Source organism: Stenotrophomonas testudinis (assembly GCF_024499815.1).
Taxonomy (GTDB): Bacteria; Pseudomonadota; Gammaproteobacteria; order Xanthomonadales; family Xanthomonadaceae; genus Stenotrophomonas.
Genome location: NZ_JAMOKY010000004.1, coordinates 170,243 through 220,600, shown reverse-complemented (window position 1 = coordinate 220,600; position 50,358 = coordinate 170,243). Strand labels below are relative to the sequence as shown.

49 protein-coding genes and 1 riboswitch (1 of these 50 running past the window's edge) are annotated in these 50,358 nt (G+C 67.2%); of the genes, 22 read left to right on the top strand and 27 right to left on the bottom strand.

The window, feature by feature from the left end:
• Positions 1 to 131 precede the first annotated feature (131 nt).
• Entirely contained in the window at positions 132 to 2,177 is a 2,046-nt protein-coding gene (locus tag NQ204_RS04755; RefSeq protein ID WP_256643221.1) for a TonB-dependent receptor, read from the top strand.
• A 90-nt stretch (positions 2,178 to 2,267) separates the two neighbouring features.
• Here the strand turns inward: NQ204_RS04755 and NQ204_RS04750 are convergent, their stop codons facing one another.
• A complete protein-coding gene (locus NQ204_RS04750) occupies positions 2,268 to 2,564 on the bottom strand; it encodes a HigA family addiction module antitoxin (RefSeq protein ID WP_108767277.1) in 297 nt (98 codons plus the stop codon).
• 13 nt (positions 2,565 to 2,577) lie between these two features.
• Complete coding sequence (locus tag NQ204_RS04745) at positions 2,578 to 2,859, bottom strand: type II toxin-antitoxin system RelE/ParE family toxin (protein ID WP_256643220.1); 282 nt, start codon at positions 2,857 to 2,859, stop codon at positions 2,578 to 2,580.
• A 139-nt stretch (positions 2,860 to 2,998) separates the two neighbouring features.
• Between NQ204_RS04745 and NQ204_RS04740 the strand changes: the two genes are divergently transcribed.
• The 4 genes from NQ204_RS04740 (at position 2,999) to NQ204_RS04725 (ending at position 6,826) form a co-directional block, all read left to right on the top strand.
• Entirely contained in the window at positions 2,999 to 4,060 is a 1,062-nt protein-coding gene (locus NQ204_RS04740; RefSeq protein WP_116862824.1) for a two-component system sensor histidine kinase NtrB, read from the top strand.
• Positions 4,053 to 5,501 (top strand): nitrogen regulation protein NR(I), encoded by a 1,449-nt coding sequence (gene ntrC / locus NQ204_RS04735; RefSeq protein ID WP_116862825.1) that lies wholly within the window; start codon positions 4,053 to 4,055, stop codon positions 5,499 to 5,501. The genes NQ204_RS04740 and ntrC overlap by 8 nt, the downstream gene beginning before the upstream one ends.
• A 94-nt stretch (positions 5,502 to 5,595) precedes the next feature.
• Positions 5,596 to 6,165, top strand: coding sequence for a superoxide dismutase family protein (locus NQ204_RS04730; RefSeq protein WP_256643218.1), 570 nt, complete (start codon positions 5,596 to 5,598; stop codon positions 6,163 to 6,165).
• Between the two features lie 31 nt (positions 6,166 to 6,196).
• On the top strand, positions 6,197 to 6,826 hold the full coding sequence (locus NQ204_RS04725) for a superoxide dismutase family protein (RefSeq protein WP_116862827.1): 630 nt from the start codon (positions 6,197 to 6,199) through the stop codon (positions 6,824 to 6,826).
• A 105-nt stretch (positions 6,827 to 6,931) separates the two neighbouring features.
• Here the strand turns inward: NQ204_RS04725 and NQ204_RS04720 are convergent, their stop codons facing one another.
• Complete coding sequence (locus NQ204_RS04720) at positions 6,932 to 7,819, bottom strand: hypothetical protein (RefSeq protein WP_256643217.1); 888 nt, start codon at positions 7,817 to 7,819, stop codon at positions 6,932 to 6,934.
• A gap of 93 nt (positions 7,820 to 7,912) precedes the next feature.
• On the opposite strand from NQ204_RS04720, the gene NQ204_RS04715 reads away from it, so the two are divergent.
• Entirely contained in the window at positions 7,913 to 9,208 is a 1,296-nt protein-coding gene (locus NQ204_RS04715) for an acetyl-CoA C-acetyltransferase (RefSeq protein ID WP_256643216.1), read from the top strand.
• 87 nt (positions 9,209 to 9,295) lie between these two features.
• On the opposite strand, the gene NQ204_RS04710 is transcribed toward NQ204_RS04715, so the two are convergent.
• From NQ204_RS04710 to NQ204_RS04700, 3 genes are all read right to left on the bottom strand, one after another.
• The gene (locus NQ204_RS04710; RefSeq protein WP_256643215.1) at positions 9,296 to 10,591 is read right to left on the bottom strand and encodes a heme biosynthesis protein HemY; all 1,296 of its coding nucleotides are present in this window, start codon (positions 10,589 to 10,591) and stop codon (positions 9,296 to 9,298) included.
• A gap of 6 nt (positions 10,592 to 10,597) precedes the next feature.
• Complete coding sequence (locus NQ204_RS04705) at positions 10,598 to 11,575, bottom strand: uroporphyrinogen-III C-methyltransferase (protein ID WP_256643214.1); 978 nt, start codon at positions 11,573 to 11,575, stop codon at positions 10,598 to 10,600.
• A gap of 103 nt (positions 11,576 to 11,678) precedes the next feature.
• Entirely contained in the window at positions 11,679 to 12,467 is a 789-nt protein-coding gene (locus tag NQ204_RS04700; RefSeq protein WP_256643213.1) for a uroporphyrinogen-III synthase, read from the bottom strand.
• Between the two features lie 34 nt (positions 12,468 to 12,501).
• Between NQ204_RS04700 and NQ204_RS04695 the strand changes: the two genes are divergently transcribed.
• The 6 genes from NQ204_RS04695 (at position 12,502) to NQ204_RS04670 (ending at position 16,398) form a co-directional block, all read left to right on the top strand.
• Complete coding sequence (locus NQ204_RS04695) at positions 12,502 to 12,969, top strand: YiiD C-terminal domain-containing protein (protein WP_108767288.1); 468 nt, start codon at positions 12,502 to 12,504, stop codon at positions 12,967 to 12,969.
• A 32-nt stretch (positions 12,970 to 13,001) separates the two neighbouring features.
• Entirely contained in the window at positions 13,002 to 13,433 is a 432-nt protein-coding gene (locus tag NQ204_RS04690) for a hypothetical protein (RefSeq protein WP_108763641.1), read from the top strand.
• A gap of 57 nt (positions 13,434 to 13,490) precedes the next feature.
• Positions 13,491 to 13,928 (top strand): rhodanese-like domain-containing protein, encoded by a 438-nt coding sequence (locus NQ204_RS04685; protein ID WP_256643212.1) that lies wholly within the window; start codon positions 13,491 to 13,493, stop codon positions 13,926 to 13,928.
• A 99-nt stretch (positions 13,929 to 14,027) separates the two neighbouring features.
• Entirely contained in the window at positions 14,028 to 14,546 is a 519-nt protein-coding gene (secB, locus tag NQ204_RS04680; RefSeq protein ID WP_116862835.1) for a protein-export chaperone SecB, read from the top strand.
• A gap of 20 nt (positions 14,547 to 14,566) precedes the next feature.
• Positions 14,567 to 15,592 carry an NAD(P)H-dependent glycerol-3-phosphate dehydrogenase gene (locus NQ204_RS04675; protein WP_116862836.1) on the top strand — a complete coding sequence of 342 codons (1,026 nt, stop codon included), beginning with the start codon at positions 14,567 to 14,569 and terminating at the stop codon, positions 15,590 to 15,592.
• 134 nt (positions 15,593 to 15,726) lie between these two features.
• A complete protein-coding gene (locus tag NQ204_RS04670) occupies positions 15,727 to 16,398 on the top strand; it encodes an Ivy family c-type lysozyme inhibitor (protein WP_256643211.1) in 672 nt (223 codons plus the stop codon).
• A 48-nt stretch (positions 16,399 to 16,446) separates the two neighbouring features.
• Here NQ204_RS04670 and NQ204_RS04665 read toward each other — a convergent pair whose 3' ends face one another.
• Positions 16,447 to 16,806 carry a hypothetical protein gene (locus NQ204_RS04665; protein ID WP_256643210.1) on the bottom strand — a complete coding sequence of 120 codons (360 nt, stop codon included), beginning with the start codon at positions 16,804 to 16,806 and terminating at the stop codon, positions 16,447 to 16,449.
• Positions 16,807 to 17,321: 515 nt separating this feature from the next.
• Here NQ204_RS04665 and NQ204_RS04660 point away from each other — a divergent pair.
• Positions 17,322 to 17,759 (top strand): hypothetical protein, encoded by a 438-nt coding sequence (locus NQ204_RS04660; protein WP_256643209.1) that lies wholly within the window; start codon positions 17,322 to 17,324, stop codon positions 17,757 to 17,759.
• Between the two features lie 30 nt (positions 17,760 to 17,789).
• Here the strand turns inward: NQ204_RS04660 and NQ204_RS04655 are convergent, their stop codons facing one another.
• Positions 17,790 to 18,032: a hypothetical protein gene (locus tag NQ204_RS04655; protein WP_256643208.1), complete on the bottom strand. Its 243-nt coding sequence runs from the start codon at positions 18,030 to 18,032 to the stop codon at positions 17,790 to 17,792.
• Positions 18,033 to 18,156: 124 nt separating this feature from the next.
• Between NQ204_RS04655 and NQ204_RS04650 the strand changes: the two genes are divergently transcribed.
• Positions 18,157 to 20,808, top strand: coding sequence for an excinuclease ABC subunit UvrA (locus tag NQ204_RS04650; RefSeq protein WP_256643207.1), 2,652 nt, complete (start codon positions 18,157 to 18,159; stop codon positions 20,806 to 20,808).
• A 180-nt stretch (positions 20,809 to 20,988) separates the two neighbouring features.
• Positions 20,989 to 23,982, top strand: a complete 2,994-nt coding sequence (locus tag NQ204_RS04645) for a TonB-dependent receptor (RefSeq protein WP_256643206.1) — start codon at positions 20,989 to 20,991, stop codon at positions 23,980 to 23,982.
• 110 nt (positions 23,983 to 24,092) lie between these two features.
• On the opposite strand, the gene NQ204_RS04640 is transcribed toward NQ204_RS04645, so the two are convergent.
• From NQ204_RS04640 to msuE, 3 genes are read right to left on the bottom strand one after another with little or no spacing between them, the layout of a single operon-like run.
• On the bottom strand, positions 24,093 to 25,124 hold the full coding sequence (locus NQ204_RS04640) for a methionine synthase (protein WP_256643205.1): 1,032 nt from the start codon (positions 25,122 to 25,124) through the stop codon (positions 24,093 to 24,095).
• Positions 25,125 to 25,166: 42 nt separating this feature from the next.
• Positions 25,167 to 26,144 (bottom strand): DUF1852 domain-containing protein, encoded by a 978-nt coding sequence (locus tag NQ204_RS04635; protein ID WP_108767300.1) that lies wholly within the window; start codon positions 26,142 to 26,144, stop codon positions 25,167 to 25,169.
• A gap of 17 nt (positions 26,145 to 26,161) precedes the next feature.
• The gene (gene msuE / locus NQ204_RS04630; protein WP_256643204.1) at positions 26,162 to 26,752 is read right to left on the bottom strand and encodes an FMN reductase; all 591 of its coding nucleotides are present in this window, start codon (positions 26,750 to 26,752) and stop codon (positions 26,162 to 26,164) included.
• A gap of 75 nt (positions 26,753 to 26,827) precedes the next feature.
• Here msuE and NQ204_RS04625 point away from each other — a divergent pair, with 75 nt between their 5' ends.
• The 3 genes from NQ204_RS04625 to NQ204_RS04615 all read left to right on the top strand — a co-directional run bounded on the left by NQ204_RS04625 (position 26,828) and on the right by NQ204_RS04615 (position 29,491).
• Positions 26,828 to 27,739 (top strand): LysR family transcriptional regulator, encoded by a 912-nt coding sequence (locus NQ204_RS04625; RefSeq protein WP_256643203.1) that lies wholly within the window; start codon positions 26,828 to 26,830, stop codon positions 27,737 to 27,739.
• Positions 27,739 to 28,608, top strand: a complete 870-nt coding sequence (locus NQ204_RS04620) for a methylenetetrahydrofolate reductase (RefSeq protein WP_256643202.1) — start codon at positions 27,739 to 27,741, stop codon at positions 28,606 to 28,608. The genes NQ204_RS04625 and NQ204_RS04620 overlap by 1 nt, the downstream gene beginning before the upstream one ends.
• A gap of 103 nt (positions 28,609 to 28,711) precedes the next feature.
• Positions 28,712 to 29,491 (top strand): SDR family NAD(P)-dependent oxidoreductase, encoded by a 780-nt coding sequence (locus NQ204_RS04615; protein ID WP_256643201.1) that lies wholly within the window; start codon positions 28,712 to 28,714, stop codon positions 29,489 to 29,491.
• Positions 29,492 to 29,569: 78 nt separating this feature from the next.
• Here NQ204_RS04615 and NQ204_RS04610 read toward each other — a convergent pair whose 3' ends face one another.
• The 4 genes from NQ204_RS04610 to NQ204_RS04595 form a co-directional block, all read right to left on the bottom strand.
• Positions 29,570 to 30,259, bottom strand: coding sequence for a L,D-transpeptidase (locus tag NQ204_RS04610; RefSeq protein WP_116862857.1), 690 nt, complete (start codon positions 30,257 to 30,259; stop codon positions 29,570 to 29,572).
• Positions 30,260 to 30,379: 120 nt separating this feature from the next.
• Positions 30,380 to 30,646 carry a hypothetical protein gene (locus NQ204_RS04605; protein ID WP_079224744.1) on the bottom strand — a complete coding sequence of 89 codons (267 nt, stop codon included), beginning with the start codon at positions 30,644 to 30,646 and terminating at the stop codon, positions 30,380 to 30,382.
• A gap of 159 nt (positions 30,647 to 30,805) precedes the next feature.
• Positions 30,806 to 31,603: a hypothetical protein gene (locus NQ204_RS04600; RefSeq protein WP_256643200.1), complete on the bottom strand. Its 798-nt coding sequence runs from the start codon at positions 31,601 to 31,603 to the stop codon at positions 30,806 to 30,808.
• A gap of 16 nt (positions 31,604 to 31,619) precedes the next feature.
• Positions 31,620 to 31,793, bottom strand: a complete 174-nt coding sequence (locus NQ204_RS04595; RefSeq protein ID WP_256643199.1) for a hypothetical protein — start codon at positions 31,791 to 31,793, stop codon at positions 31,620 to 31,622.
• Between the two features lie 267 nt (positions 31,794 to 32,060).
• On the opposite strand from NQ204_RS04595, the gene NQ204_RS04590 reads away from it, so the two are divergent.
• Complete coding sequence (locus NQ204_RS04590) at positions 32,061 to 33,218, top strand: MFS transporter (RefSeq protein ID WP_165835668.1); 1,158 nt, start codon at positions 32,061 to 32,063, stop codon at positions 33,216 to 33,218.
• A 75-nt stretch (positions 33,219 to 33,293) separates the two neighbouring features.
• Here the strand turns inward: NQ204_RS04590 and NQ204_RS04585 are convergent, their stop codons facing one another.
• Complete coding sequence (locus NQ204_RS04585; protein WP_256643198.1) at positions 33,294 to 33,539, bottom strand: hypothetical protein; 246 nt, start codon at positions 33,537 to 33,539, stop codon at positions 33,294 to 33,296.
• Positions 33,540 to 34,350: 811 nt separating this feature from the next.
• Here NQ204_RS04585 and NQ204_RS04580 point away from each other — a divergent pair.
• The gene (locus NQ204_RS04580; RefSeq protein WP_116862850.1) at positions 34,351 to 34,926 is read left to right on the top strand and encodes an OmpO family porin; all 576 of its coding nucleotides are present in this window, start codon (positions 34,351 to 34,353) and stop codon (positions 34,924 to 34,926) included.
• Between the two features lie 146 nt (positions 34,927 to 35,072).
• Here the strand turns inward: NQ204_RS04580 and NQ204_RS04575 are convergent, their stop codons facing one another.
• The 4 genes from NQ204_RS04575 to NQ204_RS04560 form a co-directional block, all read right to left on the bottom strand.
• Positions 35,073 to 35,990, bottom strand: a complete 918-nt coding sequence (locus NQ204_RS04575; protein ID WP_243402643.1) for a DUF6624 domain-containing protein — start codon at positions 35,988 to 35,990, stop codon at positions 35,073 to 35,075.
• A gap of 106 nt (positions 35,991 to 36,096) precedes the next feature.
• Positions 36,097 to 36,699, bottom strand: coding sequence for a hypothetical protein (locus NQ204_RS04570; protein WP_116862852.1), 603 nt, complete (start codon positions 36,697 to 36,699; stop codon positions 36,097 to 36,099).
• Positions 36,696 to 37,190, bottom strand: coding sequence for an RNA polymerase sigma factor (locus NQ204_RS04565; protein WP_116862853.1), 495 nt, complete (start codon positions 37,188 to 37,190; stop codon positions 36,696 to 36,698). The genes NQ204_RS04570 and NQ204_RS04565 overlap by 4 nt, the downstream gene beginning before the upstream one ends.
• An 18-nt stretch (positions 37,191 to 37,208) precedes the next feature.
• Positions 37,209 to 37,940 (bottom strand): hypothetical protein, encoded by a 732-nt coding sequence (locus NQ204_RS04560; protein ID WP_116862854.1) that lies wholly within the window; start codon positions 37,938 to 37,940, stop codon positions 37,209 to 37,211.
• Between the two features lie 237 nt (positions 37,941 to 38,177).
• On the opposite strand from NQ204_RS04560, the gene NQ204_RS04555 reads away from it, so the two are divergent.
• Positions 38,178 to 39,152 carry a Dyp-type peroxidase gene (locus NQ204_RS04555; protein WP_256643197.1) on the top strand — a complete coding sequence of 325 codons (975 nt, stop codon included), beginning with the start codon at positions 38,178 to 38,180 and terminating at the stop codon, positions 39,150 to 39,152.
• A gap of 60 nt (positions 39,153 to 39,212) precedes the next feature.
• Here NQ204_RS04555 and pnuC read toward each other — a convergent pair whose 3' ends face one another.
• The 7 genes from pnuC to NQ204_RS04520 form a co-directional block, all read right to left on the bottom strand.
• Positions 39,213 to 39,770: a nicotinamide riboside transporter PnuC gene (gene pnuC, locus NQ204_RS04550; protein ID WP_116862858.1), complete on the bottom strand. Its 558-nt coding sequence runs from the start codon at positions 39,768 to 39,770 to the stop codon at positions 39,213 to 39,215.
• An 8-nt stretch (positions 39,771 to 39,778) separates the two neighbouring features.
• Complete coding sequence (locus NQ204_RS04545; protein ID WP_256643196.1) at positions 39,779 to 41,968, bottom strand: TonB-dependent receptor; 2,190 nt, start codon at positions 41,966 to 41,968, stop codon at positions 39,779 to 39,781.
• Between the two features lie 70 nt (positions 41,969 to 42,038).
• Positions 42,039 to 42,133: riboswitch (TPP riboswitch) on the bottom strand.
• Between the two features lie 85 nt (positions 42,134 to 42,218).
• Complete coding sequence (locus NQ204_RS04540; RefSeq protein ID WP_256643195.1) at positions 42,219 to 43,346, bottom strand: phosphotransferase enzyme family protein; 1,128 nt, start codon at positions 43,344 to 43,346, stop codon at positions 42,219 to 42,221.
• A 141-nt stretch (positions 43,347 to 43,487) separates the two neighbouring features.
• Positions 43,488 to 43,859, bottom strand: coding sequence for a glycine zipper 2TM domain-containing protein (locus NQ204_RS04535; protein WP_079224772.1), 372 nt, complete (start codon positions 43,857 to 43,859; stop codon positions 43,488 to 43,490).
• A 274-nt stretch (positions 43,860 to 44,133) separates the two neighbouring features.
• The gene (locus NQ204_RS04530) at positions 44,134 to 46,140 is read right to left on the bottom strand and encodes a peptidoglycan-binding domain-containing protein (protein ID WP_256643194.1); all 2,007 of its coding nucleotides are present in this window, start codon (positions 46,138 to 46,140) and stop codon (positions 44,134 to 44,136) included.
• A gap of 104 nt (positions 46,141 to 46,244) precedes the next feature.
• Positions 46,245 to 47,027: a hypothetical protein gene (locus NQ204_RS04525; protein WP_256643193.1), complete on the bottom strand. Its 783-nt coding sequence runs from the start codon at positions 47,025 to 47,027 to the stop codon at positions 46,245 to 46,247.
• A 374-nt stretch (positions 47,028 to 47,401) separates the two neighbouring features.
• A complete protein-coding gene (locus NQ204_RS04520) occupies positions 47,402 to 48,040 on the bottom strand; it encodes a response regulator (RefSeq protein ID WP_116864762.1) in 639 nt (212 codons plus the stop codon).
• A gap of 76 nt (positions 48,041 to 48,116) precedes the next feature.
• Between NQ204_RS04520 and NQ204_RS04515 the strand changes: the two genes are divergently transcribed.
• Positions 48,117 to 50,358: the 5' portion of an ATP-binding protein gene (locus NQ204_RS04515; RefSeq protein ID WP_305888279.1), read on the top strand. 1,367 nt of this gene lie beyond the right edge of the window; the window shows 2,242 of its 3,609 coding nt (coding positions 1-2,242); its start codon is at positions 48,117 to 48,119; its stop codon lies beyond the right edge, outside the window.

Here is a 50,358-nt window from a genome sequence, read left to right as displayed (position 1 = left end):
CCCCCCCCCCCCCCCCCCCCCCCCCCCCCCCCCCCCCCCCCCCCCCCCCCCCCCCCCCCCCCCCCCCGACTCTACATGGCGGGTGCATGAAATGTTATATGATTACACTTCATCCGCACCCTTCCACCCCCATGAAGACCTCCACGCTGGTGGCCGCCCTCGCGGCCGCTCCGTTCGCCCCTGAAGCTTTCGCACAGTCTGCCGATGCCGCGCTCACCCTCGGCAAGGTGCAGGTGCACCAGCATGGCGAAGGCCAGCTCAGCGCACACCAGGTGCTGACCTCGGTGGACGTGCTCGGCGCGGACCAGATCGAAGACCGCAACGTCTCGCACAGCTGGGAACTGCTGGGGCAGATGCCCGGCATCCAGCTCACCGAAACGCGGCAGGGTGCGGAGTCGGGCAAGGTCAGCTTCCGCGCCTTCAACGGCGAGGGCTACCTCAATGCCATCAAGACCCTCATCGACGGCATCCCCAGCAACGTCAACAGCGGCAACCAGCGCTTCATCGACATGCTGTTCCCGCTGGAAATCAGCTACATCGAAGTGGTGCGCGGGACCAACGACCCGCGCTACGGCCTGCACAACATCGGCGGCAACGTGAACTTCGGTACGCGCCAAGGCGGCAACTACACCGATGCGCGGCTGGCCTACGGCAGCTACAACACCCGCGATGCGCAGCTGGCGGTGGGACGTGAAGCAAACGGCTTCGCACAGAACTACTTCGTCGGCACCCAGGCCAGTGACGGCTACCGCGACCACGACACCTCGAAGAAGTATTCGCTGGGCGGCAAATGGTTCCATGGCTCGCTGGACGACGGCCTGCGAGTGGGCCTGACCGCGCGTGCCTACCACCACGAAGCGGACGAACCCGGCTTCATGACGGCCGACGAACTGCGCACGCACCGCCGTGGCAGCGACCTGCGCAACGGCAACGATGGCGATGACCGCGACATGCGGCAGATCGCCGCGCACGCGGACCTGAAGCTGTCCGATGCGCTGACTTTCGGTACGCGCCTGTACTACAACCGCTATGAAGACGATCGCCGGGTGACCTTCAGCGACCTGCCCACCGGCAACCTGCCGCGCCAGCGCCGCGTGTGGGACGAGCGCCAGACCGGCCTGCTCAGCACGCTCACCTGGCAGGCCAGCCCCGCGCTTACCGTCGAAGGCGGCCTCAACTACGAGCAGCAGGACAACGGCTATGTCCGCGAGCGCTACGCCTACGCCGAACCCACCGACTACAGCCAGGCGCCGGCGCGCGTGCAGAACAGCGACCGTCACCGCTTCGACAACTGGGGCGCCTACGTGCAGGCCATCTACCAGCCCGCCGAGGCGTGGAAGATCGTGCCGGCCTACCGTATCGACCGCTTCAGTGGCAGCACGCACCTGATGAACGGCATCAGCGGCCGCCTGCAGGACTACGGCACCATCGGCCAGCCCAAGCTGAGCGTCATCCACAGCCTGGGCCAGACCACCCACGTCTACGCCAACTGGGGCCGCACCTTCCAGGTGCTCACCGGCTCCACCGCGCCGGCTTATCTCACGCCGGGGCAGGCGCCGATGCAGCCGTCCACCAACACCGGCATGGAGCTGGGCCTGAAGTTCGAGCCGTTCGCCGGCAGCCAGGCACGCCTGGCGGTGTGGCAGCAGGATGCGGAAAACGAGGTGTCCAACATGCCGGCCACCGGCACCACGGTCACCCTGGGCAAGACCCGCCGCCGCGGCGTGGATGCGCAGCTGAGCCTGCAGCTGGGCAATGACTGGACGGTGTGGGCCTCGCACGCCTACCAGGAAGCGAAGATCACCCGCGATGACCGCGATGCCAGCATTTCGCTGCAGGGCAGGGAAGTGGCGGCCACCCCGCGCCACATCAGCAACCTGGGCGTGGACTACCGCGCCAGCGACGCGCTGCGCCTCGGCCTGCAGGCCCGCGCGCAGGGCGACTACTACCTGGAAGAGCGCAACCAAGCCGGCAAGTTCGGCGGCTTCGCCGTGCTCGACCTCAGCGCCGCGTACCAGATCAACCCACGCTGGAGCGTGGACCTGCAGCTGAAGAACGTCACCGGCCGCGAGTACGCCTACGCCTGGTACGACAGCTTCTTCTGGGACAGCGCCCGCCCGATGTTCTCGCCGGCCCCGGGCCGCAGCGTGTTCGTCGGTCTGAACATGAAGCTGTAACCGGCCACGCATCCGGTAGTGGTCGAGCTTGCTCGACCTGCAGGGGGCAGAGCCCTTTCCTCACGGAAAGGGATCCGACCCCGGACAGGCTCATGCCACCGCGTTGTAAGGCTCGATCCGCGCCAGAACCTCCGCCAGCTTCTCCTTCGTCATCGCCGCATCGAAATCCGCCTGCAGACCGATCCAGAACTTGTCGGACACGCCGAAGTAGCGGGACAGCCGCAGTCCGGTATCTGCCGTCACGGCACGCTGGCCGGTAACGATCTCGCCGATCCGGCGCTGCGACACGCCGATTGCCTTGGCCAGGCGGTACTGGGTGATTCCCAGCGGCTCCAGGAACTCATGCAGCAGGATCTCGCCGGGAGCGGGGTAGGGGACGGTTCGCATGCGCGCGGCTCCTTCAGTGGTAATCGACAATTTCGACTTCGGCGGGGCCTTCTCGGGTCCAGACGAAGCACAATCGGAACTGATCATTGATGCGGATGCTGTACTGGCCGCACCGGTTCCCGTGCAACGGCTCCAAGCGATTGGCCGGAGATATGCGCAGATCCCGCAGATCGGCCGCAACGTTGAGCATCGCCAGCTTGCGCAGGGCAGCGGCTTCGATGTGGCGCCACCTCGGCACGCGTTGGCCATCGAACAGCGCCTGCGTGCGTTTGCAGGCGAACGACTGGATCGGCAGGGTAGTAACGGTTGTCGATAGTATCGTAAGGCGTTACTATCAGCTCAGCAAGCCCGACAGGTCATTCCCCGGCGCGACGTCCGGTGACGCATACGACGTGATCTGATGCCCGCCCCCCGTTTTGCACTACATTGGTGCAATGTCCGACCCCGCACCCCCGCCGTCCCTCGATGCCCTCGGCACGCCGCTGGCCTGGGCCGGGGCCGATGGCCGCATCATCGGCTGCAATCCCGCCTTCGCCCGTTGGCTGGGCGTCAGCATCCGCCGCCTGATCGGCCAGCCGCTGGCCGCGCTGGAAGTGCAGGGCGAGGCGCTGGCCCATTTCCTCGCCCGCGACGAGCGCGACAGCCTGCGGCTGAACCGCCTGGCGCTGGCCCTGCCGGGCGAGGGCGCGCGCTTTGCCGAGGGCTGGATGAGCCGCCGCGACGATGGCGGCTGGCTGCTGGAAGCGCATCCGGTCGACGAATTCCCGGGCCTCGACCCGACCCAGGCCCTGCCCAGCGCGCTCAGTGCCGCGCTGAAGGGCTTGGCCCACGAGCTGCGCAATCCGCTGGCCGGCCTGAAGGGCGCGGCGCAGCTGCTGGCCCGCCGCGCCGCCCAGCGCGATGCCAGCGAGCGCGAGCTGATCGAGCTGATCGGTTCGGAAATCGAACGCCTCAATGGCCTGCTCGACCAGCTGCTGTCGCCGGCGCCGGCCGCACCGCATGCGCCGATGAACATCCACGCCTCGCTGGAACGCGTGCTGCGCCTGGCTGAGAGCGAGGCGGGCTGGGCCGTGCGCCTGCAGCGCGACTACGATCCCAGCATTCCCGAATTCGATGGCGATGCCGACCGCCTCACCCAGGCGGTGTGGAACCTGGTGCGCAACGCCATCCAGGCCGGCGCCGGCGGGATCATCCTGCGCACCCGCGTCGAACACGGCGTGCGCATCGCTGAAAAGCTGCACACCCTGGCCCTGCGCCTGGAAATCGCCGACGACGGCCGCGGCGTGCCCGAGGAACTGGCCGAGCACCTGTTCCTGCCGCTGGTCAGTGGCCGCGCCGAAGGCACCGGCCTGGGCCTGGCGCTGGCCCAGCAGGTGGCGCGCGAACACCGCGGCACGCTCACCTACCGCTCGCGCCCGGGCCATACCGTGTTTACCCTGCTGCTGCCGATCGGCAACGGCGCCGTCCCGGCCGAGGAGGCCCCTCGCGATGTCTGATTCCCCTACCGTCGCGCAGCGCATCTGGGTGGTCGACGATGACCGCGCCGTGCGTTTCGTGCTGTGCACCGCGCTGCGCGAGGCCGGCTACCAGGTCGTCGATTTCGACAGCGCCGCACCCGCGTTGAAGGCCTTGAACCAAGGCCCGGCGCCGGCACTGCTGTTCACCGATGTGCGCATGCCCGGCGACGATGGCCTGGTGCTGCTGGACAAGCTGAAGGCTGCGCTGCCGCAGCTGCCGGTGGTGGTGATGTCGGCCTACACCGATGTGGCCAGCACGGCGGGCGCGTTCCGCGGTGGCGCGCACGAATTTCTGTCCAAGCCCTTCGACCTGGACGATGCCGTCGCGCTGGCCCAGCGCGTGCTGCCCGCCGTGGCACCGGCATTGGCCGCGCCGACACCGGTGGCCGAAACGCCCAGTGACCAGCCGCCACAGCTGGTGGGTGACACGCCACCGATGCGCGCGCTGTTCCGCGCCATCGGCCGCCTGGCGCAGGCACCGCTGGCGGTGCTCATCACCGGGGAGACCGGCACCGGCAAGGAGCTGGTGGCCAACGCCCTGCACCGCGAATCGCCGCGTGCGCAGGGCCCGTTCGTCGCGCTCAATACCGCCGCCATCCCCGCCGAACTGCTTGAGAGCGAACTGTTCGGCCACGAGGCCGGTGCGTTCACCGGTGCGCAGCGCCGTCACATCGGCCGGTTCGAGCAGGCCAACGGCGGCACGCTGTTCCTCGATGAAATCGGCGACATGCCGCTGCCGCTGCAGACCCGCCTGCTGCGCGTGCTGGCCCAGGGCGAATTCTTCCGCGTCGGTGGCCGCGAGCTGATCCATGTGGATGTGCGCGTGGTCGCTGCCACCCACCAGGACCTGGAAGGGCTGGTCGCGCAGGGGAAATTCCGTGCCGACCTGTTGCATCGCCTCGATGTGGTGCGCCTGCAGCTGCCGCCGCTGCGCGACCGCCGCGAGGACATTGCGCAGCTCGCCACCACCTTCCTGGCCGCTGCCGCGCACAAGCTGGACACGCCGCCGAAGCGGCTCACCGCCGCCGCCCTGCAGGCGCTGCGCGAACACGACTGGCCGGGCAACGTGCGCGAACTGGAAAACGTGTGCTGGCGCATGGCCGCACTCGCTGCCGCCGACACCATCGGCGTGGCCGACGTCGATACCGCGCTGAACCGCAGCCGCAGCCGTCGTGGCAGCAGCACGGGTGCCGATCCGGGCCAGTGGGAAACGCTGCTGTCCGAATGGGCGCGGCGGCAGCTGGCCGAGGGCACCGAAGGCCTGCACGCGCAGGTGCGCGAGCGCGTGGACCACGCCCTGCTGGAAGCCGCGCTGCAGATCACCCATGGCCGCCGCGCCGAAGCCGCTGCACGGCTCGGCCTGGGCCGTAACACGCTGACCCGCAAACTGGGTGCTGGCCGCCGCCGCGGGGGCCATTGAACGCCCCCTGCACGCAGTCCTCGCGCCCGCTTGCCGAACTGTTGATCCGCCATGGACGATGCCGTCCGTAGTGTTCCCTGCAAGGAGTTTCCTGATGCGCCTGTCCTTTGCCATCCTGCCGCTGTCCGCCGCCGTGCTGCTGTCTGCCTGTGGCAGCGCGCCGCAGAAGCCGCAGCCCACGCCGCCGCCGGTGGTCACCACCCCCGTGGCCCAGCTGGCTGAAGCCAACCTGGCGCCGGCCTCGGCCAGCATCGTCAGTGGCCGCCTGGTGCTGAAGACCCAAAGCGGCGGCGTGCACCTGACCGGCCTGGTCGGCGGCCTGCAGCCGATGCAGCAGGCTGGATTCCATATCCACGAACGCGGTGACTGCAGCGCGGTGGATGCCAGCAGCGCCGGCAGCCACTTCAACCCCGCTGGCAGCGTGCATGGTCGTGCCGGCAGCGGCAAGCACCACCTGGGTGACATCGACAACCTGCAGGCTGACGCCCAGGGCCGCGCGAATGTCGATGTGCATCTGAAGGGCGTTACCCTTGGGGGAGGCGCCGCCACCGATATCGTCGGGCGTGCACTGGTCGTGCATGCCAACGCCGATGACTATCGCAGCCAGCCCGCCGGCAATGCCGGCGTCCGCATCGCCTGCGGTGTGATCCGGGTCACCCGCTGATCACCACGGGCATCATTCCAAGGAGAGTTCCATGCGTCTGATCCATACCTCGCTGTTCGCGGCCATCGCCGCCCTGGGCCTGGCGGCCTGCAACCAGCAGCCGGCAGCAGCCCCGGAAGCACCGGCCACCACCCCGGCCGAAGGCTCGGCCGCACCGGCTGATCCGGCCACGGTACCGGCCACCGACGCGGCGGCGGCTACCGATGCCACGGCCAGTGCTGAACTGGCACCGACCCAGGGCAACGAGACCAAGGGCAGCGTCACCTTCAAGGTCGTCGACGGCAAGGTGCACGTGACCGGCCAGATCACCGGCCTGAAGCCGGGCAGCGAGCACGGCTTCCACATCCACGAGAAGGGCGACTGCAGCGCGCCGGACGGCATGAGCGCCGGCGGCCACTTCAACCCGGGCAAGCAGGACCACGGCAACGTCTCGGCCGATCCGCACCACGGCGGCGACATGCCCAACATCAAGGCCGACGACAAGGGCGTGGCCACCATCGACAGCCCGGTCTCGAGCAACGTCAACATCGGCAAGGGTGATGACTTCGACATCATCGGCCGCGGCCTGATCGTCCACGCCGACGCGGACGACTACAAGACCCAGCCGACCGGCAACGCCGGTGCGCGCCTGGCCTGCGCGGTCATCCAGAAGGCTCCGTAAGGCACGATTGCTTCCTGTGGAGCCGAGCCCATGCTCGGCTGCTCTGCAGGCGGCCTGAGCCGAGCATGGGCTCGGCTCTACAACTACCCGCACGGGCGTTGTGGATCAGCGCGCCAGCAGCTCGCGCGCGTCCTGCCCGGCCTCGCAATGCACGAACAGCACCGGCACGCCGTGCGCTTCAAGCACCGCGGCCATCTGCCGCTGGCGCATCAGGAACTGCTCGTAGATGCCCTGCAGGCGGTCGCAGTCGCCCTTGCTGTGGTTGTAGTACGCACACCAGCCGGCCGGATCGAACAGCGCCATGCGCGCCTCGCCCTGCGTATAGCGCAGCAGCGGCTCGGGCGCGTTTTCCAGCCACTCGTCCTGGCCCGGGGCCATGATCGCGGTCTCGATCAGCGGCCACAGCGCGGCCAGGCCCTGGTTGTCATACTGCATCGACATCATCGCGGCCAGATCGTTCACGGTGAAGTAGCGCGCGTGCTCGATGCGGGCACCGAAGCTGTTCTGCGCCATCAGCGCCGTATCGGCATGGGCCATGCCATTGGCTAGCAGCACGTCTTCCAGCGCATCGGCCACGGCCGCAGTGGTGGCCACGTCGCTGCCGGTCAGCAGGAACGGCACCGCGCGCAGGCCACCGCCCACCAGCGTCGCATCGGCCTGGAATGGCAGCGGTACCTCACCATCGGCGCCGGCACCGAAGGCCAGCAGGCGCGGGCCCTGGCTGCGGCCCGGGGCACGCATCTGCAGTTCCTCCAGGCGGCGGTGGATCGGCCAGCCCGGGCGCAGGATTTCAGCGGGGTCGAAATGGGCGGCGGCGAACACCAGGTCCAGCTCGGCCACCTGCGGCACCAGCTTGGCCAGGTCACGGCCGATACGGTCGGCCAATTCACCGGCCTGCTCGGCGCTGAGCACCGCCTGGCGGGGGATTTCGCCGTTGGCCAGTTCCAGGGCCAGCACGCCGAGGGCATTCATCGCGGGGTCGGGTTTGCTCATGGTTCCACGGTTGGCCCATCACAGGGCGGCAGCTACACTTGGGTCCATTATGCCTGCTCCGTCGTGCAGGCCATGTTGCAGACACCCTCATCCATGCCAGGTATCTCCATGCCCAACGCTCGTCCCGTCGCCATCCTCGGTGGCGTCCGCATTCCGTTCTGCCGCCAGAACACCGCGTATTCGGATGTCGGCAACCTCGGCATGTCGGTGCGGACACTGGGTGCACTGGTCGAGCGCTTCGGCCTGCACGGCCAGCAGCTCGGCGAAGTGGCGATGGGCGCGGTCATCAAGCATTCCAGCGATTGGAACCTGGGCCGTGAAGCCACGCTGTCCTCCGGCCTGTCGCCGTTGACCCCGGGCATCACCCTGCAGCGCGCCTGCGGCACCTCGCTGGACAGCATCATCACCGTGGCCAACAAGATCGCCCTGGGGCAGATCGAATCGGGCATCGGCGGCGGTTCGGACACCACTTCCGATGTGCCGATCGTGTACGGCAAGAAGCTGCGCGCGCGCCTGCTGGCCGCCAACCGAGCCAAGAGCACTGGCGACAAGATCCGCGCGCTGACCGCCGGTTTCAAGCTCTCCGAACTCAAGCCCGAGTTTCCCGGCGTGGCCGAACCGCGCACCGGCAAGAGCATGGGCGACCACTGCGAGGACATGGCCAAGGAATGGAGCATCTCGCGTGATTCGCAGGACGCATGGGCGGTGTCATCGCACAAGAAGCTGGCCGCTGCCTACGAGCGCGGCTTCTTCAACGACCTGATCGCACCGTTCCGTGGCGTCGAGCGGGACAACATCCTGCGCGCCGATACCTCGCTGGAAAAGCTGGCCACGCTGAAGCCGGCCTTCGACAAGGTCTCGGGCCGCGGCACGCTGACCGCCGCCAATTCCACCCCGCTCACCGATGGTGCCGCCGCGGTGCTGCTGGCCAGCGAGGAATGGGCCCGCGCGCACGGGCACGAACCGCAGGCCTACCTGCGCGATGCCCATGTGTCGGCGGTGGATTTCGTGCACGGTGAAGGCCTGCTGATGGCACCGACCGTGGCCGTGCCGGAGATGCTCAAGCGCAACGGCCTGACCCTGCAGGATTTCGACATCTACGAGATCCACGAAGCCTTCGCCGCACAGGTGCTGTGCACCCTGCGTGCGTGGGAGAGCGAGGATTACTGCCGCAACCGCCTGGGCCTGGATGCACCGATGGGCCGCATCGACCCGGACAAGATCAACCTGCTGGGGTCGTCGCTGGCCACCGGCCATCCGTTCGCCGCCACCGGCGCACGCGTGATCGCGACGGCGGCCAAGCAGCTGGCCGAACGCGGCGGTGGCCGCGCGCTGGTGTCGATCTGCACCGCCGGCGGCATGGGCGTGGTGGCGATCGTCGAACGCTGATCGCATCCATCAAACAAAAAACGCCGCCCATCGGGCGGCGTTTTTTTTGGTGGGTGCCAACCGTTGGTCGGCACACCTCAGCCATGCTCACGGCACCCGCGGGTTGCCGAACTCGTCGCACACCTCATTGGCGTCATACACCGGCGGCTGCGCGGCGGTGGGCAGGTCTTCCACCGTGCTGCGCGGCACGGCATCGCCCGCATGCACCAGCGCCACGCTGTCCTCGCCACGCTGCAGGCGCAGCGCATTGGCCAGGCACTGCGCGGCCAGTGCGTGTTCGCCGCGCTGGGCAAACGCTTCACCCAGTGCCTCCCAGGCCGGTGCACCGGCACCGGCGGCGATGGCCTCGTGCAGGAACGCATCGGCGGCATCCCACTGCTGCTGGGCGAGGGCGATGCGGCCCTGCGCCAGGCGCAGCGCGGCCGAATCCTCATGCACGTTGCGCCAGCGCGCCAGGTTGGCCTGGCGGGTGGCCAGGCGCTCGGCAGGCACGCGGCCATACAGCGCCACCAGCTCATCGTCCCAGCGATGGTCTAGCGCCTGTTCCAGGGCCAGCAGCGCCGGCTCATCCCAGTCCAGGGCCACCGCACGGGTGGCGTAGGCGGCCACCACGTCCGGGGTCGGTCGCAGCGCCTTCGGCGTGGCTTCCCACTGCGCGGCCAGCGCGTTCACATCGCTCGCTTCCAGCAGGGCCTGCGCAGCGAGGCGGGCTTCCAGTTCGCTGCTGGCGTCGGTCGGCAGCACCTTGCTCTGCCGCAGCGCGCCCAGCTGGCCGTACGCCTCGTGTGCGCGCCCGGCCTGGGCCAGCGCCTCGGTACGCAGCCACAGACCACGCGGCGGCAGCGGCTGGATCGCCGCCACGTCCAGCACATTGATCGCATCCACCGGCAGGTCGCGCGCCAGCAGCTGTTCGGCGCGCAGCAGCGCATGCAGCGTGGCATCGCGTTCACCCAGGCGCTGCAGCAGTGCCTCGCCCGATGCAGCATCGGCACGCGACTGCGCGCTGCGCACCGCATTGGCCAGCGCCACCGCGCTCACTTCCGGGTCGGCCGCCGCGCCATCCAGCAGCTTTTCCGCACGCTGCCAGTGGCCGTGTTCGTAGGCCTGCAGGCCATCGATCAGGCGCACGCGGCCCTGCTTGCGGCGGTAGCGGCCCCAAGCGCGGAACGGCGCCGCCACCAGGCTCCACAGCAGCCACAGCACCAGCACGCCGATCACCGACAGCAGGGCCACCTTGGGCAGGTTGCTGTGGTAGTCGTAGCCGCCGTAGCGCAGGGTCACTTCGCCGTAGCGGTTCAGATCATCGGTGCCGAGCCATTGCGCAGCCACCACGCCGATGGCCACGGCCAGCAGCAGTACGACCAGGGATTGCAGGGGTTTCATCGGGCGTTACCTCCGGTCGGTCTGGGAGCGCAGTTGTTGCAGGGTGCTGCCTAGCACGCTGCTCTCGGCCTGCAGGGGGGCCTTGCGCAAGGCCTGAAGTTCAGCACGTTGCGCGCGCAGGCCCGGTGAATCCGGCCAGCGCCGCTGCGCCCAGTGGGCCACGCGGTTCAGCGCGGCATCGCGGCCGCTGCGGTCGCCACGCTCGATGGCCGCGCGGGCCAGGGTCAGCTCCAGCTGCAGCGCGTCATCGGCGGCGGCACGCTCGGCCTGGGTCAGCGGGCCGTTCAAGCGGGTCGGGGTGATATCCACGAAGGGCGCCAGCGCCGATTGCCACCATGGCTTGGCAGCCGCTTCGGCGGGCGAGGGCGGCAGCTCGGAGGGCAGCCCCTGCAGCGCCTGGGCCACGGCATTCAGTCGATGCAGCGCCTGCACGCGCGGGCCCGTGCCCAGCGCATCCAGCGCGTCGCGTTCCTGCACCAGCGCCTGGCGCAGGTTCAGTCCGTCGTTGTCCGGCAGGTCGGCCAATGCGGTGGCGGCCTGCGCATACAGGCGGCGCGCACCTTCCACATCGTCAGCAAAGGCCAGCCGTTGCGCGGCCTGGGTCAGCAGCAGCTCGGCCTCGTCGCGCTGCACGGCCTGGCGGCCCTGGTTGGCGCTTTCGGTCAGACGGGTCAGGTTCTCTTCCAGCAGCGCACTGCGCTGGGACAGGCCCAGCATTTCATCGCGCAGCACGCGGTTGGTGGCGGCCGCATCCTGCAATCGCTGGCTGGTCGCGCGCTGGTCGCGGCGCAGGGCCTCGACGGTGGCCTCCAGCCCCTTCAGCTGCACGTCCGTGCTCTGTGCCTGTGCCGCCCGGTCGCGCTGCTGTTGCTGCCAGTAGTGCCAGCCGGCGTAGCCCGCGGCGCCCAGCACCACCACCACCGCAAGCGGCAGCAGCCAGCGTGCAGGACGGCGGGAGGGGGCAGGTGGCGGGGTGTCGTTCATCGGGCTTCCTTGTCGGCGGCGTCGCCGGCGGGGGCCAGCAGGCAGCGTTTGACACAGCATTACCGTTGGCGCTGAACCCGGCAAGCGTGTGCCGGGTGCCTGTTCAGGTCGCTGCCGGGGCAGTGAGCGCGGCGTGTGCGGCCGCCGTCATCTGGGTGACGGTGGGCCCTTCGCTGCGCACCACGCGGGCCAGCCCCAGCGCCTGCGCCTGCTCGGCCAGGCGTTCGCTGGCGGCCAGCACGATGGCCTGTTCACACAGGCGCTGCTGCCAGCCGGGGGACAGCTGCTGCCAGAAGCGCTGCAGGGCCTCACCGCTGCTGACGGCCAGTAGCCACGGCGTCCCCGAGCGGGCCAATCGCGCCAGCTTTCGCCGCGGTACCACCAGCGGCACCCGCTGGTAGACGTCGGCACGGATGATCCGCGCTCCCGCCGCCTCAAGCTGTGCGGCAATCAGGCCGCGGCCGCCGGGCGCGGTCACCAGGCCGATGTCGGTGCCGCGCACGTCGGTCAGCACCGGCAGGCCCAGCAGGCCTTCGCTGTCCATCCGCTGCGGCGCATACACGCCGGTGATGCCCTGCGCGTGCAGGGCGCGTGCGGTGCCTTCGCCCACGGTCAGCCACGGGCCACGCTGGGCCGCAGGCAGGTGCTGCAGTGCCGCAGCGGCCGCGACCGCCGCCGGGCTGGTGAACACCACCCGCGTGCAGGACAGCGCCCGGTTCAGCCGCTGTTCGACCGCCGCGCCCTGCAGCCGCTGCAGCCGCCACGGCGACAACGCCACGGTGGCGCCGCCCAGCCTGGCCGCAGCCAGCCTCAGCCCGGCATGCTGTCCCTGCGGCCGCAGCGAGATCAGGGTCCAGCCAGTGGGTATCGTATGGTTGGCCATTGACGTCATTATGCGGGCCCTTCGTTGTCGTGGTTGCTGCTCGATGTCCGCTGATGCCCTGACCTCCTCGCTGGCCTCCCTGCAGGACGTGCTTGACTGCATGCCGGCGGTCCGTGCGATGCAGATCCGCCTGGATGGCTACGCCGACGGCGTGCTGCGCATCACCGCGCCGCTGGCCGCCAATGTCAACGACAAGGGCAACGCCTTCGGTGGCAGCCTGGCCTCGGTGCTCACCCTGTCGGGCTGGGCGCTGGTCAGCCTGCGCCTGCGCCTGGCCGGGCACGACGCCGAGGTCTACGTGGCCGACAGCAACCTGCGCTACCTGGCGCCGGTCTACGAAGACCTGCACGCCCACGCCGAAACCGCCGAAGCCAGCAGCTGGGACACCTTCCTGGCCACCTTCCGCCAGCGCGGCAAGGCCCGCATCAGCATCGTCGCCCGCCAGCCGGGGGCCGATGGCCGTTCGGCCGCCGAGCTGAGCGGTCGCTTCGTTGCCTTCGCCAAAGGGTAGGATGGCAGGCTGACGTCCTGGGGAAACCACCGATGCGCCGCCTGATCCAGATCCTGATGTGCTCCCTGCTGCTGGTCAGCGCCGTGGCCGGCGCCGCTGCCGATGACCTCACCCGCAAGCAGCGCAAGCTGCTGGAAGAGACCCAGATTGCCTACGGCGCGACCATCCGCTGGGGCAGCATGGACGATGCCATTGCTTACCTGGACCCGGAGCTGCGCAAGGAAAAGCCGCCCACCGAGTTCGAGCTCAACCGTTACGCGCAGCTGCGCGTGTCGTCCTACCGCGAGCGAAGCAGCGCCTCGCTGGACGGTGGCCAGGTCGAGCGCCGGGTGGAAATCGGGGTGATCAACCAGAACACCCAGGCCGAGCGCACCGTGGTGGTGGTCGAGCGCTGGCGCTGGGACCCGGAGGCCAAGCGCTGGTGGCAGGCGGCCGGCCTGCCGGACCTGTGGAAGGGGCAGTGACGGGTCCCCTGCGGCTTGTGCGACAATCGGCGCCCGCTTAATCGACCCGTGACCTGAGTGAATTACGAAGAGTTGCTGGCCTTTGCAGGCCGAAACCCGATGCTGTCCGCGGCCCTGGTCGGCCTGACCGTGGCCCTCATCGTCACCGAAACCCGCCGCCTGTTCCGGGGCTACAAGGGCATCAAGCCGGCCGAGTTGACCCACCTGATGAATGCCGGTGGCGCGGTCGTGGTCGATCTGTCGCCCAGCGCTGACTTCGAAAAGGGCCACATCGCCGGCAGCCGCAGTGCCCAGGCCAGCGCTTTCAACGCCGAGCACAAGCTGGTGGCCAACGCCAGGCAGAGCCCGGTGGTGCTGGTGTGCCGCAGCGGCAACGCATCGGAAACCGCAGCCAAGACGCTGAAGAAGGCCGGCTTCGAGAAGGTCTTCGTGCTGGAAGGCGGCATTCCCGCCTGGCAGCAGGCCGAGTTGCCGCTGGTCAAGGGCCGCAACTGATTGCAGGGGATGGCGGAACTGGCCTTGTATGGTCCTGCCGCCGCCCCCAACCCTGTAGTTCGACACTCGTTTTCATTGCATTCATTGGAGTTACTGGAAATGTCCGAAGAGACCACCAACGGCGCCGTCGCGCCGGTCGATGCCGCCAACGGCCCCGCGTTCACCGTCGAGAAGATCTACGTCAAGGACGTTTCCTTCGAGTCGCCGAATGCCCCGACCATCTTCAATGACCAGGTGCAGCCGGAACTGCAGCTCAACCTGAACCAGCAGGTGCAGCGCCTGGGCGAGAACGCCTTCGAAGTCGTGCTGGCCGTCACCCTGACCTGCCAGGCCGGTGAGCGCACCGCCTACGTGGCCGAAGTGAAGCAGGCCGGCGTGTTCGGTCTGGTCGGCCTGGACCCGCAGTCGATCGACGTGCTGCTCGGCACCCAGTGCCCGAACATCCTGTTCCCGTACGTGCGCCAGCTGGTCAGCGACCTGATCCAGGCCGGCGGCTTCCCGCCGTTCTTCCTGCAGCCGATCAACTTCGAAGGCCTGTACGCAGAAACCCTGCGCCAGCGCCAGGAGCAGGGCGACGCACCGTCGCTGGCTGACTCCGAGCCGGTCGGCAACGCCTGATCCCCGCTGCGACGTCACGGATGAGCACTACCGCTGACAAGATCGCCGTGCTGGGCGCCGGTTCCTGGGGAACCGCGCTGGCCACCCTGCTTGCCCGGCACGGCCACCCGACCGTGCTGTGGGGGCGCGATGCCGCCGTGGTCGAAGCCATCGACCAGCGCCACGAGAACCCGCGTTACCTGCCGGGCATCCCCCTGCCGGAAAGCCTGCGTGCGACCACCGACATGGCGGCCGCCCTGCAGGATGCCGCCTGGGTGCTGGTGGTGACCCCGTCGCACGCGTTCAACGAAACCGTGCGTGCGCTGGCACCGCTGCGTCCGGCCGGTGCCGGCGTGGCGTGGGCCACCAAGGGTTTTGAACCCGGTTCGGGCCGCTTCCTGCATGAAGTGGCGCGCGAGATCCTGGGGGACGACGTGCCGCTGGCCGTGGTCACCGGGCCGTCGTTCGCCAAGGAAGTGACCCTGGGCCTGCCCACCGCCATCACCGTTCACGGCGACGTGCCGGAGTTCGCGCAGACCGTGGCCGAAGCCATGCATGGCCCGGCGTTCCGCGCCTATACGGGCGATGACATGGTGGGTGCCGAGCTGGGCGGCGCGATGAAGAACGTGCTGGCCGTGGCCACCGGCGTGGCCGATGGCATGCAGCTGGGCCTGAACGCCCGTGCCGGCCTGATCACGCGTGGCCTGAACGAGATGCTGCGGCTTGCCGCCGCCATCGGTGCCAAGCCGGAAACCCTGATGGGGCTGGCCGGCCTGGGCGACCTGGTGCTGACCTGCACCGGCGACCTGTCGCGTAACCGCCGCCTGGGCCTGGCCCTGGGCCGCGGGCAGACGCTGCAGGATGCCGTGCGCGAAATCGGCCAGGTGGTGGAATCGGTGCAGACCGCCGACGAAGTGATGCGACAGGCGCGCCGCCATGGCATCGACCTGCCCATCTCTGACCGCGTGCGTGCCGTGCTGCACGGCGAGCAGACGCCTGCAGAAGGCCTGCGCGCCCTGCTGGCGCGGGAACAGAAACCGGAATATCCGGACACGCTGTTCAAGTGAATCGAAAGACCCCGGCTACGTGCCGGGGTTTTTTTTTGCGAGTGAAACCCGACGGTAGCGCCGGGCCATGCCCGGCGGAACGCCCGCACCGCGTAGATTCTCTCCGTCGCACTCCACACACCCGAGGACAGGGAATGACGTCTCGCCATATCGGCCTCTCATGGATGATCGCGCTGCTGGCCGCGTGTTCGCAGGCCCCGGCACCGCAGGCAGGCGCCGATTCCGCGCCGGCTGCTGCAACGCCCGCTGACGCGCCCGCCGCCCCCGCCGTGGTCGAACCCGAACCGAACATCGAAGACGGAGTGAACCCTTCGGTGTGGGACAACGAAGGCGAGCCGGAAGAACAAACCCCCGGCGCGGAACTCACCTGCAAGGACAATCCGCTGGCCACCCACTTCTTCACCCTGGTGGGCGGCAACACCGTGGACGACTGCGGCCGCAAGGACCAGAAGGTGCTGGCCGCCTTCAACACCCTGATGCAGAACACCGCAGCGGCCGAAGCCAGCGACAAGGACATTCCTTCGCTGCGCAAGCGTCTGCTGAGTGGGCCCAGCGCACCGGGTGAGCTGGTGGTGCTGCAGGGCGAGCCGTGGTGGTTCTACACCGCCTGCCAGGCCCACGATTGCCCGGGCACCGCGCTGGCGATGCTGTACTCGCCCGAGCAGTCGAAGATGGTCGGCCGTCTGACCGCGCGCTGCCGGGTGTGGTGGCTGGGCGGGCCGACGGCTGCACAACGTGAGCAGATCGCGCAGCTGCGCCCGCTGGATGATGCTGCGTTGACGGAAGACAGCGTGCTCTGCGAATGAGGCAGCGGTAGCGCCGGGCCGAGCCCGACGCATTGCCTGCGCCGCGCGTCATTCCTCCGGACGCATGCGCGCGGAGGCCTGCCGATTGATGGCCATGCACGCCATGATCAGACCTTCCATCACCCGGTCGCCGGGGTAATCCTCATCCGGACCGTTCTGGCGGATGCGTTCGCCTGCCAGCAGCATTTCCAGGGCGATGGTCAGGCCGGCGCGTGCGCAATCTACATCGGCCAGGGCGATGCGGCGGCCGATGCGCAGCTCCGGTTCGGGCCACGGCTGGCCATCGGCGGCGGCACCGCAGCCGATGCCTTTCAGCGCGTTGATGAAGGCGCTGCCCGGGCGGGGCGACGGGGTGTCGTCGTCTTCGCTGTTGGCAGGCGTGTGGGCGGGAAACTTCGGTGTGGTCATGGCGAGAGCTCCGTGCAGACAGTTGGTAGCCGCCACACGAAGGTGGCGGGCGGAGACGTGGCTCGAAAACCGGGCGCTTGTTCAAACCGGCAGGCACAAGGCCTCCACGCTCCGCCCGCCATAGCCGGCAGACGGATTGCCCGCCGGCGCCACAGGGGGTGACGCCGGCGGGCAAGCGTAATCAAACAAGCGCACGGGTTTTCGAAGCCCGGCCACCCGTTGTCGGTGGCACGTCATCTGTACTCGCTTGCTTGCGCTGCGCCCATCAGACAAGTTGCAAACCCGTTCGATGCAAGACGCTTTCGGCATTCTTGCACGCTGTTAAGGCGCGCCAGAGCCAGGCGCCGCAAGGCCCGGCGGCGTGCGGGGAATATGCGACATGCGTCGAAGTTGCCGGACAGGCCACGGACGCCACTGCCGGTCGATGGCGACATGTCTGGCGGTCGCGCGGGGTACGCGCTGGCAGCTGATACGCTTGGGCGCAATGGTCCGTGCGACCAAGGAGTGGATCGGCAATGGAGTTTGATTCGATCAGCCCTGCCATCAGCGGGGTGGTGGGCGGAATGCTCGCGACTTCGCTGGTCGCGCGCTGGTCGCGCAATCTGCCTGGCGGCTACAGAGGTAAATCCCGCCAGCGCCTCGCCCGCGAGCATCGTGCATCCATCTGGACGGCGAATGCACTGTTCTTTGTCGGCCTCTTTTCTGGCGTGGCGCTCTACCCGCTGGGTGGTTTCGCGAATACGGATTGGCGGCCGCTGCTCTGGGGCTTCGGCCTGGCATCCGTGCTTCCCCTGCTTGCGATTGCCGTTGTCTCGCTTCTCTCGGGTCGCAGGCTGAAAGAGGCATTCGTTGCGTTCGCGCTGGGCCAGGACAGCCCTGTGTGGGTGACCTATCTTCCCTTGGGTGCGGGTGTCGTGGCGTTTGGATTTGCGGTTGCAGATCTGGCGAGCTGATTCATGTTGGCGATGCGCGTCTGCCGTCCACTACTTCCCCCAGCGCCATCCCGGCGGCGCGCCTTTCAGCCAGCAGACCAGCACAAGCACCAGAATCACCGCCCACGTGTACAGCTGGAACGCCACGGGCCGTTGGATCGGGGAGAACAGGAACGGACCTGCCGACAGCAGAACGAGTGCAATGGCATAAACCACCCAGCCCTGCCAGGCGCAGGGCAGGCCCCAGCCCCAGCCGTATCGCTTCCGTGTGAACCAGTATTTCTTGTCGTCCATGCGTGTCTTGTACCACCTTGTGGGTACCGCTCCAACCGTCACCCCCGTTCACCCCCGCAGCAGCGAGAATAGGGCACCGGGCACGCGCCGATGCGTGCCACTTACTGCCTGCAGGATCGCAACGATGTCCAACACTCCCTTTGGCGAATCGTCATGCGCTGCCGCCGCCAGCGGTTGCGTCGAGGTCCGCGGTGCGCGCGAGCACAACCTGAAGAATGTCGACGTCTCCATTCCGCGCAATGCACTGGTGGTGTTCTCCGGCGTCTCGGGCTCCGGCAAGTCATCGCTGGCCTTTGGCACCGTTTACGCCGAAGCGCAGCGGCGCTACTTCGAGTCCGTCGCACCCTACGCGCGGCGGCTGATCGACCAGGCCGGCGTGCCCGATGTGGATGCGATCGATGGTCTGCCGCCTGCGGTGGCGCTGCAGCAGCAGCGCGGTGTCAGCAACGCGCGGTCATCGGTGGGCAGTGTCACCACGCTGTCCAGCCTGGTGCGCATGATGTATTCGCGGGCCGGCAGGTATCCCGCCAAGCAGCCCATGCTGTACGCCGAGGATTTCTCGCCCAACACGCCGCAGGGCGCCTGCACCACCTGCCACGGCCTTGGCCACGTGTACGAGGTGACCGAGGCGCTGATGGTGCCCGATCCTTCCCTCAGCATCCGTGAGCGCGCCATCGCCTCCTGGCCACCGGCCTGGCACGGCCAGAATCTGCGCGACATCCTGGTCACGCTGGGCTACGACATCGACGTGCCGTGGAAGAAACTGCCGAAGAAGGACCGGGACTGGATCCTGTTCACCGAGGAGACGCCGAGCGTGCCGGTCTATGCCGGCTTCACCCCTGCCGAGACCCGTGCCGCACTCAAGCGCAAGCTCGAGCCCAGTTACATGGGCACCTACACCGGCGCGCGACGCTACGTGCTGCACACGTTTGCCAATACGCAGAGTGCGCTGATGCGCAAGCGCGTGTCCCGCTACATGGAAGGCAGGCTGTGCCCGGCCTGCGAGGGCAAGCGCCTCAAGCCCGAAGCACTCTCGGTCACCTTCGCAGGCGTGGATATCGGCGAGTTCATGCGGTTGCCGCTGGATCAGCTGGCAGAGCTGCTGGATCCGATTGCGGCGGGGGATTTCAGCGCGCACAACCCGGGCGCAGGCACCAGCCGCACCGCTACGGGTCGCGATCGCCGCCAACGGGCGGCCGCTGGCCGTGCAAGCCACGCGGCAGCACCGGATGTGCGGCGCACGTCGGCAATGTCCGAAGAAAAGCAGCTTGCGGCACAGCGACTGGCTGCAGGAGTCATGGCACGCGTGCATCAGCTGCGTGGCCTGGGCCTGGGCTATCTGTCTCTGGATCGCGCAACACCGACGCTGTCTGCCGGCGAACTGCAGCGCCTGCGGTTGGCCACGCAGTTGAGTTCGCTGCTGTTCGGCGTGCTGTACGTGCTCGATGAGCCCTCGGCGGGCCTGCACCCTGCCGACAGCAAGGCGCTGTACGACGCACTGGACCGGCTGCGCGACGGCGGCAACTCGGTGTTCGTGGTCGAACACGATCTGGAGCTGATGCGCCGCGCGCAGTGGCTGGTGGATGTGGGCCCGGAGGCGGGCGAGCACGGTGGGCGCGTCCTTTACAGTGGCGAGCCCGACGGCCTGCGCCAGATCGCGGACTCGCGCACGGCCCGCTATCTGTTCGACCAGGTACCTGCACCCGCCAGCCGGCAGCGTAGCGCGGACAGCTGGTTGGAGCTGCGGGAGATCCACCGGCACAACCTGAAGGGGGTGGATGCGCAGGTACCGCTGGGCCTGCTGACTGCGGTGACCGGCATTTCCGGCTCGGGCAAATCCAGCCTGATGGCGCAGGCCTTGCCGGAGCTGATGCTGCTGCACCTGGGCCATGAGCTGGTGGAGGACACCGCTGAAAGCACGCCGACCGATGGCCCCACGGTGATTGAAGCAACGCGCGGCCGGCTGGCTGGCGATGTGGACGCCATCCAGCGGGTCGTGCAGGTGGACCAGAAGCCCATCGGCCGCACGCCGCGTTCCAACCTGGCCACCTACACCGGGCTGTTCGACCACGTGCGCAAGCTGTTCGCGGCAACGCCGGCCGCGCGTCGTCGAAAGTTCGACGCAGGGCGCTTCTCCTTCAACGTGGCCAAGGGCCGCTGCGAGACCTGCGAAGGCGAGGGCTTCGTCAGCGTCGAGCTGCTGTTCATGCCCAGCGTCTATGCGCCGTGCCCCACCTGCCACGGTGCGCGTTACAACGAGGCCACGCTGAAGGTGCTGTGGAACGAGCGCACCATCGCCGAGGTCCTGCAGATGACGGTGGACGAAGCGCATGCGTTCTTCAGCGAAGAAGATGCCATCGCACGCCCGCTGCACCTGCTGCAGGAGATCGGCCTGGGCTATCTGCGGCTGGGGCAGCCGGCTACCGAGCTTTCAGGCGGTGAGGCACAACGCATCAAGCTGGCCACCGAGCTGCAGCGCAGCCAGCGTGGGCGCAGCCTGTACGTGCTGGATGAACCCACCACCGGCCTGCACGCATCCGATGCGGACCGGCTGATGGTGCAGCTGCAGCGCCTGGTGGAGGCGGGAAACACGGTGGTGATGATCGAGCATGACATGCGCGCGGTCGCGCAGGCGGACTGGGTGATCGACGTCGGGCCGGGGGCAGGCGGGGCGGGCGGCACCATCGTGGCAAAGGGAACGCCGCACCAGGTCGCGCGTGCGAAGGGCAGCAGGACGGCGCCGTTCCTGGCGCAGGAGCTGACGAGGCGCGCTTGAGTTGAGTTCTGCATGACCGAGCGTGGCCTGCCGGGCAACCGGGTATGGCCATCGGCCAGCAGCACATAACCAGTCGGCATTTCTGCATTGGGGCGTGAGCGGGGTTAATGAATGTGCAATGTCTGACGCGCCCATTGCGGCGCGCAGGCAGCGCTTCCCCCACTACCCGTACGCCCCACGATGACGACTGCTCGTTCCTCACTGCGCCCGCGATTGCTGGCGTTGGCGGTGTTGCTTGCCACCGCGTCCCCCGCACTGCATGCCCAGTCCACCACCGGCGCCATCGCCGGCCTCGCGCCTCCTTCGGCGCAGCGCATCTTCGTCCGCAGCGACACCGGCCTCACCCGTGAAGTGACGGTGGACGCGCGTGGCCGCTACACCATCGGCCAGCTGCCGCTGGGCCGTTATTCCGTGGAAGCACGCGATGCCGACGGCAAGGTGCTGCAGACCCGTGAGGGCGTTGCGCTGACCGTGGGTACCAGCACCGAGGTCTCGTTTGGTGAGGTCACGCGCCTGGATGGCGTGCAGGTCAGTGCTGATCGCGCGGCGGCTGCGATCGATGTCAGCAGCGTGGATTCGCGCACGGTGATCACCGCCGAGCAGTTGCAGCGCCTGCCGCTGGGCCGCTCGGCCGAGGCCATCGCCCAGCTTGCACCGGGCGTGGTCGGCAACGGTGGCAATGGCAGCTATGCGGGCCCGACCGGCGCGCAGCTGGCCAGCTTCGGCGGCTCGTCGGCGGCCGAAAACGCCTACTACATCAACGGTTTCAACAGCACCGATCCGCTACGTGGCCTGGGCGGCCTGACGCTGCCCTATGGCAGCATCGACCAGCAGGAAATCTACACCGGCGGCTACAGCGCCAAGTACGGCCGTTCCGACGGCGGCGTCATCAATGCCGTCGGCAAGCGTGGCACCAACGACTGGCACTACGGCGGGCAGTTCACCTGGGAACCGGCCTCCACCCGCTCGGACAAGGACGACGTGCGCTACCCGGGCGACGGTGCGCTGTACTCGCCGGAGAGCAAGGACCGCGAGTGGGTGACCACGCAGAGCATCTACGCCGGCGGCCCGCTGATCGAAGACACGCTGTTCTTCTTCGGCTCCTACGAACTGGAGCGCCGCGAAGGCACCGACGTCAAGAACGTCGAGGCGACCAACGCCTACTCGAAGTATGAGTACAACCGTCCGCGCTGGTACGCCAAGCTGGACTGGAACATCACCGACAACCACCTGCTGGAACTGACCGGTGCCTCCAGCCGCAACGTGTTCCGCGGCGACATCTTCGCCTACGACTACGACACGCTGACCCGTGGCGTGCAGCGTGGCAAGGAAGACACCACCAAGACCGGCGGCGACCTGTGGACGGCCAAGTACACCGGCTACCTGACCGACCGCCTCACCGTGAGCGCGCAGTACGGCGAAATGAAGACCGATGACTACATCGGCAATCCCGCCTACGACGGCAGCCTGACCTACATCAACAGCGCCAACCTGCAGAACCCGGCGCTCAACGGCGGCACGCCGATCACCAATGCGCAGACCACCTCGCTGCTCGTCGATCCCGCGCGCGGCAACCGCAGCAGCAACCTGCGCGTGGATGCGAACTATGTCCTGGGCGACCACAGCATCACCGTGGGCATCGACAACCAGAACGCACGCGCGCTCAACCGTGGCTCGGTGGCATCGGCCGATGGCTACTACTGGATCTACGGCCAGTCGAACCCGAACGTGCCGATCAACACCGGCCTGGGCGTGCCGGCCACCGGCGGCATCCGCAATGGCCAGGACGGTTACTACGTGCGCCAGTACATCTACAGTGCATTGGCCTCGGTGCGCGCCTCGCAGCGTGCGCAGTACATCGAAGACAACTGGCAGATGACCGACCGCCTGCTGTTGAACCTGGGCCTGCGCCTGGACCAGTTCACCAACTACAACCGCGATGGCGACGCCTACATCAAGCAGACCAGCGGGCAGTGGGCGCCGCGCTTGGGCTTCAGCTGGGATGTCGGCGGTGACGGCCGCTTCAAGGTGTTCGGCAACGTGGGCCGCTACTACCTGGCGCTGCCGCTGAACCCGGCGTTCAATGCGGCCGGTGCAACGCTGGCGACGTCTACCTACTACACGTACGGCGGCATCGACAGCAACGGCTACCCGACCGACCTCACCCAGTTCTCCGATGCGGTGTCGTCCAACAACAACTACGGCCTGCTGCCGGACGCGAAGACGGTGGCCACCTCCGGCATCAAGCCGTCCTTCCAGGATGAGTTCATCCTCGGCTTCACCAAGGCGCTGGGCCAGGACTGGGTGTACGGCGCGAAGGCGACCTACCGCGTGCTGCGCAGCGGTGTGGATGACTACTGCGATATCGATGCGGTGCTCGGCAAGGCCAGCAGCCTGGGCTACAACGTGACCAAGGACAGCAATCCGGTCAGCTGCTGGCTGATCAACCCCGGCCGCGCGAACACCTTCAATCTGGTCGACACCGGCGGCAACTATGTGAGCGTGCCGCTGACCAATGCCGAGATGGGCTTCCCGAAGTTCAAGCGCAACTACTACGCGGTGAACCTGTCGCTGGAACATCCGTTCGACGGGCGCTGGTACGGCCGTGCGGACTACACCTGGTCGCGCAGCTACGGCACCACCGAAGGCCAGCTGCTGTCGGGCATCGGCCAGACCGCGGTTTCGACCACGCAGGCCTGGGATTACGCCCAGCTGATGGAGCACACCAACGGACCGCAGAGCAACGACCACACGCACCAGTTCAAGCTGCACGGCTACTACCAGCTGACGCCGGAATGGCTGGTCTCGGCCAACGTGCGGGTGATCTCGGGCACGCCGTTCAGCGCACTGGGTTCGTATGGCCCGGACTTCGAAGATCCCTCCGGCTATGGCATCGCCTACCACTTCTACAACGGCCAGCCGGCGCCTCCGGGCAGCCAGGGGCGGCTGCCGTGGCTGAGGCAGCTGGACCTGGGTGTGTCCTACCGCCCGGCCGCGGCCGAGGGTCGACTGGGCTTCAACCTGGATGTGTTCAACGTGTTCAACAGCCAGGTGGCGCTGTGGAAATCGCCGTACTCCGAGCTGGACCCGGGCCAGCCTGACCCGCTGTACGGCGCGGCGACCGTGCGCCAGGCACCGCGCTCGCTGCGGGTGAGCGTAAGTTACGACTACTGAGGGAGGGGCTCGGCGCTACCGTGGTCGGAAGCCCCGTGTAGAGCCGAGCCCATGCTCGGCTGCGATCAGCCGGATGCAAAGCCGCCGGGCGTGGCCCGGCGCTACCGCCATCACCGCCCGGCCAGTTCCTCGCGCACGATCTGCGCGCCTGCACTCAGCGCACGCAGCTTGCCGCGCGCCACTTCACGCGACAGCGGCGCCATCCCGCAGTTCGTGCATGGGTAGAGCTTGTCGGCGTCGACGAACTGCAGCGCCCTGCGCAGGGTGTTGGCCACGTCTTCCGGCGTTTCCACCGTGCTGGAGGCCACGTCGATGGCGCCGACCATCACCTTCTTGCCGCGCACCAGCTCGATCAGGTCGATCGGCACGTGCGAGTTGTGGCACTCCAGCGAGATCAGGTCGATGCTGGATTTCTGCAGCTTCGGGAACGACTCCTCGTACTGGCGCCATTCCGAGCCCAGCGTCTGCTTCCAGTCGGTGTTGGCCTTGATGCCGTAGCCGTAGCAGATGTGCACGGCCGTCTCGCACTTCAGCCCTTCAATCGCGCGCTCCAGGGTGGCCACGCCCCAGTCGTTCACTTCGTCGAAGAACACGTTGAAGGCCGGTTCGTCGAACTGGATGATGTCGACGCCGGCCGCTTCCAGTTCCTTCGCTTCCTCGTTGAGGATCTTCGCGAATTCCCAGGCCAGCTTCTCGCGGCTCTTGTAGTGCGCGTCATACAGCGTGTCGATCATGGTCATCGGGCCGGGCAGGGCCCACTTGATCGGCTGCGCGGTCTGCCGGCGCAGGAATTTCGCATCCTCGACGAACACCGACTTCGGGCGACTGACTGCGCCGACCACGGTCGGCACGCTGGCGTCGTAGCGGTTGCGGATGCGCACGGTTTCGCGCATGTCGAAGTCGACGCCGTCGAGGTGTTCGATGAAGGTGGTGACGAAGTGCTGCCGCGTCTGTTCGCCGTCGCTGACGATGTCGATGCCGGCGTGCTGCTGTTCCTGCAGGGACAGGCGCAGCGCGTCCTGCTTGCCTTCGGTCAGTGCCTCATCCTGCAGTTTCCAGGGCGACCAGAGCTTTTCGGGCTCGGCCAGCCAGGTGGGCTTGGGCAGGCTGCCGGCGGTGGAGGTGGGCAGTAGTTTCTTCATCGTGTTCGGGGGCGTTGTCCTGGGGGAGGGAGAAGCGGTGAATCAGCGGGCAGCCCACTGCTCGAGCACGGCGCCATAGGGCTTGATGAAGTGCTCTTCGGTGAACCTGCCCTGCTTGACCGCCAGCTGGCTGCGTTCTTCGCGGTCGTAGACGATGCGGGTGGACGAGTAGTCCTGGTGCTTCAGGCTGGGCTGGTAGACCTTGCCGGCCACCGAATTGGCGTTGTAGATCTCCGGGCGGTAGATCTTCTGGAACGCTTCCATGGTGCTGATGGTGGCGATAAGTTCCAGGTTCGAGTAATCGCCCAGCAGGTCGCCCTGGAAGTAGAACGCCAGCGGCGCGACGCTGCCCGGCGGCATGAAGTAGCGCACCTGCAGGCCCATCTTGTCGAAGTACTGGTCGGTGGGCGAGAACTCGCCCTGGCGGTACTCCACGCCGAGGATGGGATGATGGTTCTCGGTGCGGTGGTAGGTCTTGCTGCTGGACACGCTGATGCAGATGACCGGTGCCTTGCTGAAGTTGGCGCGGTAGGCATCCGACTCCAGGAAGTGCTTGAACAGCTTGCCGTGCAGATCGCCGAAGCCCTCGGGGATGCCGAACGTCGCCTTGCCTTCGTTGCTGGCCGGCAGCACGACGCTGAAATCGTAGTCGCGCACGTAGGAGGAGAAATTGTTGCCGACGATGCCTTCGGTACGCGCCCCGGTGTGCGTGTCGACGATGGTCGGGCGAAGTACTTCTATCAGCGGGAAGGGATCGCTGCCGTCATCGCCATCGATGTGCATCTCCACCGAGATGATGTCCAGCTCGACCGCGTAGCGATCGGCGCTGGGGTTGTCCCAGTGCGCCAGATCGTTGAAGCGGTTGTTGATCATGCCGATCGTGTTGCGCAGGTTTTCCTGGCGCGAGGCGCCGCGCGCCAGGTTGGCGAAGTTGGTGGTGATGCGCGTGCCGTCGGCCGGCTGGTAATCCTCGTTGAACGGGATGCGCGTGATCTGGAAGGTGAAGTTGTCGGCAGTCATGGCGGTGTTCCGGTTACTTAGAGGGCGTCGGCCGTTTCGGCGGGCATGGGCGCGGGGCGATGGGACAGCGCCAGCAGGGGCAGGGCCCGCTGCACGGCCAGGCGTGCGCGCTGCAGCAGGGCCTCGTCGTGCACGCGGCCGTCGGCGAAATCCTTGTCGGTGGCGTACACGCCCAGCGGCAGGGTGCGTGCCTGGAAGAAGCTGAAGAGCGGCCGCAGCTGGTGGTCGATCATCAGCGCGTGGCGCTCGCTGCCGCCGGTGGCGGCCAGCAGGGTGGGGGTGTCGACCAGCGCGTCCTGGTGGATGAAATCGAAGAAGTGCTTGAACAGGCCGGTGTACGAACCGCGGTAGACCGGGGTGGCGACCACCAGCACGTCGGCCTGCTCGACCGTGGTCAGCGCCTGTTCGGCGGCCGCAGGCAGCTGCGAGCGCCATAGGGCACCGGCCAGCTGCGGGGCCAGCTCGCCGAGTTCGACCAGGTGCGGTTCGCTCGGCAGGTGCTCGCCGATCAGGTCCAGCAGGTGCTCGCACAGGGTGGCCGCCCGCGAGGGGCGCTGCAGGCCGCCGGAGACGGCGACGATACGGAGGGGGCGGTGGGGAGAAAGCATGACCCGATCCTAGTCAGGCCTTCCCATGACGTAAAATGGTTTTACTTCACACATCCATGAGTGGGATTCATCGACATGCTGGAACGAATCCACCTGAGCATCGTGCAGCAGGTCGAACTGCAGGGTTCGCTGACCGCTGCCGCCGGCGTGCTCAACCTGACCCAGTCGGCGCTGAGCCACAGCATGAAGAAGCTGGAACAGCAGCTGGGCACTGACGTCTGGCTGCGCGAGGGCCGCAGCCTGCGCCTGACCCAGGCCGGCCAGTACCTGCTGGCGGTGGCCAACCGGGTGCTGCCGCAGCTGGACCTGGCCGAAGAGCGGCTGGGCCAGTTCGCCCAGGGCGAGCGCGGCTCGCTGCGCATCGGCATGGAGTGCCACCCCTGCTACCAGTGGCTGCTGAAGATCGTCTCGCCCTACCTGGCCTCGTGGCCGGACGTGGACGTGGACGTGAAGCAGAAATTCCAGTTCGGCGGCATCGGTGCCCTGTTCGGTTACGAGATCGATCTGCTGGTGACGCCGGACCCGCTGCTGAAGCCGGGCCTGACGTTCGTGCCCGTATTCGACTACGAGCAGGTGCTGGTGGTGGCCAGGAACCACCCGCTGGCCAAGGTGGAGTACGTGAAGCCGCGCCAGCTGACCCAGGAAGTGCTGATCAGCTACCCGGTGCCGTTCGAGCGCCTGGACATCTACAACCAGTTCCTGCTGCCGGCCGGGGTGACCCCGCGCCGCCACAAGGCCATCGAAACCACCGACATCATGATGCAGATGGTGGCCAGCGGCCGTGGCGTGGCCGCGATGCCGCGCTGGCTGGTGGAGGAGTACGCGGCCCGCATGGACGTGGTGCCGGTGCGGCTGGGCGCCAAGGGGATTCCCAAGCAGATCTACCTGGGCGCGCGCGAGGCCGACACCGCCATCGATTACCTGCAGGCCTTCGTTGAACTGGCGCGGGGCAGCTCGATCGCCGGCACCCTGCGCGGGGCCAAGTGATGCCTGCAGCAACCGTGCAGGGCGCACGCGGCTTCATCGATGCCTGTTCGCTGGAAGTCAGTGCGAAGGCCATGCCCGCGCTGCGCGCCGAGGCAGGCCGCATCGCTCCGGGGACCACGATCTCGATTCCCTATCTCGCCAGCGAAGACGACGAGGCTCGGCTGGCCGCGGCGCGAACCGTGCGCGAACTGGGGCTGCAGCCGATGCCGCACCTGTCCGCGCGGCGGATCGGTTCGCAGGCGGCGCTGGAGCACTTCATCGCCCGTGCGGTGGGCGAGGCCGGTGTCGAGCAGTGCCTGCTGATCGCCGGTGACCTGGCCACGCCCGCCGGTCCGTTTGCAGACAGTACGGCGATCATCGAGACGGGCCTGCTGGAAGATGCGGGCATCAAGGTGGTTGCCGTGGGCGGGCACCCCGAAGGCCATCCGGTGATGGACGCTGCCGGGCGCTGGCAGGCACTGGAACGCAAATGCCAGACCATCGAAGCGCGCGGCATGGCGCCGAAGATCATCACTCAGTTCGCCTTCGATGCCGACATCGTGCTGGCCTGGCTGGATGCGCTGCGTGCGCGCGGCATCGACCACCCGGTGCTGGTGGGCGTGCCCGGGCCGGCCAGCGTCACCCGGCTGCTGCGCTATGCGGCGATGTGCGGCGTGGGTGCCAGCGTCTCGATGCTGGCGCGCTACGGGATCTCGATCGGCCGGCTGCTGGGCACCGCCGGGCCCGATGTGTTCGTGGATCGCCTGGTGGGTGGACTGACCGAGGCACACGGTCAGGTAAGCCCGCACCTGTTCCCGTTCGGTGGCATTGCGCCGTCGCTGGACTGGGTGGCGCAGTATCGGCGGCGCGCGGGTTCGCAGCAGCGCTGAGACCGCGCAGGATTCATCGAGGTTACGCAGTTGAAGCGCTATAAGTGAAGGCGAATCCGCCTGCTCGTGGGCGGACGTTTTCATTGCAAGGAACACAGCGCAGATGAGCATCACCCTTCCCGAAACCATCGCCGTGGTCACTGGTGCGGCAGGCGGCATCGGCCGCGAAATCGTCAAGGCCCTGCACGCGGCCGGCGCAACGGTCATCGCCACCGACCTGCGAGACAGCGCGGAGATCGAAGGCGCGGCGGCCTACCTCAAGCACGACGTCACCAGCGAAGCGGATTGGCGCGCGGTCGAAGCGCTGCTGCACGAGCGCTACGGGCGCCTGGACGTGCTGGTCAACAATGCCGGCTATTCCATCGTCGAACGCTTCGAGGACACCACCCTCAGCCTGTTCCACAAGGTCAACGCCATCAACGTCGATTCGGCCATCATCGGCACCCAGGTGCTGCTGGAGCTGCTGAAGCTGGGCGGCAAAGCACACGCCACCGGCGCATCGGTCATCAACATTTCCAGCGTGGGTGGCCTGCGCGGTGCGGCCTTCAACGCGGCGTACTGCACCAGCAAGGCGGCCATCCGCATGCTGAGCAAGTGCATGGGCGCCGAATTCGCTGCGCTGGGTTACAACATCCGGGTGAACTCGGTGCACCCCGGTGGCATCGATACGCCGATGCTGGGCGCGATCATGGACCGCTATGTGGAACTGGGGGGCGTGGAATCGCGCGAAGCGGCCATCCAGGCACAGAACAAGGCGCACCCGATCGGCCGCCTCGGCAAGCCGGAAGAAATCGCGGGGGGCGTGGTGTTCCTTGCGTCGTCGGCGGCCAGCTTCATGACCTGCGATGAGCTGGTGATCGACGGCGGCTTCAGTCAGGTCTGAATCAGCCAAGCCTGGACGTGCGTGCCATGGCGGACTGCGGTTCGCCATGGCAACGCTGCAACGCGGATCGGGCGGGCCTTACTTGCTTGCTGAGCGCGAACCCTTCTCGTCGCTGTGTTCGGCACGGCTCTGCGCGAACGCGGGGAAGGTCTTCTCCAGCGAATCCTTGTCCGGCAGCACGTAGAACACGCCGCCCTTCTGGAACGTGGACTGGACGACCTGCTCGTAGAAATTGGCGCTGACGTTGATGCAGCCGTGGGTGACGCGGTTGTCATCCGGGGTCGGCGTTGCCAGTCGTTCGGCGCGCTTTTCCTTCGGCGTACCTGGCGGCAGCGGGTGCATCGAGACTGCCGAATCGTAGTCCACCCACAACACGCGGCCGGCGTCGTCGGACGGGCCGTAGCCACCAATGAAGCGGCCGGCGGGGGTCGTGCGGTCGTGGCCGGGAATCGCGCTCAGCGCGACCTTGGCAACGTTCGGTGCGGAATGATCGCCCTTGGCCGAACCAAACAGCGCCGGTGCCGCGCCACGCAGCTTGCCGTCACTGCCGAAGATCAGCACCTGTGCGGCGGCCTTGTCCATGATCGCGAACGGATAGCCTTCGCTGTCCTTGCTTGCGACCACCCAGCCTGCGAGTTCGATCACCGTCTCGGACACTTCCTGTCCTTCCGGCAGTTCATCGACGGCAGCGGTGGGTTGCGTAGCGGCATCCTTGGCGCCCTTGGCGCTGGCCACGCCGGTACCGGCCAGTGCCAGCGCAACGGTCAGCGCGACGCAGGCGGTGCGGATTGCGGGGGATGAGTGCGTACGAATGGCACGGTTCCTCGAATGAATACGGTGACTCAAGGGAACCAGTGGCCGGGGGAGACCACTGGTTCCCGGTTCAGCTTAGCCGCGCGGAGTACGACGGGGGGCCGATTCGAGCTGCTGGACGCGACCTTCGATCTGGTCGAGACGCTGGTTGGCCTGCTGTGCGGACTGGTTGGCGGACTCGGCGCTCTGCGCCGCGCCCTGGACCTTCACGTCAAGAGCGTCGAGACGCGTGTTGACCTTCGCGAAGTCTTCTTTGTAGCTGGCGCACGCGCCGAGGCTGAGGGCAAGAATTGCCACGCCGAGGGGACGAGCGATCTTCAGGTGCTGCGTGGAAAGGGTCATTGCATTCCCTCCTTCGTCTGGGGAGTCTGGAATATAGCGGGCTTTTTGTTAGTTCCATGAATGCCTTTTCAGCTGCAGTTCGCGGACGTGCAGACACTGTGAAGAGTGCGCAGTCATGTTCGATTTCCCGCGAATTCAGCTGTCTGAGCCGGGCATGTGCTAGCTGCTGCCACCCCTGAATGAGCGCAGTGTTCGTTGTGCGGTGTCAGTTAAACGCGCGGGCGCATCGCGCCGTGCGCGCAGAAAAGCGATCGCGCATTTGTGGCGAGCGGAGGCCGCTGGTAGCCTGATCCACTGCGCAGGGTGTTGCGGCATCAACTCACGATGCGTCGTGCAAAGACGATGCCGGGCGCGTCGGGGCAGCGCTTCGAACGTATCGCAAGCACGCAATCCAGGCCCATAGCTGCATGAACAGTGCCGGTCCGTGCAGGATGCACCGGCGCTGCCAGCATGGCGAATAACAAGGCAGGGAGCACGACAGCAGCGGCCGTGCGGATGCCTCTGCGCCGCAGAGCGCGAAGGACGAAGTAGAGCGCAAGCGCAAAGCCGGTAACCGCCGGGAAAATCCGCGGGCAGTGGCTGTCCTGCCAGGTGCTCCTGCACGGGCTCGATGGCGCCCGTTTTTTTTCCAGCACCGTCTTTCGTATTGAAGTCATCGCTGACGATGATGGCCGACGGGTCACCGGGGACCATTTCCAGGATCGCTGCATCGTTCGATAGAGCGGCCAGGTAATAGTCGCCTACGCTCAGTTTTGGATTGCAGCACCCGATCGAATAGGTGACGCCGGATGCCTTCGGCGTGCCACCCTTGAGCGTGCGGATCACAGTGATGCGGCCGCTCAAGGTGCTGTACCAAGGCTCCCCGTCGGCGACCTCGAGTGACATGAGCCGGAATACGTAGACGTGGCTGGCACGATCCAGGTTCTGCACCAACGTCCGAAAGGGAGAAGTGCCCATGTGGTTGTGGTGGTCGTCATTCGACCAGGCTCAGCTTCACCTCGGCGCCTTCGGGCAGCCCATCGATCTGTTGCGCCATGCTGCCCGACGCGCCGATCAGTTCGGCCAGCGGCACCGTGGCGAGATTGCCGCCGCCGTACTCACCGCCCAGCGCGCCGGCGAAGCACGCCGGGCGGTGGCCGATGAACATACGCGCCTGCCCACGCCCTTGGCGGAAAGGCCTGCACGCCACGTTTGCTATCATGCGCGCCGATGGCCACCCGCCAGATGCCGATCGTGCGCCCGCGCGCGTTCCTTCCTCGAAAGAGGACGCATCTGCGGCCAATCGCAGCGAAACCTTGCCCGGCCAGGCGCCGCCAGCCGGGCCCCCGTAAAGATCGAACAAGGAAAGCCGGCCGCATGCCTGCGGCCGTAATACATGAATTCACCTGCAACTTCGCGTCCCGGGTTGATCCCGGTGCTGGCCCTTCTGCTGGTCGGCCTCAACCTGCGCCCGGTGCTGGCCGTGGTCAGCCTGCTCACCGATTCCATCCGTGCCAGCAATGGCATGAGCTTCGAACAGATCGGCTGGCTCACCAGCCTGCCGATGATGGCCATGGGCCTGATCGCCATGGCCGGCGGCCTGGTCTATCGCATGGGCTATCGGCGCGGCGTGGCCATCGGCCTCGCGCTCACCGCGGCGTCGGCGCTGGCCAAGCTGGCCTCGCACGAGCCGCTGTGGCTGATGGGCTCCAGCGTGGCCGCCGGCCTGGGCATCGGCATCGTGCAGTCGCTCATTCCCGGCTACATCAAGACCCGCTTCCCGCACCGCGTCGACCTGCTGATGGGCCTGTACGTGAGCATGATCATGGGCGGCGCGGCACTGGCCGCCGCCAGCGCGTCGGCCCTGCTGCACTGGCTGGACTGGCAGGGCACGATGGCGTTCTGGGCGGTGCTGGCCATCGCCGGCATCGCGCTGTGGCTGCCCAACAGCGGCCATGCCGATGCGCCTTCCACCGGCACCTCCGCCAAGGCAGCCACGCCCTCCGCATTCCGGCCCTGGCAGCATGGCCGCACCTGGTTGCTGGTCGCACTGTTCTGCGTGTCCAGCAGCTGCTACACGCTGTGCCTGGCTTGGATCGCGCCGTACATGATGGAAGCCGGCGTGCGCGCCAACGAGGCCGGCTTCATGCTGGCGGCACTGAGCCTGTCCGAAGTGGCCGGTGGCTTCCTCGTCTCCTGGCTGGCCCCGCGCTTCCGTGACCGCCGCGTGCTGCTGGCGCTGTTCCTGGCAGCCACCGCACTGACCTACGTGCTGATCGGCGTGGCACCGATGTATGCCCCGTGGCTGATGATGTGTCTGCTCGGCCTGTCGATCGGCGGTCTGTTCCCGATGACCCTGATCCTGGTGATGGACCACTGCAGCCAGCCGGCCAAGGCGGGCATCCTGGTGTCCTTCGTGCAGGGCGTGGGTTATCTGGTCGGCGGCATCCTGCCGTTCGTGGCCGGTTCGATCCGCGACACCGTGGGCGACCTCAGCGTCGCGTGGGTGGCGATGGCCTGCGTGACCGCTGCCGCACTGGTGCTGGCAGCGCGGGCAACGCCGGCCAGCGCTGAACGCTTTGACGCGCGTTGATGGATGCGGCTGCAGGCGTCGGTAGTCACCGGTGCCTGCAGTGCCTGCCTCGGCCTGCCTGGCCCAGGCGCGTCCTCAGTCCTCGAACGTCACGGTCCCCATGATCAATCGAATGCCCGCCTCCGCAGCCTTGCGATTGGCGTCCACGGTCCAGATGGACGCATAGCAGTCCCACCCTGAACTGCATTGCTTGACGGCCAGCAGCTGCAGGCGCCGGGCATACGGTTCGTCGTCTTCGAAAACGTGGTGCTGGAACTGCGCGACATGGGCAAGCGTTTGCTCAGTCGGTCGGTGAAGCGAACCCTGCGCCTGAAGATTCAAGGGTGCACCTTTCTTCTGCGTTTTCGTCGCAGCCTACGGAGGCGCTCTGCCTCGTATCTGCAGTTCTGACGGTGGGCAACCCAAACAGCAAGAGCTGTCAAGGTGACGCAATAGATGATAACGATGTCCGCAAAGAGACTCATTTGCTGAAAAGTAGTCCAAGACTCGAAGAGGCCCATCGCGGCATCCTGATCAAGTGGTGGCGCTCAAGTGGAAAAGGCCTCGATTTCAGCCGTCTCCGCAACATCATCAGCTCAAGCCTAGCTCTTGAGCGGGCGGGAATGTGCGCCTCGAATGATTTGTTTGCGGTGCAACCGGTGGGCTTCTGCGGGCTCTATGGATGCAATGTGCGGGGAGCGTAGCTGCATTGCTGGCATCCTCAATTAGACGTCATGGATCGAGCTTGACCCGTATGAGGGCGTCACTTCTCGGGTAGCTCTGGTGACTCGGCCAGTCGATCAGCGATGGCGTGTGCACGGCGCGTTACCGTCATGCCTCGTCAGTCAGCCCGCCAAGTCAGGCAAGCTGGGGACTGGTGAGCAGCGACTCTGATCCAGGCTCGCATTTGTCCCCATAGTTTGTGCAGGTGATTGCTCCCATAGTTTGTGCAATCAGCAGGAACTATGGGGACGTGGCTGCCAGGCAGTCACCAGAGTTCCCTGAACAGCAACTTCATTCATGTACTGGTCAGTTCAATATTCAGGGTCGATTTCATCAGCAAACGGATAATTCACACCTGTCGACCGCCTCTTCTCTCCCTCTCTCCCGGGGGGCGGCCGGCGAAATCAAAAATAATTAAAGGTGTGTCCCGATGAACAAGAATTCGCTGCTCGCCCTGGGTCTGCTGGCTGCACTGCCGTTCGCTGCATCGGCTGCCGATGGCCTGTCGTACAACTACGTTGAAGGCGGTTACGTGAACACCGATGCCAAGGGCGGCGACGCCGATGGCTGGGGCGTCAAGGGCTCGGTTGCCGTGCACCCGAACTTCTCGGTCTTCGCTGATTACAGCAAGCAGGAAACCGACACCTTCAAGAACGACGTTGACCAGTGGCGCATCGGCGCCGGCTACAACTACGGCATCGCACCGAACACCGACCTGGTGGCTCGTGTTGCGTACCAGAAGTTCGACCTGGAGCATGGCCTGGACTTCAACGGCTACTCCACCGAAGTGGGCCTGCGCACCGCGTTCAACCCGTACCTGGAAGGCTACGCGCTGGCCGGCTACGAGGACTACAGCAAGAAGCACGGCATCAACCCGGACGGCGAGTTCTACGGCCGCGTCGGCGCCACCGCCAAGTTCACCCCGAACTGGGGCCTGAGCGGCGAAGTGAAGCTGGCCAAGGCCGGCGACCGCGAGTGGTTCGTAGGCCCGCGCTTCACCTGGTAATAAGCAGTACTGCAGTAGAAAAGCGTTACCGGCGTGTGCTCTCTCTCTCTCTCCCGCACGCCACCCGAAGCCCGGCCTCGCGCCGGGCTTCTTTTTTCTGAGTAGAGCCACGCCGCGCGTCGCGCTACGGTGAACCCTGCGAAAGATCAATCCACCGCCGTGCCATAACTCTCGGCGAGGATGGCCTTGTACTCGGCAAGTGATGGCAGGCCCATCGCCCTGCGTCGCGCGTCCAGCCCGGGCATGTCTTCGACAGGGCGAAGCCGCATCACGCCGTCGTCGCCCTTTACGAACTGGCTGCCGTAGCGCAGCGGCTTGCCCTGCGCCACCAGCACGCGGTCGGTGAGCAGGGCTACGTCCGCACGGTCAGCCTCATCTGCCTTGGCGGCGCGCTCGATCAATGGCAGCACCTTGGCCTGGAAATCAGGGTCCTGGTCAGCATGTTGCACCAGCAGCCAGGCCGCCTTGGCGCCATCGCGACCCACCTTCGAACGCGTCGGCCAGCCCTTTTCAGCGATCACGGCCTTCAGCCACTCCGCATTGGCGCTGGCCACGGGAAGGGTGCTCTTGAAGGCCTCGCTGCCGCCGGCCGCGATGGCCGCATGCTGCGCGGCCTGGTCACGGGACTCACGGTCGAGGAGTTCCTGGCGCAGCGCAGCGTCGATCAGCCCGGCACGCTGTTGCTGCATTGCTTCCGCACGGGCCAACATCTGTGGCCACGCCGGTTCGGCGCGCAGGGCATTCAGGCCTGGACGATCCTTGTGCAGCAGGTCCTCCAGCGGAAGGCGGTCCTGGGCCAGCAGCGCGAGGACGTAGGCCATCGCTGCGGCGTGGTCACCGGCGGCAGCGGTGCATTCGACCAGCAACAACTCGCCGCCGTCCGGGAAGCGCTCGTTGCTGCGATACATCGCGCCGAGAGTATCGGCACAGCCTTTGAAGTTGTCGTCCTGATAGCGCTGCAGTGCCTCGAAGAACGAACCGGCCCCGGCCGCATGAGCGCTGCCGGCCACAGCCAGCAGCGCAAGCAGTGCCGGTGCCAGGCGGAGTGCGTGGATGGATGCCATCGGGTCTTCCTCCATGAAGGGCGTTGCATGGGCAAGGCCATGCTGCCGGTTCCTGCAGTGTGCCAGTGTTGGCTGCTCTGGACGAAGTGCGACGCCTTGCGTGGCTCTACTGCAGCTGTGCTTCCAGCTCGGCCAGCCGGTCCAGTCGCCGCTGCCGGCGGCGGCCAGCCCATGCGCCAGCCAGCGCTGCCACCACGACGACCGCAGCGTTCAACCACAGGTTCAGTGCCCAGGTCCGGGCCGGCAGCGCCCCGGGCGCGTCGGGTCCCGCCTGCATTGCGGTAAGCGCCATCCACACCAGCCCGCCCCAGACGGCCAGGGACAGCCAGATGTTGACCCGCCAGATCTGCATCGAGATGCGCGCGCGCTGGCGCTCGAACGCCAGCAGTGCGGCCGGAGCCAGGCCGCGGCTACGCCACTGTCGCCGCCGTTGCACGAAGATCCAGCCGGCCACGGCCAGCACGAGAGCGATCAGGCCCCACAGCAGCCCATGCGCGATCAGCTTGCGCGGATCGAGCAGGGCGCGGACGCAGTTGGCCACGGCCACCACGGTGATCATCAGTTCAACGGCCGAGCGCAGGCGGATCCAGCGACTGCGACGCTCCGCCTCGCGCTGCAGTGCGGCTACATTCACCGCAGGCAGGCCGGGCTGCTGCTGCCACAGGTCCTGCAGATCGCTCCACTCCGGGTTGTCGGTTGCCGGTGTCATCGGGTGCCTCCCATCCGCTCACGTAGTTGCCGGCGTGCGCGGCTCAGGCGCTGGGCAACGGTATTCTCTTCAAGGGCCAGTGCCTGGCCGATCTCGCGCTGCGAAAAGCCCTCCAGGGCAAGAAGCACTACCTGGCGCAGGCCCAATGGCAGCTGTTGTACCGCCCGCAGCAGGGTGTCCTGCTGCTGGGCGCGCGCGGCCTGCTGCTGAGGGTCCGCATCGGGATCGGGCAGGTGGTCGTCCAGCGCGCTGCCGCGATGGCGCTGCTCACTGGCCAGTGCATCCATCGCACGGTTGTGTGCCACCCGCGCGATGAAGGCGCGCAGCGTGCCTTCTTCGCCGCGCCAGCGTGGCAGCGCCTGCCACAGGGCGATGCTGATCTCCTGCAGCAGATCGTCGCGACGCGCCGGTTCGCGCGCATAGCCGCCGGCCATGCGTGCGAGCAGGGGCCAGTGCGCCTGCAGCACCTCTGCGATGTCGATGGACTGCATACTGCCCACCCGCGCTCCTCAGCCGATGCCGTCCGCGAAAGCGTCGCGGTAGATCCAATAGGATACGTAGCCGAGAAGCAGCAGGGGCAGCAGCAGCCACGGCTGGTACGGCAGCGCCAGCAGCAGCACCGCATTGAGCAGCAGGTAGGCACCGAGCGGACGCCAGCCTTCGCGCAGCAGCCGCAGGTTGTCGCGCAGGGCAGCCCGTACAGGCATGCCATCCAGCAGCGCACGCGGCAGGGTTGTCAGCAGCAGCGTGCCCAGCGGCAGACCGCTGGCCAGCACCAGGGCGATCTGCAGGCGGGTGACCGTGGTGGCCAACACCGCGCTGTCACCCAGGGCGAAGGCACCCGCAGCCGCGGGCCCGGCCAGTACGCCGGCCATCGCCACCTGGCCGGCGAAGACCACTGCCGAGAGCAGCGCCAGTACCGCGACCGTCGCGGGACGTGCACGCAGTCGGCGGCCTGCCTGCAGCGGCGCGAAGCGCCCACCGCGGACGAACTGATCCAGCATCAGCAGGGCCCACATCGACACCAGTGGCACCACCAGCTTGGACAGCACCACGCCGGCGGCCGGCACGCCCAGCTGCAGCACGAGTTCCACCAGCATCGGCAGCAGCGCCAGCACGAACAGGCGCAGCGGTGCGCGCCGTAGCATGCCTGCACTGAGCATCAGCCAGTGCAGCAGGCGTCGGGAGGACCATGGCTGGCTTGCTGGGGCGATGGCGGTGGCGATATCCGTGGCGTGCATCGGGTCTCCAGACGGGGTGTGTTAGGTCTGAAGACGGGGCCAGCAGAAAAAACCTGACATCGCTTCTGCTGGAATCGCCTGCAGGTCGCCACCGGCGACGCGCTTGGGTAGAGCCACGCCACGCGTGGATGCTCTTCTCAGCCACGCATGGCGTGGCTCTACCGGAGCTGGGTTCGGCTAGAATCGCCGGCACTTCGCCCCGCGCGACGCGCCCGCCCCACGCCAGCAGGATGTACCGTGAATTCCCAGCCCGCACCGATCACCGCCCTCAACCACACGCTCGACAACGAGCCGCAGCAGATCACCGCGCCGTTGACCCACTCGGCCGCGTTCCTGGTGCTGAAGGTGAAGGACGATGCCGATTCCATCGCCAAAGTGCGCGAGGTGCTGGGCAGCACCGATGACCTGATCAAGAACACCGCCATCCGCGATATCGAGCGCACCTTCACCTGCAACGTGGCCATCGGCCACCGCGTGTGGGAGGCGGTGGTGGGCAGCACGCCGCCGCGCGAGCTGAAGCCGTTCCGCGAGATCAAGGGTGCGACCCACACGGCCGTGTCCACCCCGGGTGACCTGCTGTACCACGTGCGCGCGCGCACCATGGACCTGATCGTCGCCTTCGAGCGCAACCTGCTGATGGCCTTCGGCAATGCCGTGGAGACAGTGGATGAGGTAGCCGGCTTCCGCTACTTCGATGGCCGTGACCTGCTGGACTTCGTCGATGGCACCGCCAATCCGGAAGGGCTGTCGCTGCCGGAAGCCACGATCGTCGGCGATGAAGACCCCGAGCACGCCGGTGGCAGCTACGTGGTGGTGCAGAAGTACCTGCACAACCTGGACGCCTGGCGCACGCAGAAGACCGAGGCGCAGGAAGCGATCATCGGCCGCACCAAGCACGACAACATCGAGCTGGACGATGCCCCGGCTGACGCGCAGAAGTCGCACAAGACGCTGTGCACCATCGAGGATGCCGACGGCGAGCATGAGATCCTGCGTGACAACATGCCCTTCGCCAACCCGGGCCGCGGCGAATACGGCACTTACTTCATCGGCTACACGCGCCGCCTGTGGGTGATCGAGCAGATGCTCGAGCGCATGTTCATCGGCAACCCCGCGCCGCTGCACGACCGCATCCTGGATTTCTCGACCGCCACCACCGGCGTCACCTTCTTCGCGCCCTCGCGCAGGGTGCTGGCCGACCTGGGCGAATAACCACGCGTCATGCGTGGATGAGCGCTCCATCGCTGCGGGAGCGCCAACCAAGGTTGGCGGCTACCGCTGCTCGCGGGTGGCAGCGCTCCACGCACGCAGGCCGAACACCGCCAGGCCCAGGAAGAACACGTACAGCGCCGCGGTCACGTGCAGTGACTTGAACAGGTACGTGCCCACGTAGACCACGTCCACCGCGATCCACACCCACCAGCACGCCACGTGACGGCGCGCCTGCCACCACTGCCCGACCAGGCTCAGCGCGGTCAGCATCGCATCCAGCCACGGCAGTGCCGCATCGGTGAAGCTGTGCATGGCCGTGCCCAGGGCGATGCCACCGCACAGGCCGATGGCCAGGTCGCGCAGCGCCTTGCCGCGCGCCAGCGGCACGATGCGGATGCTGCCTTCGTCAGCGACATGCTGGCGCCAGTTGATCCAGCCATAAACCAGGAACCCACCGAAGGCGACCTGCAGCAGCGTGTCCGAATACAGCTTGGCCTCGGCGAACACCATGCCGTACAGCGCCACCGACAGCAGGCCCACCGGCCAGGCAGCCAGCCGGCGCCGGGCCATCAGCCAGACGCCGAGCACGCTGCACAGCGCGGCGGTCCACTCGAGCAGGACGCCGCTCACAGCGCGAACGTCACCGACAGGCGCGCCTGTCGCGGTGCACCGGGGAACAGGTAGTAATCGCCGCCGCTGCTGCCGGTATCGCGCCAGTAGAAGCGGTTGAACACGTTGTCCACCGACAGGTTCCAGGTCACCGCACGCTCGTGCATGCGATGCTGGAAGCGCAGGCCCGCATCGAACACCGAGTAGTCCGGCGCACGCACGCTGCCATCGGCGCGGGCCACGTTGGAAGAGGCATAACGCCAGCCACCGGTCAGATCCAGGCCCTGTACGAAGGGCAGCGCATAGGCCAGGTGCACGCTGGCACGCACCTTGGGCACGTTCACCAGCTGGTGGCCCTCATAGGCCGGCGTACCGGCATCGCGTGCACGGGCCTGCAGCACGCTGGCGCTGGCGACGATCTGCAGCGCATCGGTCAGCTGGCCGTTGGCGGTCAGTTCCAGGCCGCTGTGGGTCTGCGTGCCCTGCTGCACGAACGTGTAGCCTGCATCGCTGTCGTCCGGCTGGGCGAACTGGTACGGCTGGGAAATGCGGAACAGCGCCGCGCCCAGGGTCAGCGTCTGCACCGGCACGTACTTCACTCCCACTTCCAGCTGGCGCGACTGCACCGACGGCAGGAACTCATCGGCATTGGAGGTCCAGAACGGCGCCTCCTGGCCCAGCGAGATGCCGCGCACGTAGCTGCCGTAGACGTTGAGCTGGTCATTGGCCTTCCACACCAGTGCGGTCTGCGGCAGGAAGCGCGACAGGCGGCTCTGCCGCTGCAGGGCGCCGCGCTTGTCATAGGCACGTTCGTCCAGACGCACGAAACGGCCGCCGGCCAGCCACTGCCAGTCATCGCCGAAGCGGATGCGGTCCAGCGCGAAGACGGCGGTCTGGCGGCTGTCCAGGCGACGCGCGGACGGGCCCGGCTGCAGCGGCGAGGGCTCGTACACCGGTACCTGTGCATCGTGGATGTTGGCGCTGCCCACGTATTCGTTGACGCTGGGGCGGCGGTCGACGGTGCGGCGGAAATAGTCGGCGCCGACGGTCAGCTCGTGGCCGACGCTGCCGGTATCGAAGCGGCCACGCAGTTCGGCACGCGCCTGCTGGTTGCGGCGGGTGTCATCCGGGCTGCGGTAGTCGTAGATGTCGTAGTCGCCATTGGGCGCGAAGTAGTTGCCCGGCGTGCTGCCATCGGCGCACTGCGCTGTGTAGTAGCAGCCGTAGGCGAAGGCCACGTTGTCATCGATGACCGAGCGGCTGTAGCCCACCGACACGCGCGACTGCCAGCGCTCATTGAAATCGTAGGTGTGCAGGGCGGTGACGTTGGTGCTTGCGATATCCACCGGGCGCTGCCACGGCTGGTAGCCAAGCAGGTGCTTGCGGTCGACGCCGCGCGGCAGCTCGCTGGCGCCCAGCAGCTGGTAGCCGGACGCCGAGCGCTGCGTGCTGGTCTGGTAGTTGGCATCCACTTCCAGCTTGCCGCGTTCGCCAATGAACCAGTCAGCGGCCAGCGAGTAGAAATTGCGGTTGCCGTCGGCGTGCTCGACGTAGGAATTGCTGGCGTCCCACGCCGCATTGAGGCGCACGCCGAATCGCGGCGTGATCCAGTGGCCTACATCGGCCGCGACATAGCGCGAGCCTTCCGAATCGGTGCCCAGGGTGACGGTGCGCACTTCGGCCGGGCGCTTGCCCACGTAGTTGATGATGCCGCCCGGCGCCATCACGCCGGCAGCGAGGCCGGCTTCACCCTTGAGGATCTGCACTTCCTGCACGTTTTCCAGGGCCAGGCGCTGTTCGCCGGCGATGGCCAGGCCGTTGAAGCGGTAGCCGGTGGCCGCGTCCAGGGCGAAGCCGCGGATGGCGATGTTCTGGTAGTAGCCGATCGGCGCGTAGGCATCGCCCAGCGAGGCATCGTTGCTGGCCAGCTCGGACAGCGAACGCACCTGGCGACGGTCGAGGTAATCGCGGTCAAGCACGTTCACCGAGGCCGGCGTGTCCTTCCAGCTGCCGCCGCCGAAGGCATTGGCGCGCGAGGTATCGGCTGCGGGTTTGCCGGCCTGCACGCGCACGGCGGCCAGCTCGGTCGGCGATTGTTCGGCGCCAGAGGCGTCCACGTCGGGGGATGCCTCGGCAGCGCTGGCATGCAGCGGCAGGGCGGCGCAGAGGGCAAGGGCGAGCAGGGTGGGGCGCAGGCAGCGGTTCATTCGGTTCGTCTTCTGACAGCAAGGGAGACGAAGCGACGGCGCACGGACGCACCTGCCCGGAACGGGGGTGCGACTGCTGCTCAAAGCTCCCTACGCCGGTGCAAACCGGATCAGGTTCCAAGGGACTCTCTCAGCCTGGCAATCCAGGCACCCCCGCTTCAGATCACCATTTCACTACAAACGGTACGGATTTGCGAGCGTTGGGGTCAGAGCCCTTAGCTGCGCAAAGGGCTCTGACCCCTGCCTGCCCTCACGCCACCGCGCGCAGCGCCTGCAGCAGCCCTTGTCCCGCCTCGCTGTGGAACCACGCCGGGTGCCCCAGCATGAACGGCTGCCAAGCCACGTCGGCATTGGCGGTGGAGCCGGTGACGCCTTCGAAGTACTCCACTTCGGACAGTGCGAAGTCGAAATGGACCATCGGCAACAGGTCGGCCAGCAGCTGCACGCGCCCGGCCGACAGCGGCAGCACCTCGCGGTAGCCCTGCAGCAGGGCCAGGGCGATGTCGATGCGCACGGCGTCGTCGCCGCGTTCCAGTTCCAGCCAGGCCACGGCGTTGCGCTCGATGGCGGTGGCCAGGTCGAACAGTGCGCTGGTGGGCGAGGCCAGGCCGAAATCCAGCACGGTGGCCACCGCGCCGTCGGCATCCCACAGCAGGTTGGAGACGTGCCAGTCGTTGTGCGCCCACAGCCGTGGCTCGTCGCGCAGGCGCGCCGGCAGGCCCTCGTGCCAGGGCAGCACCTCCGCGCGCAGCTGTGCCTGCCAGGGAATGCGCGCCAGGTAGCGCCCCAGGCCGGGCCGGTTCGGCAGGTCTGCCTGCAGCGTGGCGATGGGATCGTCGGCGCGGATCAGGTCGTCGCGCGCCACCAGGATGTGGGTGCTGCGCTGGGGCGCGTGGAAACTGGCCGAGGCCTGGTGCAGGCGCGCCAGCATCCGCCCGGCCTGCAGCGCCTGCGCGGTGTCGGTCAGCAGCGACCACGACACCGCATCGCGGTACAGATCCGCGCCGGCGCCGGCCGCGTGCAGCTCGTAGGTCCACGGCCCGTGCTTGACGGCGGTCGCGCCGTCAGCGGCGGCCAGCACCTGCACCACCGGCACGCCATGCGCGGCCAGATGGGCGATGAAACGGTGTTCTTCCTGCAGGCAGGCCGCGTTGCGCACACTGTGGTGGTGGCGCTTGATGAACACCCGGCCCATCGCGCCCTGCACGATCGCCGCCGCCGACAGTGGGCGCGGGCTGTGCCAGTGCAGCGTGCTGTCCGCCGCCAGTGCCGGGTACTGCGTGCACAGCCACGCCACTTCGTCGGCGCGGATCGCCGGCCAGTCGGCAGCGACCTCGTCGTTGTTGAGGCCCTGCACGCGATGGGGGGAAGAAGTCATGCCGCAGCCGCTGCCCGGAAAGGAGTCACCAAGGCTGCGCATTCAACGCCATGGGCGCTGCCGGCGCAACCTGCGCGGGACAAACGAAAACGGGCAGATCCAGGATCTGCCCGTTGCCGGAATCATCAAGCGGCGGCGCGCTTACCAGCCGCGATGACGGCCGCGGTCGTGGTAGTGGCGGCGGTCATGGCCACGGTCGTGGTAGCCGCGGCTGTAACCCCGGTTGTAACCGCGATCGTAGCGACGGTTGTCGTAGCGACGGTCATAGCGGCGATCGTGGTGGTCCTTGGTAGTCAGGTTGCCGATGGCACCACCGGCCACCGCGCCACCGACGGTCGCGGTCGGGTCGCCGTTGGAGATCAGATGGCCGGCCACGCCGCCCACCACCGCACCGACCACGGTGCGCTTGTCCTTCCTCGACATCGCGCTGGCATCGCTGACCACCGCGACGCCGGCCAGCAGGGCAAGGGCCATCGCCAGGCCACGGAAGCTGATTGCGGACGTACTGATCATGTTCGGTTCTCCTGTCTGGGGCTTGCCACGGTGGGCAGGGAGGGCGGAGGCGCCCTGGCTGACGTGCTGTCCAAACTGGTCTTCCAACATTGTCGGAACATTGCGCCTGGGCAGCCTGCGGCGTGCGTATTCATCTAGCGTCATGGGCGATGAAGCGCACCTGAAAATCCGCCTGAACGGGAGCTGCAGCACGCGCGGCCGACATCATTCCTTCAGGAAAACAGGAACGGGGTCAGAGGCCTTTCCTGCGGAAAGGGATCCGACCCCGCCTGGATCAGTGGCCCATCGCGCGCTGGGTCTGGCGCTGCTGCTCCTGGTGCTGCTGGCTGTCCTGCTGCATCACGTTCGGTGCACCCTGCACCGCGCCGCTGTTCAACGCCATGCTCTGTTCGCTGGCGGCCTTCACGTCCACCGCCGCACGCATCGCGGCCGGGTCGTTCATCGCGCCCTGCACGGCGAAAAGGCGCTCGCCGTTGGTGCTGGGCACCACCGAATCAATGCGCTGCAGGCCGGCTTCGTGCGACTGGCGGGTCAGCGATGCGGCAGCGGCTTCCAGCGAATGGCGATCCTTGAAGGTGCCGGCCGGCAGCTGCTCCAGGCTGTTCACCGCCTGGTTGTACATCGGGTTGCGCGGGTGGCGCTCGTCGTTCAGCAGTGGGCGTTCGCGTGCTTCCTGCATCGCGCCCTGGGTCTTCGGGCCGATGATGCCGTCCACGGCCAGGCCGTTGTCCTTCTGGAACTGGCGCACCGCCGCTTCGGTGTTGCGGCCGAACTTGCCGTCCTCGAACAGCGGCTTGCCGTCGGCACCGACATAGCCCAGGTGGCCGAGATTCTCCTGCACCTTGCGCACGCCTTCGCTGTGGTCGCCCTGGCGATGGATCTCGTTGCGTGCGGGCTGCGGTGCGGCCGCGGTGGCCTGTGCCGGCGCGTCCTTGCGCTGGCCCTGCTGCTGCGTCTGGGTATGGGTCTCCAGCAGGTCACGCGCCTTGTGCAGCGGATCGGAGGCGAACAGCTTCCAGTTCGGGTGGTTCTGCACCTGCTTCAGGTAGTCCTCCACCGGCATGGTGTGCACGCCCTGCTTGCCGGTGGACTGGCTGATCAGCAGCTTGTCGGTGTTGGGATCGCGCACCACCATCACGATGTGGTCGATGCCGTTCCAGTGCTCGTGCTTGGTCTTGGCCGTATCCAAGCCGATCACCATGCCTTCCTTCAGCGCACCCGGCTTGAGGATGTCGTCGCGCTGCAGCAGCACGCCCGAATCCTTGTAGGCCTGCTGCACGATGCCGCCGGAGCCGGCGAAGCCCAGCTTGATGCGGTCCGCATCACCGTAGACGGCGTGGCCGGCCTTCTGGTTGATCTCGTCCTGGGTCTTGTTGAGCATCGTGCCGACCCAGCCGGAGCAGTCCACGTAGCCCTGGTCGACGTTCTTGCCGGTGATGCCGTTGCCACGGTAGTACTGGCTGGACGGGATGTTGATGGCGTACTTCACGTCGTCGTACTTCACGCCGGCCTCGTAGGCGGCGCTGAGGCTGATGCCCGGCTTGTCCTGGTTGGCGGCCACGGGTGCGGCCACGGTGGCGGCGGTCGGTGCCGGCACCGTCTGTGTCGGGCCGGCCGGTGCCTGCACCGGGGCGCTGCGTGTCGGTGCATCGGCGCTGATCGGCGCGATGTTCTTTTCCGGAATGCTGATGCCGTCGTACTTGCGGTCGTAGTACTGGGCGAACGTGCTGGCCAGGTCCCTGTCGTTCATCGTGCTCATTTCCGCACGCGTGTGGCCGGTCAGCGCCTGGATGTCACTGCCGATCTGGCCCATGATCCGCGGCCGCATGTTGATCACATCGCCGTGGCCATCACGCACCACGCCGAAGGTGCCGGTGGCGATGGCGGTCTGGATCGAGCCGTAGCCGGCCGCACCCTGCTGGTGTGCCAGATACAGATCCAGGCCGGTCGGCGAGGCTTCGCCGGACAGGTACGGGTGACCGGTGCGCTCATGGCGCTTCTGCATGTCGGCCAGGTTGCGCTGGAACATGTCCGCCGCCGCTTCGGTGTTGCGGGTCGGGTCGTACTCGTGGCCGGTCAGGCCGTACTGGCGCGCGGAGGACGGCAGGAACTGGAACAGGCCCTTGGCGTCGGTGCGGCTGTTGTGCGCGCGTTCGTCGAACTGCCCGCCGGTCTCGATATGGGCGAAGCGCAGGAAATCCTCGCTGGAAATCCCCTTGCGCTGGGCGACCTGTTCGATGATGTCGAGAACTTCCTGTTTGCTGTAGTCACGCTGTGCCATGACGTTTTCCTCTGGGGTTGATGGAGCGGCCTGGGCCGCGTTTCGCCAACCGGACTCATCCTTGAGTCATCAACATGTCGGTCAACAGGTACTGCGATGTGTGCTTACTTTGCGACGTAGGCCTTGCGGGCGGCGTCATAGCGGTACTGGCGCGCGTCGGCGGCACCCAGCGCACGGGTCTGGCCCGGGGCGGCGATGGTGGTGCCGGTTTCGCTCACGCGGATGGCCGGCAGATCGCTGCCCGGCACGGCCTCGAAAGCCAGCGTGCCCTGGCTGCTGACGCAGGGCATCACTGCACCATCGTCGCAGGCCGCCGAATTGTCCTCGCCGGTGATCACGGTGCCGGCGCTGGCCCAGACCTGGCCATCCTCGGATTTCTCGTAGTCCGGGTTGAACAACAGGATCTCGTAGCTTTCCACGCTGACGCCGCTGCTGAAGGCGCGGGTCGGCACGGCCAGCACCAGCTTGCCCGACGCCGTGCGGTGTTCCACCGGCGCGCGCTTGCTGTCCACGTCCGGCGCGCTGCCGTAGCCACCGATCGCGCCGATCCACGGTTCAGCGCCCTTGAACACCCACGGGCGGTCCGGCTTGTCGCCGGTCAGGGTGAAGGTGGCTTCGGAGAGGGTGACGCGGCTGTCCGGGCCGGCCTCGTCTTCGCCGGCCTTGCCGAACTTCTGCGGGGTGTTCCAGGCAAAGCCGGTGTAGTAGCGGGTGCCGGCCACTTCATAGGTGTGGCCGAACCAGAAGGTGGCCACGCTGCCGTTGGCCACTTCGTAGGAGACGGCGCCATCGCCGTCCACCTGGTAGATGAAGTACAGCACGCTGCCGGCATCGGGCGGCGTGGCAACGGCCGCGGGGGTCGCGGCGGCGGTAGCGGAGCTCTGCATCGGGGCAACTTCCTGTCGTGGCGCGTCGGCGCCCTGCGGTGACGCGGTCGAGGTAGAAGGGGTGCATGCGCTGGCCAGCAGCGAAACGGCAAGACCAGCCAATGCCAGACGCAATCGCGTACGGGCCGGTGCCAGGCAGACGGTGGGGGAATGGATCATGCGCCTCTCCATGGTGTGCGGGCGCTGGGCAAGACGGCCAACGCAGAAAACCGTCCACCCTCGAAGGGGCAGCACGATGTAGCGATGAGCCGGTCGATTCCTTCGACCTCGCATGGGAGAGCCCATCGCGGCGGATCATGGCACAGCCGCGACGGCGATCACAGGGGAGGCAGACGTGAAGGCGTGAGCAACCCCGTGAAACTGCGAACCAGTTCTCAAATTTTCCCGTCACGCAGGTAGTCGAACAGTTCGGCGTCACCCTTCAGGCCCAGCTTGAGCATCGCATCGCCCTTCTGCCGGCTGATGGTGCTGACGCTCTTGTGCAGCTGCAGGGAGATTTCCTTGACCGTCATCCCGGTGCCGAGCAGGCGCAGCACTTCTACCTCGCGCGGTGACAGCGGCTTGCCGTCCCCTTCACGCATGCGCCAGCCGCCGGCTTCCTCCACCCGCTCGCGCAGGCTGCGGCTGATGTAGGACTGGCCGCGATAGACCGTCTGGATGGCCTGCGGCAGTTCCTCCATCGACGAGCTCTTGTCGACCAGGCCGAGCACGCCGCAGTCCAGCACCATGCGCAGGATGGCCAGGTTGTTGGACACGCTGAGCATCAGCACCGGCAGGTCGGGGTAGCGCCGGCGGATCATGCCGATCATCGCGAAGCCATCGGCCTGCGCGCTGCCGGGCATCGAGTAGTCGGTCACCAGCATGTCGCAGGGCTGGCTGGCCAGCACGGCCATCAGCGCCTGCACGCTCTCCGCTTCGCCGACGACCCGGCCGACGCCGCTGGCTTCGATCACGGCACGGGTGCCGATGCGTACTACGGGATGGTCGTCTGCGATGATGATGCGCAAGGTCATGATCTAGTATGGCCTTTCGGGCAGTGCCGGCCGCGAGCTGCGCGGTACCAGGCGGGTTTCTGGGAGAACGTCGCAGATGCGGAACCGGGCAGTGCGTGGATGGGTCCTCTTGCTGGGGCTGATGGGCCTGTCCGTGCTGGCGCAGGCCGAACCGGGACCCCTGCCGTTGACCGTCCCGCAGCGCCAGTTCCTGGCCGCGCATCCGGTCATCGTTGCCGGCCAGTATGACAGTGGTTGGCCACCGTTCGAGGCGCTCGAGCAGGGTCAGCCGGTGGGCTTGGGCCCAGAGTACCTGTCGCTTCTGGCTCGTCAACTGGGTGTGAAGGTGCAGTTCCGTCGTTACCCGGACTGGAACGCGGTGCTGGACGCCGCATGTCGCGGCGAGATCGACGTGGTGATGAACATCGCGCTCAATCCAGAGCGTGACCGCTGCATGGTCTTCACCCGCGCCTACGTAGAAGCGCCGCTGGCCATGGTCGGGCGGCCGGGGGATCTGCGTGCCTCCGAAGCGCCGGATCTTGACGGTCTGCGCGTGGTCATCGAGCAGGATTTCATGACCGCGCCGCAGGTGCGTGCGCGTTTTCCTCGCGCTCGACAGCTTGTCGCAAATGACACGCTGACGGCGTTGGAAATGGTCAGAGACGACAAGGCTGATGTCTTCATCGGCAATGCCTACGTAGCCACCGAACTGATTGCCAGGCAGAAGATCCAGGGTGTCACGCTGCTGCGCCCAAGCGATCTGCCGCCCGAACGCCTGCACTTCGGCGTGCCCAACAGCAGGCAGCCATTGGCGGAAGCGCTCGACGTGGCGCTGGCCGCCAGCAGCCAGGCGCAACGTGATGCGCTGGCGAAGCACTGGTTACCCTCCCTGCAGTGGTCGGCATCGGCACGGCTGGCGCTCAGCCAGACCGAGAAGCAGGTGCTGCAGGAAGCGCTGACGGTCGGCTTTGCACCCAACGCTGCGCCGCTGTCCTTTACCGGGCCGGATGGCCGACCCAGCGGCTTGGCCAGTGATTACCTGCAACGGTTGCGGGAGGCCGGGGCCACGTTGCGGATCGAACCCAGCCATGACTGGTTCGAGGTCCGCGAGAAGGCTCGGCGTGGCGAACTGCAGGCGATCATCGGCATTCCGCTGGATTCCCGTTACCTGGGGCCCAACTGGATCTTCAGCCAGCCCTTCATCAGCGTTCCCAACGTCATCATCACCGCCCAGGGCAGCCCGGTGCTGCTTGGCCTGGCCGATCTGCAGGGCAAGCGCGTGCTGCTGTCCGACCCGGAGCGGTTACGCGGCCATGTACTGCAGCAGGCGCCGGAGGCCCGCATCATTCCAGCCCGCAGTGCCGAACAGGCCCTGCAGAGGCTGGCCGATGGCGATGCCGATGCCTACGTAGGCAATCTGGCCCTGGTCGACCAGCTGATGCGCTCCCGTTTTCCGGGCCAGCTTCAGATTGCCGCACCGGCCAGTTTCAATGACGAGCTTGCGCTGGCCGTGGATGCCCGCTATGCCGCGCTGGCCACCACCTTCGACCGCCTGCTGCTGCAGATGACGCCGCGCGAGCGCGAGGCCCTGCGCGACGATTGGCTGGCCACCGAATACCACCACGGCGTGCAGTGGAGCACCATGCGGCGCTGGGGCATCCCGCTGTTGATGATCCTGCTGACCGCGCTGTTCGTGTATGCACTGGGTTACTGGCGCCTGCGCCGTGAGGTGGCCGGGCGCAGGCACGTGGAGCAGCGCCTGGCCGATGTTACCGACAACCTGCCGGCCATCGTCTACCAGGCCCGTCGTGCCGCCGATGGCGCACTCAGTTTCCCCTTCATCGCCGGTGACGTGCAGGCCCTGTTCGGCATCTCGCCGCAGCAGGCAATGGACGATGCCGATGCGCTGCTGCAGCGTATCGACGCGGAGGATCGCGTGCTCATCGTGCGTGGCACCGCCCTGGCCGCGCGCAGCTTCGCGCCGCTGTCGTTCGAGTTCCGCGTGCGCACCGAGGATGGCAACGCGCGCTGGGTGCGCACCCAGGCGCACCCGTATTCGGCCGAGGCCGGTGCGGTGACCTGGAGCGGCTACTGGGTGGATGTGAGCGAAGCGCGCGCGCAGGCCGATGCGCTGGCCACGGCCAAGGTCGAGGCCGAGCAGGCGGTGGAAGCCAAGTCGCGCTTCCTGGCCACCATGAGCCATGAGATCCGCACGCCGATGAGCAGCGTGCTGGGCATGCTGGAAGTGCTCTCGCATTCGCCGCTGGACCAGGAGCAGCAGCGCATCATCGGCGTGATCGAGGATTCCGCGCAGATGCTGCGGCAGATCCTTGATGACA

What these genes read in the sequence shown, in the direction of transcription:
- NQ204_RS04625 (WP_256643203.1), top strand. Translation starts at nt 26,828, where the DNA reads ATGCTGGAACGAATCCACCTGAGCATCGTGCAGCAGGTCGAACTGCAG.
- NQ204_RS04545 (WP_256643196.1), bottom strand. Translation starts at nt 41,968, where the DNA reads ATGAACCGCTGCCTGCGCCCCACCCTGCTCGCCCTTGCCCTCTGCGCC.
- NQ204_RS04705 (WP_256643214.1), bottom strand. Translation starts at nt 11,575, where the DNA reads ATGAACGACACCCCGCCACCTGCCCCCTCCCGCCGTCCTGCACGCTGG.
- NQ204_RS04570 (WP_116862852.1), bottom strand. Translation starts at nt 36,699, where the DNA reads ATGACACCGGCAACCGACAACCCGGAGTGGAGCGATCTGCAGGACCTG.
- NQ204_RS04755 (WP_256643221.1), top strand. Translation starts at nt 132, where the DNA reads ATGAAGACCTCCACGCTGGTGGCCGCCCTCGCGGCCGCTCCGTTCGCC.
- NQ204_RS04565 (WP_116862853.1), bottom strand. Translation starts at nt 37,190, where the DNA reads ATGCAGTCCATCGACATCGCAGAGGTGCTGCAGGCGCACTGGCCCCTG.
- NQ204_RS04740 (WP_116862824.1), top strand. Translation starts at nt 2,999, where the DNA reads ATGTCCGACCCCGCACCCCCGCCGTCCCTCGATGCCCTCGGCACGCCG.
- NQ204_RS04695 (WP_108767288.1), top strand. Translation starts at nt 12,502, where the DNA reads ATGTCCGCTGATGCCCTGACCTCCTCGCTGGCCTCCCTGCAGGACGTG.
- NQ204_RS04530 (WP_256643194.1), bottom strand. Translation starts at nt 46,140, where the DNA reads ATGGCACAGCGTGACTACAGCAAACAGGAAGTTCTCGACATCATCGAA.
- NQ204_RS04635 (WP_108767300.1), bottom strand. Translation starts at nt 26,144, where the DNA reads ATGACTGCCGACAACTTCACCTTCCAGATCACGCGCATCCCGTTCAAC.
- NQ204_RS04580 (WP_116862850.1), top strand. Translation starts at nt 34,351, where the DNA reads ATGAACAAGAATTCGCTGCTCGCCCTGGGTCTGCTGGCTGCACTGCCG.
- NQ204_RS04730 (WP_256643218.1), top strand. Translation starts at nt 5,596, where the DNA reads ATGCGCCTGTCCTTTGCCATCCTGCCGCTGTCCGCCGCCGTGCTGCTG.
- NQ204_RS04645 (WP_256643206.1), top strand. Translation starts at nt 20,989, where the DNA reads ATGACGACTGCTCGTTCCTCACTGCGCCCGCGATTGCTGGCGTTGGCG.
- NQ204_RS04655 (WP_256643208.1), bottom strand. Translation starts at nt 18,032, where the DNA reads ATGGACGACAAGAAATACTGGTTCACACGGAAGCGATACGGCTGGGGC.
- ntrC (WP_116862825.1), top strand. Translation starts at nt 4,053, where the DNA reads ATGTCTGATTCCCCTACCGTCGCGCAGCGCATCTGGGTGGTCGACGAT.
- NQ204_RS04575 (WP_243402643.1), bottom strand. Translation starts at nt 35,990, where the DNA reads ATGGCATCCATCCACGCACTCCGCCTGGCACCGGCACTGCTTGCGCTG.
- NQ204_RS04665 (WP_256643210.1), bottom strand. Translation starts at nt 16,806, where the DNA reads ATGACCACACCGAAGTTTCCCGCCCACACGCCTGCCAACAGCGAAGAC.
- NQ204_RS04560 (WP_116862854.1), bottom strand. Translation starts at nt 37,940, where the DNA reads ATGCACGCCACGGATATCGCCACCGCCATCGCCCCAGCAAGCCAGCCA.
- NQ204_RS04605 (WP_079224744.1), bottom strand. Translation starts at nt 30,646, where the DNA reads ATGACCCTTTCCACGCAGCACCTGAAGATCGCTCGTCCCCTCGGCGTG.
- NQ204_RS04720 (WP_256643217.1), bottom strand. Translation starts at nt 7,819, where the DNA reads ATGAGCAAACCCGACCCCGCGATGAATGCCCTCGGCGTGCTGGCCCTG.
- NQ204_RS04535 (WP_079224772.1), bottom strand. Translation starts at nt 43,859, where the DNA reads ATGATCAGTACGTCCGCAATCAGCTTCCGTGGCCTGGCGATGGCCCTT.
- NQ204_RS04620 (WP_256643202.1), top strand. Translation starts at nt 27,739, where the DNA reads ATGCCTGCAGCAACCGTGCAGGGCGCACGCGGCTTCATCGATGCCTGT.
- NQ204_RS04640 (WP_256643205.1), bottom strand. Translation starts at nt 25,124, where the DNA reads ATGAAGAAACTACTGCCCACCTCCACCGCCGGCAGCCTGCCCAAGCCC.
- NQ204_RS04710 (WP_256643215.1), bottom strand. Translation starts at nt 10,591, where the DNA reads ATGAAACCCCTGCAATCCCTGGTCGTACTGCTGCTGGCCGTGGCCATC.
- NQ204_RS04675 (WP_116862836.1), top strand. Translation starts at nt 14,567, where the DNA reads ATGAGCACTACCGCTGACAAGATCGCCGTGCTGGGCGCCGGTTCCTGG.
- NQ204_RS04525 (WP_256643193.1), bottom strand. Translation starts at nt 47,027, where the DNA reads ATGCAGAGCTCCGCTACCGCCGCCGCGACCCCCGCGGCCGTTGCCACG.
- NQ204_RS04670 (WP_256643211.1), top strand. Translation starts at nt 15,727, where the DNA reads ATGACGTCTCGCCATATCGGCCTCTCATGGATGATCGCGCTGCTGGCC.
- NQ204_RS04600 (WP_256643200.1), bottom strand. Translation starts at nt 31,603, where the DNA reads ATGGGCACTTCTCCCTTTCGGACGTTGGTGCAGAACCTGGATCGTGCC.
- NQ204_RS04750 (WP_108767277.1), bottom strand. Translation starts at nt 2,564, where the DNA reads ATGCGAACCGTCCCCTACCCCGCTCCCGGCGAGATCCTGCTGCATGAG.
- NQ204_RS04690 (WP_108763641.1), top strand. Translation starts at nt 13,002, where the DNA reads ATGCGCCGCCTGATCCAGATCCTGATGTGCTCCCTGCTGCTGGTCAGC.
- NQ204_RS04520 (WP_116864762.1), bottom strand. Translation starts at nt 48,040, where the DNA reads ATGACCTTGCGCATCATCATCGCAGACGACCATCCCGTAGTACGCATC.
- NQ204_RS04660 (WP_256643209.1), top strand. Translation starts at nt 17,322, where the DNA reads ATGGAGTTTGATTCGATCAGCCCTGCCATCAGCGGGGTGGTGGGCGGA.
- NQ204_RS04725 (WP_116862827.1), top strand. Translation starts at nt 6,197, where the DNA reads ATGCGTCTGATCCATACCTCGCTGTTCGCGGCCATCGCCGCCCTGGGC.
- secB (WP_116862835.1), top strand. Translation starts at nt 14,028, where the DNA reads ATGTCCGAAGAGACCACCAACGGCGCCGTCGCGCCGGTCGATGCCGCC.
- NQ204_RS04700 (WP_256643213.1), bottom strand. Translation starts at nt 12,467, where the DNA reads ATGACGTCAATGGCCAACCATACGATACCCACTGGCTGGACCCTGATC.
- NQ204_RS04595 (WP_256643199.1), bottom strand. Translation starts at nt 31,793, where the DNA reads ATGTTCATCGGCCACCGCCCGGCGTGCTTCGCCGGCGCGCTGGGCGGT.
- NQ204_RS04540 (WP_256643195.1), bottom strand. Translation starts at nt 43,346, where the DNA reads ATGACTTCTTCCCCCCATCGCGTGCAGGGCCTCAACAACGACGAGGTC.
- NQ204_RS04650 (WP_256643207.1), top strand. Translation starts at nt 18,157, where the DNA reads ATGTCCAACACTCCCTTTGGCGAATCGTCATGCGCTGCCGCCGCCAGC.
- msuE (WP_256643204.1), bottom strand. Translation starts at nt 26,752, where the DNA reads ATGCTTTCTCCCCACCGCCCCCTCCGTATCGTCGCCGTCTCCGGCGGC.
- NQ204_RS04715 (WP_256643216.1), top strand. Translation starts at nt 7,913, where the DNA reads ATGCCAGGTATCTCCATGCCCAACGCTCGTCCCGTCGCCATCCTCGGT.
- NQ204_RS04615 (WP_256643201.1), top strand. Translation starts at nt 28,712, where the DNA reads ATGAGCATCACCCTTCCCGAAACCATCGCCGTGGTCACTGGTGCGGCA.